The sequence below is a fragment of the Promicromonospora sp. Populi genome, assembly GCF_041081105.1.
GTDB lineage: Bacteria > Actinomycetota > Actinomycetes > Actinomycetales > Cellulomonadaceae > Promicromonospora.
The window spans coordinates 2283193-2338940 of the sequence record NZ_CP163528.1; the positions used below are offsets into that span (position 1 = coordinate 2283193).

A 55748-nucleotide genomic window follows, 5' to 3' on the forward strand; every position below is an offset into this window, starting at 1 on the left:
CGTGCACGGTGATCCGGACACCGAGGGTGAACGGCAGCGGGGAGTCGGTGACGACGGTGCCGAGCGGGCCGAGGTCGGCGACCAGCTCGTCGTCCGCGGTGACGGCGTAGGTGGCCTCGTGCGGGCCGAGGCTGAGGTCTGCTCTCGCGGTAGTGATCCCGGACGCTAGGCAGACGAGGAGTGCGGCCACTCCGGCGAGGGTCCAGCGCAGCCAGCGGGGCGGGTTGGTACGACTCATCACCTCTACCTTTGCACGTGGCCGGAACTGCTGCTGACGGGCCTGCTCCTGTCGGATCCGCGGCGGGCACGGGAGGATGGGCGGATGTTCGTGCTCCGGTCTGTCTGGCGTCCGCCCGCCCCTGTCGCGCGGGTCTGGTCGGTGCTCGCCGACCCCCGGTTCAGCTGGCCCGACTGGTGGCCGGGGCTGACCGCGGAGGCGACCCACTCCGCCGTCGGACCCCAGGGGCTGGCCGCGCCCGGGGCGTGGGCACGGCTACGGGTGCGCAGCCCGCTCGGGTACGCGCTGCGGTTCCGGCTGGACCTCGTGGAGACGACGGCGCCGTCGGCGGGCGTGCCCGGGCGGGCCCTGCTGGAAGTCTCGGGCGACCTGGAGGGCCGGGCGGACGTGACGGTGTCGGAGGTTCCGGGCGGCGGCTCGACCGAGGTGCTGCTCGTCTGGCAGGTATCACCCGTCCCGGCCTGGTTCCGCGCGGCGTCACGGATCGGCCCGGGCCCGCTCGCCTGGGCCCACGCCCGAGTGATGCGCGCAGGCGCCCGCGGCCTGACGGCCCACCTGACTCGGTAACTCCACTCCCGCCGCGTTCGAGACCAGCGGAGCAGGGGGTCAGCCCGTTTTGCGGCGGGATTTTTTTGCGTCGGCGACGCTGCGTTTCAGGGCCTCCATGAGGTCTACCACCTCGGCGCCCCCGGTCTCCTCCTCGGCTGCCTCGCCGAACGTCGCCGCCGTGTCGACGCTGTCGCCGGCCTCCAGCTTCGCGTCGACGAGCTTGCGCAGCTGCACCTGGTACTCGTCCTCGTAGTCCTCGGGCGTGAAGTCGGCCTCGAAGCTGCTCACCAGCTGGGCCGACATCGTGAGCTCCTTGTCGCTGATCTTCGCGGGCTCGTCGAGGGACGGAAACGCTGCCTCGCGGATCTCGTCGGCCCACAGGAGGGTCTGCAGCACCAGGATCTCCTCGCGCACCCGCAGCGCCGCCAGCCGGGTGCGCTGCCGCAGCGCGAACTTCACGATGGCGGTGCGGTCGGTCTCCTCCAGCGTGCGGCGCAGCAGCACGTAGGCCTTCGTCGACTTGGAGTCGGGCTCCAGGTAGTACGTCCGGTCGAGCATGATCAGGTCGATCTGCTCGCTCGGCACGAACTCCACGACGGAGATCTCACGGTCCCGTTCGGCGGGGAGGTCAGCGAGGTCCTGCTTGGTGAGCACCACTGTGCGCTCGCCGTCGTCGTAGGCGCGGTCGATGTGCTCGTACGGCACCACCTCGCCGTCGATCTCGCACACACGCTTGTACCGGATGCGTCCGCCGTCGGCGTCATGCACCTGGTGGAGCGGCACGTCGTGGTCCTCGGTCGCGCTGTACAGCTTGACCGGAACGTTGACGAGGCCGAAGGTCACGGCACCCTTCCAGATCGCCCTCATGCTTCTATAGTGCGCCCCAAGCGCACCACATGCCCAGGTTTCGGTCTCCGCCGACGTACCGGGCGGCGTGCCCGGGCAGGCAGGGCCGGCGTCAGAGGCCGACGCGGTCCAGCTTCGCCGCGAGCTCCGCGTTGGTGGGCTCGACGAGGTGCTCGCCGTCGGGAAACACCAGGACCGGGAGGGTCTTTCGCCCGGTCAGCGCCTCGGCCTCGTCGGCCCGGGTGGGGTGCGCCACGAGGTCCACGTAGACGTAGTCCACCCGGCGCACGTCGAGCACCGCCTTGCTGCGGCGGCAGTCCCGGCACCACGCGGCGCCGTAGACGGTGAGCCGGTCGGGCCGGCCGATCGACGGCGCGTCGGCAGCGGCAGCCGGGGCTGCCGCGAGCGCGCCGACCGACGCGGACGCTACCGCGCCGATCGAGAGGGATTCCGAAATCACTCGCCGGAGCCTAGCCGAGTCCCTCGCCCCGCTACGACACCCGGTCACGTGATTTCCGCGACCCCTGGGCACGGGAGCGCGACCGGCTGCACGATGGTGTGATGGCGGGCACCCAGCAGACGGTCACGGTGGACGGGCACAGCCTGCGCCTGAGCAATCTCGACAAGGTGCTGTACCCGGCTTCGGGCACCACCAAGGGTGAGGTGCTGCACTACCTGGCGCAGATCGCGCCCGTGCTGCTGCCGCACACCGCCAACCGCCCCACCACGCGCAAACGGTGGCCCGACGGCACGGGCGGGCAGATGTTCTTCCAGAAGAACCTCGACGCCTCCACCCCCGACTGGGTCAAGCGAAGGTCGATCCAGCACAAGACGTCGGCCAACGACTATGTGCTGGTCAACGACCTCGCGACCCTGACCTGGCTGGGCCAGACGGCGACCCTCGAGCTGCACACCCCGCAGTGGCAGTTCGGCCGCACAGGTGCGCGCCTCGACCCGGACCGCCTGGTGCTGGACCTCGACCCGGGCCCCGGCGCGGGCCTGCCCGAGTGCGCGCAGGTCGCCCGGTGGGCTCGCGAGATCCTGCAGGGCATGGGGCTGGAGCCGTACCCCGTGACGTCCGGCTCCAAGGGCATCCACCTCTATGCGGCCCTCGGCAAGGCCCAGGACACCCGCCTCAGCTCCGACGCGGTGTCCGCCGTCGCGCACGAGCTCGCCCGCTACCTCGAGACCGAGCACCCCGACCTCGTGATCAGCGACATGAGCAAAAAGCTGCGGACGGGAAAGGTGCTCGTCGACTGGTCGCAGAACAACGGCAGCAAGACCACCATCGCGCCCTACTCCCTGCGCGGTCGCGACCGGCCCTGGGTCGCCGCGCCCCGCACCTGGGCGGAGCTGGACGACCCGGACCTGGCCCAGCTCACCCCCGAGGAGGTGGTCGCCCGCGTCGAGGCCGACGGCGACCTCCTCGCGCCGCTGCTGGAAGGTCACCTCTCCGCTCTGGAGCCGACGCCGGAGCGCCTCGCGACCTTCCAGAAGCTTCAGACCTACCGCGCCAAGCGCGACCCGGCGAAGACGCCGGAGCCGTTCGGGCCCGATGCGCCGTCCGAGGCCGCGCCAGGCGCCGAGGCCAAGCCCACCTTCGTCATCCAGGAGCACCACGCCCGCCGCCTGCACTGGGACTTCCGCCTGGAGCACGACGGCGTCCTCGTCAGCTGGGCCCTCCCCCGCGGCGAGCCCACCGACCCGGCCAAGAACCACCTCGCCGTACAGACCGAGGACCACCCGCTGGAGTACGGGTCCTTCGAGGGATCCATCCCCGGCGGCGAGTACGGCGCCGGAGAAGTCACGATCTGGGACTCCGGCACCTACGACCTGGAGAAGTGGCGCGACGACGAGGTGATCGCCACCCTCCACTCCGCCGACCGCGGCTCCCGCCGGCTCGCCCTGATCCGCACGGGCGGCCGCGACGGCGACGCCGAGAACAACTGGCTCATCCACCTGACGAAGTCCCAGCCCGGGGCCCCGCAGCCACCAAGTACCCGGCCCACGCGCCGCCCGAGCCCGAGCCCGAGCTCGAGCCCGAGCCCGAGCAGGCGAGAACCCGGCACTCAGCGAGACCTGGGGCAACGGCCCATGCTCGCCACCGCCGCCACACCCGGCGACCTGACCAAGCCGGAGGACTGGGTCTTCGAGATGAAGTGGGACGGGTTCCGCGCCCTGGCCCACGTCCTGGACCCGGAGACGGTGCACCTGGTCAGCCGCTCCGGCCAGGACCTCACCGCGACGTTCCCCGAGCTCAGCGTGCTCGCCGCCCAGGCAGACCCGGCCCGGCTCCCCATGCTGCTCGACGGCGAGATCGTCGCCCTCGACCGCAACGGCCGCCCCGACTTCCGCCGCCTCCAGCAGCGGGCCAACCTGCGCAAGGAACGCGACGTCGCCCGCGCCCGGGCCCTCGTCCAGGTGGACCTCATGCTGTTCGACGTCCTACGGGCCGACGGCGAGGACGTCACCGGCCGCCCCTACACCGAGCGACGCGAGCTCCTCGAGTCCCTGGTCACACCCGAGGCACCCGTGCACCTGCCGCCCGCTTTTGAGGGCGACCTCGATGCCGCATTGCGCACCTCGCGCTCCCTGAGACTGGAGGGAGTCGTCGCCAAGCGCCGCACCTCCACCTATGCCGGACGGCGCTCGCGGGAGTGGCTCAAGGTCAAGCACCAGGCGATGCAGGAGGTGGTCATCGTGGGCTGGCGCCCGGGCCGGGCAGACACCTCGGTGATGGGCTCGCTGCTCATGGCGGTCCCGGACCTGCCGGACGGCGCCGGCCTGCGCTACGTCGGGCGCGTGGGCACGGGCTTCTCCGAGCACGAGCGTCGGGAGATCACCACCCGGCTGCGCGGCATGGAGCGCAAGACACCGGGGGTGTCCGGCGTTCCGGTGGAAGACGCGTCGGACGCCCACTGGGTCTCGCCCAAGCTGGTGGGCGAGGTGACGTACGCCGACTGGGCAGAGGGTCCCGACAGGGCCTCGGGCGAGCGGCGGATGCGGCACTCGGTGTGGCGCGGCTGGCGTCCGGACAAGTCACCGGCGGACGTCGAGGTGGAGCTGCCCAACCAGCCGTGACCCCGGTCTGGCGTGCCGCTTGGCACACTTTTACCGGCGACGGGCGAGCGCAGGAAAGCCACGCTCCGTAGGCCTATCGTTGCCAGCATGCGAGCGATCACGTATTCGAAGTTCGGCAGCGCGGACGTCCTCGAGCTCACCGAGCAGCCTGACCCGCATATCGGCCCCGACACCCTCGTGGTGCGGGTCAAGGCGGCCTCGGTCAACCCGGTCGACTGGAAGATCCGCGAGGGTCGCCTGCAGGGCCTCGTCGACGTGCAGCTCCCGGCGATCCCGGGCTGGGACGTCGCGGGCGTCGTCGAGCAGGTCGGCCTGGACACCCCCGAGTTCCAGGTGGGCGACGAGGTCTACGGCTACGTGCGCAAGGACACCGTGCAGGGCGGCACGTTCGCCGAGCTCGTCGCCGCGCCCGTCCGCACGCTGGCGCGCAAGCCGGCGTCGCTGAGCTTCGAGGAGGCGGCAGCGGTGCCGCTCGCGGGCCTCACTGCCTACGAAGCGATCCAGCGGGCCGGGGTCAAGGACGGCCAGACCGTGCTGGTGCACGCCGCGTCCGGTGGCGTCGGCGCGTTCGCCGTGCAGATCGCGAGGGCTCGGGGCGCGCGCGTGATCGGCACCGCGAGCGAGCGGAACCACGAGTTCCTGCGCGGGCTCGGTGCCGAGCCCGTCACCTACGGCGACGGCCTGGCCGACCGGGTCCGCGCGCTCGCGCCCGACGGCGTCGACGTGGTCCTCGACTTCGCCGGCGGCGACGCCGTAGCCGCCAGCGCGGAGCTCCTGGCCGACGGCGGCACCATCGCCTCGATCACCGACGCCACCGCCCGCACCGAGCACGGCGGCCACTACGTCTGGGTGCGCCCGTCCGTCGCGGGCCTCGACGCGCTCACCGCCCTGTTCGACGCGGGCGAGCTCACGGTCGAGGTGGCCCAGGTCTTCGACCTGGCCGACGCCGCGGACGCGCACCGGGCCAGCGAGACGGGCCACACCCGCGGCAAGGTAGTGGTCCGGGTGGCGTGATCGGCCGAGCCGAGCCGAGCCGGCCGGCGGGCGGCCCTAATTTCGCTGGGCGGCCGCGGCGGGTTGTGCCAGGGTCCGACGATGACCTCTTTCATCTCGCACATCACCGTGGACTGCTCCGACGCCTACTCGCTCTCCCAGTGGTGGAAGCCGGTGCTCGGCTACCAGGACGTCCCCGGCGACCCGAACCTGCCCGGCCACCACGAGTGCATGATCGTGGACCCGGACGGCAAGGGCGTGTCCGTGCTGTTCATCGAGGTGCCGGAGGGCAAGTCGGTCAAGAACCGGGTGCACCTCGACCTGCGCCCGCGCGCCGACCTGCGTGACACGGAGATCGCGCGGGTGATCGCACACGGTGCCACGGTGGTGGGCGACCACCGCGGGCAGTACGGCCCCGGTTCCGGCTGGGTGACGCTCGCCGACCCGGAGGGCAACGAGTTCGACATCGTCCGCTCCCTCGCCGAGGTCGCGGAGCAGCCCGCGCCGGCCGGCGCCGTCGACGCGTGAGCGACTGGACGATCCGGCCCGAGCGGCCGGAGGACTTTCCGGCGATCCGGGAGGTCCTGGTCGCGGCCTTCGGCGACGACGAGGTCGCCGACGGCGTGGACCGGATACGCGAGTCGTGGATCTACCGCCCGGCAACGTCGCTGGTCGCGGTGTCGGGCGGCGAGGTGTCCGACGACGAGGTGGTCGGTCACGTCATGATCGACGGCTGCACCGTGACGGGCGCCGCCGGTGAACGCACGATCGCGATGCTGACTCCGCTCGCTGTCCGCCCTGACCGCCAGCGGCGCGGCTTCGGCGCAGCCCTGGTGCGGGCGGCCCTGGCCGGTGCCGAGGAGGCCGGTGAGCCGCTGGTGGTACTGGAGGGGAGCCCCAGGTACTACGGGGCGCTCGGCTTCCTCCCGGCCCGCGAGCACGGGATCGAGATGCATCTGCCGGACTGGGCTCCGCGCGAGGCCGCCCAGGTTTATTTGCTGCCGGCCTACGACCCGGCGGACCCGACCCTGCGCGGTCTGATCGGCTACCCCCCGATCTTCGGCTGAGGCCAGCTCCACGCGAGCGACGCTCAGCCCGGCGCCGAACGGCCGTGCCGCCAGTAGCCCACGAAGTCCACGTGCGCCTTGGGCACTCCCCGCTCGCCCACCAGGTGCCGGCGCGCGCCCGTGGCCAGCGCCGACTCGCCTACCGCGAAGGCGTACACGTCACCGCTCAGCCCGGTCAGGTCCAGGTCGCGCAGCTCCGCGAGCGCCGCCTGCCCGGGGAGGGCGTGCGGGTCCTCGCCGTCGGACCGGACCACCCAGCGCAGCTCGACGCCGGAGGGCACCCGGAACTCCTGCTTGTCCCCGGCCGTGGGGACCTCGATGACGGCGACGCCGCGCGCCTCCTCGGGGAGGGACTCACAGATGCCCGCGACGGCGGGCAGCCCGGACTCCTCGGTGACCAGGAGCGTCCAGTCATGTGGGTGGCGCGGGTTGTAGACGACGCCCTGGTCGAGCACGCCGACGCGCATGCCCGGCTCTGCGACCTGGGCGAAGTCGGCTCCGGGCCCCGAGTGGTGCTCGGCATCCTCTGCCTCGTCGTCGGGCCCCGCGTGCAGCACGAAGTCGACGTCGATCTCGTTCAGGTCGGGGCGCGCGGCGCGGACCGTGTAGTTGCGCACCCAGGGCCGCCGGGTCTTCGGGGTGGTGAGGTATTCGGCGTACCAGAGCGCCGACGCGCGCGTGGGCAGCCGGAGCATGTCCTGGCCCGCGCGCGGCAGGAAGAGGCGGAACCACTGGTCGTAGCCGATCGGCGTGAACTGGGCGAGCTCGTCGCCGCCGAGAGTCACACGCATCATGTTCGGCGTGACCTGCTTGGTGCCGACTACCTCAGCCATGACGACGTGCGGATCGACCGCCTTGCGCACCTTGAATGCCATGCGCTGAGGTTAGGCTTACCTAAGCCGATTTGACCAGCCCTTCACCCGGACCGCTCTCGTCCGGACCCACCGGATCCGCCCCGGGGACGCTCCGGATCCCCACCAGGGACAACAGCCCGCCGATCACGAGCAGCCCCGCGGTGACCAGGAGCGCCCGGTGGAACGAGTCGACGTCGAGCACACCGCCCGTGATGACACCGGCGAACGCCACCATCACGAGCCCTGCCACACGCGAGACCGCGTTGTTCACGGCGGAGCCGATGCCGGCGTCGTGCGCCGGGACGGCACCCAGGATGGCCGCCGTCAGTGGCGCCACCGTCATCGACAGGCCGAGCCCGAAGACGATCTGGCCGGGCAGCACCTGCGTGGGGTAGAAGGCGGTCTCGTCCATCGCGAGCATCAGGAGGAACCCGGCCCCCGCCACGATCGGTCCCACGGTCATGAACAGCCGCGGCCCGTACCGGCCGGCGAGCGTGCCGAACCAGGCGGACAGCGCGATCATCGCGAACGTAACCGGCAGCTGCGCCAGGCCCGACCAGGTGGCCGAGTACCCGGCAACCTGCTGCAGGAACAGCGTGACCACAAAGCCGCCCAGCGAGAGCGCGCCGTAGATAGCGGTGGTCGCCAGGTTGCCCCACGCGAAGTTGCGCACCCGGAACAGGCGCAGCGGCAGCATCGGGTCTGCGGCCCGGCGCTGGTAGAGCACAAACGCGATCAGCATCGCGGCGCCCACCACGACGGGCACCACGATGCCCGGCGAGGTCCAGCCCAGCCGCTCGCCCTCGATCAGCCCGAACACCACTCCCGCAAGACCGAACGCGGCCAGCGCAGCACCGGGGATGTCCACCCGCCGGCCCGGCTCGCCCTCCGCCGCGGGAACCGCGCGCAGCATCCAGAGGGTCACTGCGATGACCGGCACGTTGATCCAGAACACCCAGCGCCACGACGCGAAGTCCACCAGCATGCCGCCCACGAACGGGCCGACGATCATCGCGCCGGTGGTCCACGCCGTCCACCGGCCGATCGCCCGGGCCTGCGCCTCACCGCTGAACGTCGCGATGATCAGGGCGAGCGAGCTCGGCACGAGCAGGGCGCCGGCCACCCCCTGCAGGGCGCGGGCGATCACGAGGACGGGGCCCGTCGGGGCGACCGCGCACAGCACGGAGGCGATCCCGAACCCCACGAGCCCGACCGTCAGCACCCGGCGCCGCCCGTAGACGTCGGAGACCGAGCCGGCCACGAGCATCAACGAGCCGAGGGTCACGAGGTAGGCGTCCACCACCCACTGCTGCAGGGCCAGCCCGGCGATGCCCGGTCCCCCGAGCTCGTCCGCTATCGCGGGCAGCGCGACGCTCACCACCGTGCCGTCGAGGAAGGACACGAAGGAGGCGAGGACTGCGACGAGGAGCACCCGGCGCTGAAGCGTGGTCACGAGCATCACCGTAGACCTGGCCACCGACATCGGCCGCTGGATAAAAACGGGCGGGTTCATCCCACCAGATTTCCGGCACGATCAGGTCATGGACCTGACGATCCGAGCCGCGACCGCCGACGATGCGGCGGCGTGCGCCGACATCTACGGCTTCTACGTGCGCCACACCCACATCAGCTTCGAGTCGGAGCCGCCGGGCGCCCCGGAGATGGCGCAGCGCATCGCGAGCTACTCGGCCAGCCACGCGTGGCTCGTGGCGCAGGACGCGAGCGGGTCCGACGTCGTCGGCTTCGCCTACGCCGCGCCCTACTCCTCGCGCGAGGCCTACCGCTGGGCGGCCGAGACGAGCGTCTACCTGGAGGCGGGCCGACGCCGGACCGGCGCGGGCCGCGCGCTCTACGAGGCGCTGTTCGAGCGGCTCGCCGAGCGCGGCTACCGCCGTCTGATTGCGGGACTCGCCCTCCCGAACGACGCCAGCCTCGGCCTGCACGTCTCGCTCGGGTTCGAGGTGGTCGGCACGCTCCGGAAGGTCGGCTGGAAGCACGGCCAGTGGCGCGACGTCATGCGCCTGCAGAAGGACCTCGCGCCCGACGACCGCCGCGACACCCCACCCGCCGGCGAGCCGAGCTGATCTACCCGCTCGACCCACCGCCGTCAACCCGCCGCTGCGATCATCGCATCCGCCCTGTTCAGGACAGGATCCGTGCATGGACAGCATCGTCCGCGTCGCGACACCAGACGACGCCGCAGCCTGCGCCGCCATCTACGCCCCCTTCGTCGCCGACTCGGCGGCGACCTTCGAGACCCGTCCGCCGGATTCCCGCGAGATGACACGCCGGATCGAGCGATTCTTCGGCCGGGAGACCTGGCTGGTGCTCGAGACCGAGGGCAGCCCGGTCGGCTTCGCCTACGCGAAGCCGTTCGCGGACCGCCCGACGTTCCGCTGGACACTCGAGACCAACGTGTACGTCGCGGAGGGCTACCAGCGGCGCGGCGGCGGCCGAGTTCTGTACGACGCGCTCCTGGCCCGGCTCGCCCGGCGCGGGTACCACCGCGTCGTCGCCAGCGTCGTGCTGCCGAACGACCCCGCCGTCGCGCTGCACGAGGCCGCCGGGTTCCAGCGGGCGGGCTCGTTCAACAAGATCGGCTGGAAGCACGGGCAGTGGCACGACGCCGTCCTGTTCCAGCGCGATCTCGTGCCCGACGACGGGATCACCCCCGGCGACCGCACCTCCGACGCCGAGCTGCCGCGCCTGCTCACGCCCGAGCCGCTCGAAGTCACCCGCACCCCGTTGCACCGGCCCCACCCGGCCGAGGACCAGGTCGCCTACTTCGGCGACTGAGCCGGAGCCGCAGGCTAAGTCGCCATGAACAGAAGCTGGGCCGCCCCGAATGAGCTCGCGGGAGCCCGGGACCGTTGCCTAGTGTCGGCCGCATGAGTCTCACCGTGCGCCCCATCGAGTACGCCGCCCAGGCGGACTACACCCGCCTGGGCGGCGAGGCGTTCGGCGCGCCCGAGGGCGGCCGCACGGTACCGACCCGCGAGGAGTGGGAGGCCGCCGACTTCCGCGAGTGGGGTGCGTTCGACGACGACGACGGCCTGGCCGCCCGGCTGCGGGTCTACGGCTTCACGTCCTGGTTCCACGGTGTCCAGGTGCCGACGGCGGGCGTGGCCGGCGTCGCGGTCGAACCGGAGCGGCGCGGCTCCGGCCACCTCACGCGGCTCTTCGGCGCCGCCCTCGCCGAGGCGCGCGAGAACGGCGAGGTGATCTCCACGCTCTTCCCCAGCGCGCCCGGCATCTACCGCGGCCTGGGCTACGAGGTGGTCGGCTCGTTCGACGACGTCGACGTGCCGCTGCAGAACCTGAGCCGGGTCACAGCACCCGATGGGATCACCACCCGCCGGGCCACGCCCGCGGACTTCGACTCGATAGTCGCCGTGCACCGCACCTGGGCCGCCGCCCAGAACGGCCCGATCTCCCGGGCGGAGAAGCCGTTCTGGACCCCGCCGGAGAAGTTCTTCGCCGACTACACCGGCGTCACCCTCGCGATCGACGGGCACGGTTCGGCGGGCGACGCGGGCGCCGTCGTCGGCTTCGCGAGCTGGATCCGCGGTGAGGGGTACACGCCCGCCGACGCGGTCATGGAGATCGACGACCTCATCGCCCTGACCCCCGGCGCCGCCCGCGCCCTGTGGCGCACGCTCGGCAGCTTCTCGACGGTGGTCGGCGCGGCACGCGTGTCGACGTCGGGCCTGGATCCCGCGTGGCTGGTGCTGCCCGACCTGACCTCCACCGTGCACGCCGCGCACCCGTACATGCTGCGGATCCTGGACGTCGCCGGCGCGCTGGCCGGCCTGGAGTCGCCGCTCGACGGCGTGCGTGTCCCGTTCGCGGTCCGCGGCGCGGCGGACATCGAGGGAGCCTGGACGCTCACTGTGTCCGACGGCGTCACCCACCTCGAGCGCGACGCCGTCCTCGCCGAGGACGCGCACCACGAGCGGCCGGTGCTGAGCGTGAACGGGCTGGCGCTGCTGTACGCGGGCACGCAGTCCGCGGCCAACCTCCGGATCGCGGGACACCTGACCGGCACCCCCGGCCACGACGCCGTGCTGACCGCTCTCTTCGCGGGCCGCCAGCTCCACGTCCGCGACTACTTCTGATCCCCGCTCTTGGCTGCGGACGGCACCCAGCCGGATCGGGCGAGTCAGCCGGGTCAGCCGGGTCCTGGGCCGCCCGTCGTAACTCCTAGCGGTGTTGAGCACATCAGCTGCCGCCAGTACGGCGGCCGCTGTGCTCAACGCCGTGCGGCTCGGCGGGATACTGGGCACGTGAACATCCCGGTCGCCTGGTCCGTCGTCCTGATCGTTACCGCCCTGTGGAACCTGCTCATCTGGCCGCGGTTCTGGCAGCGCATCGTCGCCGACCCCCGGTCGCGCGACGCCGACGGCCGCGCCACCAAGTTCCTCACCGTGCACACCGTCCTGATCGCGATCTCACTGGCCCTGGCCCTTTCGGTAGGCGTCCTGGGCGCTCTAACCCTGATCTGACGCCCCGGTCGAGATCTGGCGCTTCCGTCGAGATCTGGTCGTATGCGACCAGATCTCAGCGCAACCACCAGATCTCAGCGCCCGTGCAGGCTTGTCATCCCGGAGGCTACGCGGGGTTGTGACCATACCTGGAGGTAGGTATGTTCAGGGTCATGAGTACGGACAGCGCGCGCGGTCGGATCGTCGGGGCCGCGCAAGATCTCTTCGCCGCACAGGGCGTCGGCGCCACGAGCCCGCGGGCGGTGCTGGCGGCGTCCGGCGTCGGGCAGGGCAGTCTGTACCACCACTTCCCCACCAAGCACGACCTCGCGGTAGCCGCGGTCGGCGCCACCGTCGACGACGCGCTCGCCAAGGCGATGCGCACGCTCGGCGCCGAGTCCCCCGCCATCGACCGCCTCGTCGCCTACCTCGAACGGCCGCGCGACGCCCTGGCCGGCTGCCGGATCGGCCGCCTCACCGCCGACCAGGCGGTGATGGACGACGACGGCCTCCGCCCCGTGGTGACCGCCTACTTCGTGCGGCTGCTCGGCGTGCTCACCGGCATCTTCCGGGAGTCGGGCCTGCCCGACGACGTCGCCCGCGACCGAGCGCACGCCGCCCTCGCGATCATCCAGGGCGGTTACGTCCTGGCCCGTGCCACACAGGACCCGGACGCGCTCACCACGGCGGTGCGCGGCTTCGTCGGCCTGCTGAACCAGAACTGAACCAGAAGGAGAACCCGTGACGTTCCGCGAGCGCCTGCGCGCGCTGCCGACCATCCCCCGGCCAGGCCTCCCGGCCCTCGACCCGGAGGCGGCCCCGGCGACTCCGCACGAGCTGTTCGTGACGTGGATCGACGAAGCGATCGACGCGGGCGTCCTGCTCCCGCAGGCCGCGATCCTGTCGACCGCCGACACCGCGGGGCACGTCCATGCGCGCACGCTGCTGCTCAAGGACGTGACGGCGGACGGCTGGTGGTTCGCCTCGCAGTCCACTGGACCGAAGGGCCGCGACCTGGCGGCCAACCCGCACGCCGCGCTGACGTTCCTGTGGCCGGTACTGGGCCGCCAGGTCAAGGTCACGGGCAGCGCGGCGCCCGCCGGGCCAGAGGCGAGCCGGGCCGACTTTCTCGCGCGGTCCGACCTGTCCAGGGCCACGGGCCTGGTGAACCACCAGAGCGAACCACTCGCCTCCCAGGAGGAGTACGTGGGCGCGTTCGCCGAGGCGCTGCGTGCCGTAACCGCAGACCCCGAGCTGGTCGCTCCGGACTGGACCGCCTATGTCCTGACGCCCACCGAGGTCGAGTTCTGGCAGGCGCCGGACAACGGGCCGCAGACCCGCCTGCGATACGTGGTCGGCGCCGGCGGCTGGACGTCCGGCCTGCTGTGGCCCTGACCGGCCGCCTGGATCCATACCGCCTGCATCCGCACCCAAGAGCTTCAGCCCGACGAAGGGACGCCCCTGTGACCAGCACCGACCTGATCCCCCACGCCCTGGCCGACTCGACGGCGGGGCTGGACGCGCTGCTGGCCGCCGTCGGGCAGCTGACCGATGACGACGCCGCCGGGCCGTCGACGCTGCACGGCTGGACGCGCGGGCACGTCCTGTCTCACATCGCGGGGCTCGGCGGCGCGATGCTCGGGCAGGCGCGGGCCGCCGCGCGCGGCGAGGTGGTGCCCGTGTACCCGAGCCAGGAGGCTCGGACCGCCGGGATCGAGGCGGGTGCCGGCCGAACGGTCGCCGAGCACCGAGGCGTCCTGAGCGCCCTGCGCACCGACCTGACGCAGGCCTGGCCCGAGCCCGCCTCACCGCTCTGGGACGCCCCGAGCGGGTACCGCGGCGGACCACTGTCGGGCTGCCTGCAGGCCTGGTGGCGCGAGGTCCGGATCCACTCGGTCGACGCGCTCGCCGGCACGGCCCAGGCGGTCGGCTACGAGACGTGGGACGACGCCCTGTGCGCGCATCTGCGCGAGTTCCTGGCTGTGCGGCTGCCCGACGGCGTGGCCGTGGACGACGTCGAGGGCGACCCCCGCGACGTCACCGCCTGGCTGGCCGGCCGCGTTCCGACGACGCCGCTGCCGGGTGACCTGCCCGAGCTGGGGCCGTGGCCGTCCGCCGTCCCGGCCAGGTGAGCCCGGGCTCCCGGGCCGCCCACGGCGCTCCTAGACGGGCGTGAGGGAGGTCACGGAAGCCGGCACGTGATTCACGCCACAACGCTCGTTCCGCTTTTCACAAGCGGGCTATCGTTTCTGCCGTGACTTTCTATCACCAGAGCGCCCCGCGTCCCTCCGAAGAGGTAGATGTCGCGCTGATCGGCGGAGGGATCATGAGCGCCACCCTCGGCGCGCTGTTCACGATCCTCGAGCCGACCTGGCGTATCGGGATCTACGAACGACTCGATGAGGTAGCCCTCGAGTCATCGAACCCGTGGAACAACGCGGGCACCGGCCACTCCGCGCTCTGCGAGCTGAACTACACGCCCGAGCGTGCCGACGGCTCTGTCGACATCTCCAAGGCGGTGACGATCAACGAGCAGTTCCACACCTCCCGCGAGTTCTGGAACCACCTCCTGACCGCCGGCCTGATGGAGGGCACGGACTTCATCAACGTCACGCCGCACATGACGTTCGTGCGCGGCGCGGAGAACGTGGACTTCCTGCGCCGCCGGCACGAGGCGCTGAGCGCGCACCCGCTGTTCAGCGACATGGAGTTCAGCTCGGACCCGGCCGTGATCGGCCAGTGGGCCCCGCTGATGACCCTGGACCGCGACGCCGACGAGCCGATCGCCGCGACCCGGGCCGCCGGTGGGACCGACGTCGACTTCGGCGCGCTCACCAAGCAGCTCATCGACTTCGCGACGACGAAGAACACCGAGCTGCACGTGAACCACGAGGTCCGCGGTCTCAAGAAGCTGCGGGACGGCCGCTGGCGCATCACCCTGCGCGACCGTACCTGGAACGCCGGCACCCGCCGTCGTACCGTGACCGCGAAGTTCGTCTTCGTCGGCGCGGGCGGTGGCGCGCTGCCGCTGCTGCAGGCCTCGGGCATCAAGGAGGCCCGCGGTTACGGCGGCTTCCCGATCTCGGGCGAGTTCCTGCGCACCTCCTCGCCTGAGCTCGTGGCCCAGCACCAGGCCAAGGTGTACGGCAAGGCCGACGTCGGCGCCCCGCCGATGTCCGTGCCGCACCTGGACACGCGCATCGTGGACGGCAAGGGCTACCTGATGTTCGGCCCGTACGCCGGGTTCAGCCCGAACTACCTGAAGAAGGGCAAGTACCTCGGCCTGATCACGTCGCTGCGCCTGCACAACATCGGCACGATGCTCGGCGTCGCCGCGAAGAACATGGACCTCACCGGCTACCTGGTCGGCCAGGTCGTCTCCGCGCCGGAGACCAAGTTCCACGAGCTGCAGCGCTTCATGCCGACGGCGCAGCCCGGCGACTGGGAGCAGATCACCGCGGGCCAGCGCGTCCAGGTGATGAAGTGGGTCAAGGGTAAGGGCGGCGTGCTGGAGTTCGGCACCGAGGTCGTCGCGGCCAAGGACGGCACCATTGCCGGCCTGCTGGGCGCATCCCCGGGCGCCTCGACCGCCGTCGCCGCCATGACCGGGCTGCTGGAGCGCTGCTTCCCCGGCCGGTACGACGCGTGGAAGCCGCAGCTCACCTCGATGATGCCGAGCCTGAGCGGCGGCGCCCAGTACGACGCCGCGGAGCTCACCAGCGCGGACGCCGCCCGGCGGGTCCCCGCAGGAGCCTGACCTCAGGGTCTGTTTCGATCACAACTTCGGGTACCGAATCCAGCCGGGTTCGGTACCCGAAGTCGTTCCCGAGGCAGCCCGCCCCCTAGCTTCCCAGCGTCCCCGCCGGAAGCTCCCGCATCCTTACCAGGGGCGAGAGCAGCACGCCCCAGCAGGCGAGGCAGTGCACTGCCGCCATGACCAGGATCGTCTCGCGGACGCCGAACGCCCCGCCGAGCCAGCCCGCGACGACGCCGGCAACCGGCATGGTGCCGAAGTTCACCACCTGCATCACCGTCATCACCCGTCCGCGCAGCCCGGCCGGCACGTAGCGGAGGCGCCACGCGTTCCGGATCACGTTGCCCGCTACCACGAACAGGCCGACCAGGAAGCCGCCGGCCGCGCTGAGCGCCGCTCCCCAGCCCGGCAGGCCCGCGCCGACGAGCAGCGCGGCCGGGCCGCTGAGCAGCAGCAGGACGGTGGACGCCCGCCCGCTGCCGAGGCCACGGCTCAGGTACGGGGCGACGACGGCGCCCACCACGCCCCCGCCGCCCGCCACGGCGAGGACCACGCCGACCCCCGCCTCGGTCAGGTGCAGGTCGCGCACGAGGAACAGGACCAGGAGCGCCGTGTACCCGGTGAGCCCGAAGTTGGACAGGCCGCCGATGCCCACGAGCCACGGGATGTAGCGGTCCCGGCGCACCAGGTCCACACCCTCCCGGATGCGCGCGAGCAGCGGTTCGGCAGAACCCTCCGGCGCTTTCGCCGGCCGGGGCAGCCGGATGCGCCAGAGGCACACGGCGGACCAGAGGAACGTCACGGCGTCGAGCGCGATCCCGGCCGCCGCCGTCAGCCACTGGGCGAGGAGACCGCCCAGGCCGGGGCCGGCCACGTTCGCCGCGGACTCCGTGCCGAACAGGCGCGAGTTCGCGGACTCGAGCTGCTCGGCCGGCACCACCTCGGGCAGGAACACCTGGTACGCCGTCCGGAAGAACACCGTGCAGGCCCCGCCCACCAGACCCACCACCACGATGTGGGACAGCGTAAGAACTTCGAGCGCGTAGGCCACCGGCAGGCTCCCGAAGGCGGCGGCGGAGACCAGATTCGCGATGATCATCACCCGCCGGGCGGGCAGCCGGTCCACCCATGCACCCGCCGGCAGGCCGATCACCAGCCACGGCAGCCACGTCGCGGCGGCGATGAGCCCCATCCAGCCGGGACCGGCGTCGAGCTGGGTCACCGCAAGCAGGGGCAGCAGCGTGGAGGTCGTCGCGTTGCCGACGACACTCACCCCTTCGCCCAGCCAGAGCAGGCCGAAGGCCCGGTTGCGCGCGAGAGGCTGCGCGTCGGGGGCGGTGCCGCGGGAAGGCGCTGTCGACGTCGTCATACCCGTAGACTAGACGTACAAGAGATCTTGTACAAGTAATCTTGTTAGATCACGGCTGCGAGGGGAATCCTCGCGCGAACAGGAAGACGTGCTCGCGTCGCTCCGTGTCGTCGGCCGCCTCGCCCGCCTTGCTCCGGTTCTTCCAGCGCCCCAGCAGCTCGTGGAACTCATCGCGGAGCTCGCACAGCTCCTCGGGGGTGAGCAACAGCCAGCTATCAGTGGAGAGCTCGGCCCGGGCCCACTCGTCGTCCCCCTCGGGGCGCCCCAGCCAGGTGCGGGCACGCTCGACCTGGCGCGCCAGCATGAACTCCTCGGCCGCCACCGCCTGGCGCTGGCTCTCGGCGTCCTGCGGCAACGTCGACCGGCCCCAGCTGATGGACCGCGCCGCGCGGCGCCACCAGCGTTCGCGCCCGTCGCGGGCCAGCTCCGGCGCCTCCTCGACGAGCCCGGCGGTTGCCATCACCCGCATGTGATGACTGATGCTCCCGACGGCCATCCCGGTGCGCTCGGCCAGCACCGACGCTGTGGCGGGCCCCTGCGCCGTCAGCGAGTCGAGCAGCCGGGAACGGGCCGGGTTGGCCAGGGCGGTGACGGCCCTGGCCTCGGTGAGCGTACGGACATCGTCGGAAGCCATGTAGGCAGGGTAGGACGGCGCGAACAGCGACGTCGCCCTGCTGGACATCGGCTCAGCCCGTCGCCAGCTCCGTCAGGCGGGTCGCCCAGCGAGCCAGCAGCGCGTCCACCGTCGCGACAGCCACGGCAGTACGGGGCATGCGCGCCCGGACCGCTACGCCGTCGGCGGTGCGGGATACCCAGACCTGCAGGTCGTCGGCCCGGGTCGCGGCCGAGATGTGGTGCGCCCGCCGCTCGGCGGCCGCCGCGTGGCCGGGCAGGCGGCGGTAGTCCAGGTACGACACCTGGAAGATGTCCCGCCGCGGGAACCGCAGGGGGCGCGGCAGCGTCTCCACCACCTGCTCCAGCGGCACGGCGGACAGCTCCCGCGCGGCGCGCAGCGCCTTGCCGGTCGCGGCGAGCGCCACATCCGTGACGGCGTCAGCTCCAGCCCGGGCCAAGGCCCAGGCACCGGCGAGCGCGGGTGTGTCCACCTCGATGCGCAGCGGCACCGTGGTCGTGTGCCAGCCGACGGCGCGACGGGCCGGCTCGTCCGCGCGCGTGTGCACCGGCAGGAGCGTCTCCAGGACGGCGGGGCCGCCGAGGTCGGCGACGGCCCGGGCGAACGTGGCCAGCACGGCGGCCGACGTCGACGCCCCGACAGCCCGTGCGCGCGCGGCGACGGCGTCGGCGGTGACGGCGTCGGCCAGCGGGCGCACCACGGTGCGCTGCGGCAACCGCTCGCCGTCGGGCACACCGAGCGGGAGGGGAAAGGCGGGCAGCGCCCAGTCTCTGTCCCGGAGGAAGCCGTGCCAGGTCGCGAGCCGCGGGTCGTCGACGCCGACGTACGCCGGGCCTCTGGCAGGGCCGACCGGGGGGGCCGGGACGTCCAGCGACAGCGTCGGCGCCGCGGCCACCCTCGGGAAGGTCGCCGCGATCGGGAGAGGCGTCGTCATCGGGAAGGTCGTCGCCGTCGGGCGAGCCACCGTCATCGGGAGAGCCACCGTCATCGGGAGAGGCGACGCCGTCGAGCGACGCACAGCCACTGCTCCAGCCATCGGGAGAACCGCCGCCCCAGCCATCGCGAGAACGGGTGCTGCACACCAGGTGTGCGCCGCGTAGAGCGCGGCCAGCTCGTCGACGACGACGGTCGTGGACCACGCGTCGGTGTGCAGGTGGTCCAGGCCGAGCACGATCGTGGACCGGTCCGGTCGGCTGATCGCGGCGGGCAGGAACGCCGGGTACCCGAACGGCGCGCACCGTCTGGCGAGCTCAGCCACCAGGTGCTCGCGGGTGGCCTCGACCGTGCGGGCAAGGGCTCCGTCCTGGCGCCGCCAGACGAGCCGGGCGGGGTCGTGCCGCACCAGACCCACGGTGTCGCCGGGACCGTCGGTCGCGGCCGGGCCTGCCGCGGGCCGGCGGACCGCCTCCACCCAGAGCCCGGGATGCCCGGCCACGAGGTCCTGGAAGGCGGCCTCCAGCGCATCGACGTCGACGGGACCGTCGACGTCGAACGCGGCCGCGATCCACACGCTCGGCTCACCGGCCTGAGCGCCGAGGAGGTGGTTGCGCTGGTTGAAGGTCATGGGCGCCGGTGCGGGCGCCAGGCCCGCACCCGGCGTCACGTCCCAGGTGAGGACCCGACCGGGCGCGGGCGCCCAGAGGTCAGCCGAGAGGACCCGCACCGGTCGCCTCCAGGGCCTCGTCCCGGCCGTCGGCCTGGCCGGCCTGCGCGGGTGCGCCGACCGGTAGGAGCTCCCCAGCCGGCTCAGGCTCGGCGACCGGCAGGAGCGCGGCCTCGAACGTGGCGGTCAGCTCGGCGATGTACCGGTCGGTGGCCGCCTGCGCCGTCGGCGTGTCCGGGGTCTGCATGACGACGTAGAGCCGGTCGGCGTCGCGGTTGATCCACAGCGACGCGTTTGCCGTGCGGCCCTCCCCCGTGAAGTGCAGGCCGTTGTCGTAGGCCGGGCGGCCGACGCCCGGGAACTTCCGCAGGTCCAGGTAGCTGACCAGCTGGGGGCTGCCGAGGGATGCGGGGTCCAGGACGCCGTCAGCCAGCATCACACCGAGCGCGGCGTGCACCGGGACCCGGGCCACCTTCCGGGCCTGCCGGAACGCCGCGCTCGCGCGGGGCAGGACGGTCGTGAAGGACGCCGGGACACCGCCGTCGGCCACGGGGAACGTGATCGGCGTGAAGTTGCACAGCCAGCCCTGCGTGGTCTCGAACCCGGGTCCGCGCGAACCCACCACGGTGACCCCGAACCAGTTCGTCGCTCCGGTCAGCCGGGCGTCGGTGAGCGCAAGCGCGGCGAACACCGCTCCGGTGAAGCGGGCGCGGTGCGCGGCGGCCAGCTCGTCCATGCGCGCAAGGCCGTCGGCGTCGAGGAGGGTCGCGGAACGGATCCGCACGGGCGCGGTCTCGCCGGGCGCAAGCCCCAGGTCGAGGACAAAACGCGGCATCCGCCCGTCGTGCGCGGCCACGGCGTCGACCCAGGCCTGGATCTCCGGAGCGTCCGCCGGGGTCGCGGCGGCGAGCTCGTGCTCGGCCCGGGCGTGGTCGAGGCACGACCGGGCGGTCTCGCGCCGGGGCTCGGGCTCTGGTCCGGCGCCGAGCTCCGCCGCGTACAGCTCCTCGATCTCGCTGAGCACCATCACCCCCGACGCGCCGTCGGTGAACGCGTGGTCGCAACCCCAGAACAGGCTGAACCCGTCGTCGGCGACAACGGCTCCGAGGGCGAACGGCGCCCACGAGTCGGGTCGACAGGCGGCGTCGAACGTCGCGTTGAGGTGCATGGTCACCCACTCGTCCCACGGGAGGCCGGGCACCGGGGAGAGCGCGGGCACCCCCACCACCTCGAAGTCGACGGCGTCCGGGGAGACCAGGTGCCGCACCGGGGTGCCGCCCGCGGCGCAGCCGTCGACGTCGAACCAGGTCCGCAGGCCCTCGTGCCGACGCACCAGCCGGGTCAGGGCCCGCGCCAGCGCGGCGGCGTCAAACTCCCCTTCGAGGCGGCTCGCCGTGCCGGTCCAGGCCCGGTGCCGACCGCCGGACTCCCGCCGCGCGGCATAGGCGCCCAGATGGTCGCCCTGCAGGAACGACGGCGGCCCCGGGTCGACCGGAGCCCCCTGCGCGGCGGCGAGCGCATCCGCCGTCGGCCGCACGTGCAGCACCTGCCCTGGTGACGGGGACCAGGTGCCCATCGCGCCGAGAATCATGCGACCGCCTCACTCGTGCCGGTGGACCCGAAGGCCCGGAAGAAGCCGCGCAGCTCCTCGATCAGGGCGTCCATCGCGGCGTGCGCCGTGGGGGTGTCCGGGTAGCGGGTGGACACGTTGAGCCCGTCGTGGGTGCGTAGGAACCAGAGGTAGAGCTCGTCGGGGCCGTACGCGGGGCTGCGCAGGGTCCGGGCGTCCCAGGAGGACCAGCGCTCGGCCCCGGGAATGAACCGGGTGTCGACGTAGGAAACGGCGAAGTGCGGGCCGTCGGTGATGCCGCCCAGCTCGGCGATGCGCGCGAACGAGTAGCGCACCAGGTGCTTGCCCGCCGAGACCGCGGCGTGCACACGTTCGACCGCCGCGGTCAGCGCGTTCCCGTCGACCACCTGAGCCGGCTCGCCCGGGCGGGCCTCGATCTCGCGCAGCACCGGGTCCACGCCGTCGAGGTCGAGGTCCACCGGGCACAGGCCGACGTACCAGCCGACGGCGGCGGCGTGCTGCGGCGCGTACCGGGTGTGCATCGGCAGCACGAACCGCAGCCGGTCGAGCCCGTGCACCCGCCGCGCGGCCTGCGCGAACGCGGCCAGCACCCCGGACTGGGCGGACGCGCCGCGGGCCCGGCTGCGGGCGCTCAGGTCGTCGGTCTCCTCCACGGTGGCCAGCGGTTCGGACCGGGAGGCCTGGGGGCGGGCGGCCTCGCCGGCGTCGGCGGCGGGGTGTGTGATGCCGTCGGTGCCGTAGCGGGGGAACGCCGCTTCGGGTCCGAGGAAGTCCAGCCAGCGGCGCACGGGCTCGCCGTCAGCGGCGAGCGTCATGGCGAGCTTGCGGTCCTCGGCGGAGAAGTCCACGTGAGAGCCGACCTCCAGCACGCGCAGCTCGGCGTCGGGCACGCCCCGGCGGGCGGCGTCGTACAGCGAGACGATCTCCTCGAACCACAGGAGCTGGGAGTAGGCGTCCATCACGGAGTGGTCGGCGCCGAACGCGAGCACGAAGTGGCCGGCACTCTCGGGCACGACGGTCGCCAGCACGCAGTGCGGCCAGGCGGTGGGCGAGACGTCGGCGAGCAGGCTGGGCAGCAGCGCGGTCACCTGGTTCCCGGTCAGGTCGCCGACGACGAGGTCCCGGATCGCGACGGCCTCGGCCGGGGCCGTGACCCGCCGCCAGCCCTGGCCGGCGTCGCGGGTGACCGTGGTGCGGAGCACCTCGTGCCGGCTCACCCAGGCGTGGATCGCGCGGCGCAGCGGCTCTGGCTCGTACGGCCCGGGAACGCGCATCACCGAGCCGATCCAGGAGCCCGGCTCGGAGTCGCGCAGGTGGGCCTCGTGCCCCGGGGACAGGGCTCGCGGGTCCTGCTGCCAGCGCCCGGCGTCGGCGCGCGGGGTCCAGGACGTGACGGTGCCGGCGGGGAGGTCGTAGGCCGAAAGCTCGGTGTATTCCATGCAGGCGGGTCCCTAGATTTAGTAGGTGGGCACGGCCAGCACGATGTCGGACGAGTTCCGCGGTCCCCTTGCGGCGACCTTTATACCGGATATAGAGGGTTAAAGTCAGCCACCTGGGTATGGTTCACCTCAAATACAACCTTCAGGCCCCGCACAGGGCACGATCACAATGGAGGGGCGAGCGTGCCCAACCCGCCGTCCGCACTACGGCTGCAGTTCGCCGACGACATGTTCCTGCGCAGGCACGACGGCGACTCCAGCCCCGCCGTGAACCAGGTGCTGTGGCGCCTCGACGGCCCGTACGACGCTGACCGCCTGCGCGACCTGGCCACCGGCATCGCCGCCGGGTCGCTGCACCGGCGGGTGGTGCGCGCCCGCGTGCCCGGCGCGCGGCACCGGTGGGCACCAGCTGAGACCCTGCCCGTCGTCGACCTGCAGACCACGGGCGTGGCCGAGCACGAGATCGGGACGTGGGCGCAGGCCCAGGCCGACCTGCCGCTCGACCCCGCCGGCGGCCGCTCCTGGCGGCTCGCGGCGGCGGACGTCGTGGCGGCGGACGTCGTGGCGGCGGGCGCCGTGTCGGCGGGCGCCGTGTCGGCGGGCGCCGGTGGTGCGGCGATGAACATCGTCGGTGGCGTCCTGGTGGCGCCGGGCGGTGCGCGTCCCGGGGGCGGGCAGGCTGCCGGTGCGGTGGTGGGCGCGATCGTCTCGCTCACCTGCGCGCACGCGGTGGCCGACGGCGCGGCGCTGATCGACGCCCTCGTACGCGCCTCGACGCACGCCGACCCGATAGTCGTGCCGGCTTCCGCGCGCGGAACCCGCGCGCTGCTGTCCGATGCCTCCGACGCCGCCCGCCAGGCCGCCGCCGTCGCACGCTGGGCGCAGGCCAAGGCGCGGCAGGCCGCGCGAACGACCCAGCGGGCCGAGCCGGTCGTGACAGCCCAACGAGCCGAGCCGGTCGCGGCCCCCGCTCCGCCGGTCGTGCAGGTCACGGCCACCGTCACGGCCCCGGCCGACGACGCCGCCTGGCGCGCGCCGGTCCTGCACGTCGAGCTGCCGGCCGACCGGGTCGCCAAGGTGGCCGCGGAGCACGGCGGAACCCCGAACACCTGGTTCGTGACGTTCCTCGCGCGTCTGGTGCATGCCACCGGCCGGTTCCCGGGCGAGCCCGTACCGGTCGCGCTGCCCGTGTCCACTCGCGGGGAGGACGACCCGCGCGCCAACTCCACCAAGGTCGCCCGGGTCACCATCCCGGCCGACGTGCTCGCCACGCGCGACCTCGGCTGGGTCCGGGCGGCCGCCAAGGAGGCGTACACCGCCGTCGGGCAGACCGGGCCGGGCGTGGCGCCGGTGCCGCTGGAGCTGGTCCAGATGCTGCCGGACACCGTGGTGAGCCGGCTGCCGCAGCCGCCCGTCGCGGCGGCCATGGCGTCCAACCTTGGCACGCCGCCGCCCGGGTACACGCATGCGCCCGGCGGCTCCGTGCGCGCGGTGGCGACCCTGTCGCACTACCAGGGCGCGTCCGCCACCGAGCTGCGCGCCGCGGGCGGCGGGCTGGTCGCCTTCTGCACCACGGTGGGCCAGGCGACGGTGGTCAGCGTCGCCGGGCTCGATCCCGACCGGGTCGCCGACGAGGCGCACCTGCGCCACCTCGTGCTGTCGGAGGCGGACGCCTGGGGGCTCCCGGCGGTCCCGTGGTGAGGGGCGGCTCCGGCTCAGACACCTCCCGAGACCGCGTCGGCCGCCGCAGCGACGGCCCGGTCGGGGGGCACCAGCCGGGCGCCGAGCGCGGTGGCGCGGGCCGCGGTGGCGTCGTCGAGCACCTCGGACAGTGCGGTGGTGAGCACACCCGGGCGCGGGAGCGTGCTCGCGCGACGCGCGACGCCGACCCCCGCCTCTCGCAGCAGCTCGCCCCAGATGGGCTGGTCCGCGGAGTACCAGCCGACGACGGCGGGCAGCCCCGCCCGCAGCACGGCCCCCGTGGTGCCGGCCCCGCCGTGGTGCACGGCGGCGCGGCACCGGGGCAGCACCCTCGCGTGGTCGACGGAGCCGACGACGCGCACGCGCTTCTCGTCGAGGCCCGCTCTGCCGGCACCGTCCCCGCCGCCGGCCGCCGAGAAGTCGTTCCAGCCTGCGCTGACCAGCGCCCTTACCCCGAGGTCCGCGCAGGCGGCGGCGACGGCGGCGAGCAGCCCGGGCGGGTCCGCCACGGGCATGGAGCCGAACCCGACGTAGACGGGCGGGTCCCCGGCGTCCAGCCACGCCTCCAGTTCGTCGAGGCCCGGGTCGAGGCCGGCGCCGGCGCCGGCGCCGAGCCGGCCTCCCCGAGGCGAGCCCGGGCGTCGTCGTCCAGAGCGAGGAACCCGATCAGCGGGCGACGCGGACCCCACTCGTCGGCCAGCCCAGGCACGAGCACCGGGTCGTAGGCCTGGACCTCCACCGCCCCGGCGTCGCGCAGGCGGGTGGGCAGGTGGACCCGGGTGGAGCCCAGGCCGAGCTCGACGCGCTGCTCGTTCTCCGCCCGGCGGGTCAGGCCCCAGCGCACCCGCTCGCCCAGGGCCCAGGCCGCGCGGGTGGCGGCCGGCCCACGCACCCCGTTCACGGGCGACACGGTGCCGTTGGACCGCACCGGGCAGTAGTGCAGGGCGGCCATGCGCAGCCCGCGCGACTCGGCCACGGCAGCGGCCACCTCCTGCCCGAGCAGGCCGGTCACGACGGTGTCGGCGCCGCCGACGTCGTCCAGCAGCGCCAGCAGGCCGGTGCGCAGCTCGTCCCAGCCCGCCGACGAGATCGCGCGCAAGGCCCGCACCCGGCGCACGGGACTGCCCGAACGCAGGTCGCGCCGCACCAGGTCGGAGCCCAGCAGCGCGGCCGAGTCGATGCCCAGCGGCACCGGATCCAGGCCCAGCCGTGCGGCCAACGGGACGAGGTTCGGCGCGACGCCGGTCACCACCTCGTGCCCGCGACGGCGCAGCTCCAGAGCCACCGCGAGGGCCGGCTGGACATCTCCCCTGCTGCCCACCAGGGCCATGACGTGACGCACGCGCGCACTCTACTCACCCGCAGACCATCCCCAGACCACCCGCTCTCAGGCCACCCACACACCTGCCCGGAGGTCCCGTGACCAGCCCAGCGACCGCAGCCGGCCGAACGGCCAGCAATCGCCTCACCTACGACGACGACCTGTTCCTGCGCACCCGGCGGGTGCTCGGCGTCGCCGTGGTCAACCAGACCATCTGGCGGCTGCCAGTGCCGCTCGAGAGCCGAGCCGTGCACGCCCTGCACGGCGGCCTCGCGACCGGCCCCCTGCAGCGGGTGGTGCGGCCGGGCCGCCTGCCCGGCGCCCGGGCCCGGTGGTCGGCCTCCGACCTGTCGCTCGACCCGGTGATCGAGTCCACCCCGGTACCCGACGACGCCGTGCTCACCTGGGCCGACCGGCAGGCGCAGGCGAACCTCGACCCCGAGAACGGCCCCACCTGGGCGCTGGCGGCCGCGCCGACGACGAGCGGCGGGAGCCTGCTCAGCTTCGTGACCTCCCACGTCGTGGCCGACGGCGGGATGCACATGGGCGCGCTCCAGGCCGCCGTCGCCGCGGCGGGGTTCCGGGCGGACGACGTCGGCGCGTTCGCCTCGGAGTCGGGTCCCCGCCGCCTGCCCAAGGAGGGCGAGCGCATCCGGACCGGGCTCGTGGCCGACCTGCGCGACGCCACCGGCCAGGCCCGAGCGGCCGTGGGCGGCCTGCGGCAGGCCGCCCGGCAGGGCCCGGTGCCGCCGATGATGGCCCAGCAGGCGGCCGACCGGCCCCGGCCGGGGCCGCGCACCGACGACAACCAGCCCGCCCATCCGCCGGTGGTCGTGGTCGACACGGACGCCGCCACCTGGCACCGCGCGGCCCACGCGGCCGGCGGCACCGCGAACAGCCTGCTGATCGCGGTGTGCACGGAGATCCTGCTCGCCGCCGGCGTCGCGACCGCCGGTATGCCGGTGCGGGTATCGGTGCCGGTCAGCATGCGCCGCAAGGACGACCTGCGGTCGAACGCGACGTCAGGGATCTCGATCGCCGTCGACACCACCGTGACCCCCGCGCCCGAGCGGGCCGGGGTGATAGCCGACATGGCCCAGATCCGGGCGAGCACCGCGGCCGAGTTCCGGGGCCTCGCGGCCGGCACCCGGGTGGACACCCTGGGCCCGCTGAAGCCGCTCATGCAGATGGTGCCCGACGCCGTCGCCAAGCGTGCCGCGCGGGACGCCACCGCACCGCTGTGCCTGGCCTCCAACCTGGGCCGGCTGCCCGCGGCGTTCGCCGCCCCGCTGGGCACGCCCGCCTCCAGCGTGCTCATGCGCGGGGTCACGCAAGGGCTGACCCGCGGGCGGCTGCGTCAGATGCGCGGCGGCCTGGACGCCTGGTGGTCCGAGCACAACGGCGTGGCGACCCTCGGGGTGCTGGGGCTGGACATCGAGCTGCTCGGTGAACCCGGTCAGGTGCAGGCGGCCATGGAGAGCGTGTACGCCAGGCACGGCCTCCCGGCCCGCTTCTGGTGACCCACTTGGTTGTGGGCGGGACCGTTGCGCCTAGAACGGGCACATAGTCGCAATGATCGCGCCCGCAACCAATCAAGCGGCCATGTGGACCGGCGGGTGCCCGTTCTGCTGCGGAGCGGCGCTCGGCTCCTTGGTCCTGCGGCGCCGGGTAGTGACCAGGACGCCCGCCGACGCCGCCGCGAACGACAGCACGCCGAACACGGTGGACCACGCGTCCAGGTCGACCTTCAGGGCGAAGACGATGATCGCCGCGACCGGTGCGACCATCCCGACGAGCACGGACACCCGCACCAGGCGCAGCGCCCGCGCGGTCCGCGCGACAAACCAGCCGACGGCAGCCCAGGTCAGGAGCGTGAGCGCGATGCCGGCGAACGAGGCGAACGCCTCGCCGGCGTTGTGGGCGCCCTCGGGGGGCCCGAAGTAGAAGAGCTCCGTGGTTGCCACCAGGACCAGGAACCCTACGATCGCGACCGTTCCGATCACGAGAGAGCGTCTCAACACTCGGCCTCCGCACTGAGGGACTACGCCGGGCTTTCCTGGCGCGACCCTTTATACCAAGTCGTTACCGCGCAATGTCAGCGCGTCACGTTCAATTCACCCACACATGACCTATCGAACGCAAAAGTCCGACGAGCACGCGACGGTGCGGACAGGGACGAGCGTACTGCCAGGTGGTGGCCGGGAAGACCCGTACCGAGTCGCTCCGGGCCCCGCCGATGATCACAGCGCCTTGGCGATCAGCTCCACCTGCTCCTTCGCGTCCCCGAACAGCATCGCCGTGTTCTCCCGGAAGAAGAGCGGGTTCTGCACGCCGGCGTAACCCGTCGCCATGGACCGTTTGAAGACGATCACCTCGCGGGCCTGCCACACCTCGAGCACCGGCATGCCCGCGATGGGCGACGACGGGTCGTCGAGCGCGGCCGGGTTCACCGTGTCGTTGGCGCCGATCACCAGCACCACGTCGGTGCCAGGAAATTCGTCGTTGATCTCGTCCATGCTGAGCACCTGGTCGTAGGGCACCCGCGCCTCGGCGAGCAGCACGTTCATGTGGCCCGGCAGCCGGCCGGCGACCGGGTGGATGCCGAACCGCACGGTGATACCGCGCGCAGTCAGCCGGGCGACCAGGTCCGCCACCGGGTACTGGGCCTTCGCCACCGCCATGCCGTACCCCGGCACCACGACCACCGAGCGGGCGGTGGCCAGCCGGTCGGCCACCTCGGGCGCCGTCGTCTCCCGGTAGGAGCCGTGCTCGACCGCAGCCCCCGGGGCGGCGGCCCCCTCGCCGGTGCCGAACCCGCCCAGGATCACGCTGACGAACGACCGGTTCATCGCCCTGCACATGAGGTAGCTGAGGATCGCACCCGAGGACCCGACGAGCGCGCCCGTGATGATCAGCAGGTCGTTGCCCAGCATGAAGCCCGCGGCGGCCGCCGCCCAGCCCGAGTAGGAGTTCAGCATCGAGACGACGACGGGCATGTCGCCCCCGCCGATCGCCGCCACCAGGTGCCAGCCGAGCGCGAGCGCGACCACCGTCATGAGCAGCAGCGGGACCAGGCCCGCGTCACCGGCGACGATGAACCACCACAGCAGCCCGCCGCACGCCACGAGCGCGGCCAGGTTGAGCCAGTTGCGGCCGGGCAGCAACAGCGGCGACGAGCGGAGCCTGGCGGACAGCTTCCCGAACGCGACGATCGACCCGGTGAGTGTCACGGCGCCGATCAGCACGCCCAGAAAGACCTCGACGAGGTGCACCGTCGCGCCGGAGCCGGTCCCGGCCCCGTCCGCTGGCGCGGGTGTGGTCAGGTAGGACCCGAAACCCACCAGCACGGCAGCGGCGCCCACGAACGAGTGCAGCAGCGCGATGAGCTCGGGCATCTGCGTCATCTCGACGGTCCGCGCCCGCCACGTGCCGACGGCGGCGCCGACCACGAGCACCAGCAGGATCAGGCCGGCGGTCACACCGACGGGCCGCTCTGACCGGTCCAGGGCGAGCGCTACGGTCGCGGCCAGCGCCAGCCCCATGCCGGACATCCCGAGCACGACGCCGCGGCGCGCCGTCTCCTGCTTGGCCAACCCGGCCAGCGAGAGCACAAACAGCACGGCCGCTACCAAGTAGCCGGCCTGGACCACCGACTCGACGGTCATCGGTCGCTCCCTCCGTCGACGCCGCGGGTGGCCGAGCCCGCCGGGACGGGCCCGCCCCGGCGGAACATCGCGAGCATGCGGTGGGTCACGAGGAACCCGCCGAAGATGTTGATGCTCGCCACTGCCGACGCCAGCACGGCCAGCGTGGTCACCACCGGGTCGGCCGACCCGATCTGCAGCATCCCGCCGACCAGGATGATCCCCGAGATCGCGTTGGTCTGGGACATGAGCGGGGTGTGCAAGGCGTGGCTGACGTGCGAGATCACGTAGAACCCGACCACGACGGCCAGCGCCAGCACGGTGAAGTGCGCGGCCTGGTCCGGCGGGGAGAAGACCACGGCGAGCGCGGCCAGCACGGCGCCCAGAGCGATGAGCACGGCCCGGGTGAACCTTGCGCGCCGGGCCTCGGCCGCGGTCGGCCGGGCTGGGCCTCCCGCTGGTCTGGCCCGACGGCTCCCTGCGGTCTCCGCGGAGGGCAGGTCGGAAGGCAGTGCCTGGGGCGCGGCCACCGCTACCGGGGGCGGCGGCCACAGGATCTCGCCGCCCCGGGCGACGGTCATGCCGCGGATGACGACGTCGTCGGGGTCGAGCGCGAGGCGCCCGTCGCGCCCCGGCGTGCCGATCTGGATCAGGTTGGCGACCGCTGTGCCCAGCAGCTCGGAGGTGTGCCGGGGCATGCGGTCGGGCAGGTCGGTCCAGCCGAGGATCACCACCCCGTTGGCGCTGACCACCCGCTCGCCGGGCACGGTCAGCTCGCAGTTGCCGCCGCCGGGGGCTGCGAGGTCGACGATCACGCTCCCGGGCCGCATGTTCGCGACCATCTCGGCGGTGATAGTCGTGGGCGCGCTCCCCCGCACGAGCGCGGTGGTGATGACGACGTCGGCCGCGGCTGTCTCGACGGCGTACGCGCGCAGCGCCGCCGCCTCCTGGTCCGAGGTCTGCGCCGCGGCGTATCCGTCGGCACTCACCTGCTGGGCGGCGGCGTCGGCCCGAACCGCCGTGGCGCCCATGGACTCGATCTGTTCCGCGACCTCCGGCCGGACGTCGAAAGCGCGCACCTGCGCGCCGAGGCTGCCCGCCGCGCCGATGGCGGCGAGCCCGGCCACGCCGGCACCGATCACAAAGACGTTCGCGGGCGGGGTGGTGCCCGCGGCGGTGACCTGGCCGGAGAACATGCCGCCGAACTCGCCGGCGGCTTCGACGACCGCCCGGTACCCCGCAACGTTGGACAGCGCGCTCAGCACGTCGAGCGACTGGGCCCGGGAGATGCGCGGCACAGCGTCCAGGGCGAGGGCGGTGACGCCGCGGTTGGCGAGCGCGCGCACCAGGACGGGCCGGGCGGCGGGGTTGATCTGGGCGATCAGCACGGCGCCGATGCGCAGCCCGTCCGGGCCGCGTGCGCCCGGTCGCAGCCCCGCGGGGCCGGGCGTGGCCAGCGCGTCGGGCGCCCGGGTGATGGCGACGACGTCGGCGGCCCACGCCTCGGCGTCGGACACGACGACGGCACCCGCCGCCTCGTACGCCGTGTCAGGGAACCCTGCCCCCGCCCCGGCACCAGTGGCGACGACCACCTCGTAGCCGAGGCGGACCAGCCGTGCGGCGGTCCCGGGGGTGGCGGGCACGAGCGGCCCGCCGTCGTCCGGTACTCCGATGCGCATGTGATCCTCCTCGCTCACCTGCGCAACCTACCGCCTCCCACTGACGGTCCCGGTCCCCCTCCCGTCCGGGGGTACCGCCCGGGGTCTACGCCGAGTCCACCGGCGAAGGGAACGTCACCGGAAGGCTCACTGGCTGGCGGATCCACAGGGTCCGGTCCCAGGTGACGTCCGCGGCGGGGATCCGCAGGACGACGTCGAGCCGCCGCAGGATCGTCTCGATGGCGATGCGGGCGATCACGCGCGCCGTGCGGGGCGCGGGGCAGGCATGCGGGCCGGTGCCGAACGAGACGTGGGCGCGGCTGCCGACATGGTCCCAGGGGTCGCCCGTGTCCATGCGCGGGTCGGTGTTCGCGGCATGGATCCCCAGGACGAGCGGGTCGCCGGCGGCGATGAGCTTGCCGTCCAGCATCACGTCCTGGCGGGCGAACCGCGGCAGGGTGTTGATCGTGGGGGTGGAGCGCCAGAGCACCTCGTCCATCGCGTTGTCGAGGTCGATGCGGCCGCCGTGCAGCCGGCCGAGAACCGCGAGTCCGTGAGGGTGACCAGCAGGGTCTGCGCGATCCAGGCCGTCAGCGTCAGGTTGCCCGAGTACGCGACGGTGAGCAGCGTGTGGGCGACCTCGACGTCGTCACGCATCTGCGGGTGCGCGACCAGCGAGCTGGCGAGGTCCCGCTTCGGGGCCTCGCGGCGCAGCACGACGAGCTCAGCGAGCATCTGGTCTACGTCGATCGCCGCGGAGGCGGCGTCCGGGGCGCCCGCGGCGACCCGGCGCGTCAGGTCGAACAGGCGCTGGCCGTCCTCGGGGTCGAAGCCGACCATGTCGGCGATGACCAGGAACGGGATCACCGACGCGTACTCGAGCATCAGGTCCGCCCGGCCCCGGTCCTGGAACCGGTCGATGAGCAGGTTGCAGATGGAGCGGGCCTTGGCCGCGGTGATGCCCTCGGAGAGCTGTTCGAACGCGTCGTCGAGCGGCTCGCGCAGGCGCTGCCGCAGCGCGCCGTCGCTGTGGGTGGCGGAGAACCGCTGGTGCGACGGGAAGACCGGGCGCAGGCCCGACGTCTTGGGCAGGCCGCCGCGCGCGTGCCCGTTCCAGGTCCGCGGGTCGGTAGCGAAGAGGTGCTCGTTGCGCATGACGTCGTAGACGAGCCGCTGCCCCATGACCAGCCAGGCGGGCACGCCCGGCTCCAGCTCGACGGGGGCCACGTCGCCCCACTCGCTCGCGAGCGCGTCGTAGAACTCGCGCGGCTCGGACAGCTCCGAGGCGTGCACCAGGGGCTTCAGGCCGGAGACGTCGTCCAGCCGGACAGGCTTGGTGTCACGCCAGGGCCGTTCCTGCGTGTTTCGCATGTCGTCGAGCAATGCGGCCAGCCCATCTGTGCAGTCATCCTGGATCGCCCGGGGTGAACCCACCCGTCTTCCCACCTAGTTTCGTGACCTGGGCCATAGCGGTGGCTACCATGTCTGTGAGGGCACACACACTGTCGCACCCTCGACCCACCCTGTCTATTGCCTTAGGGGGACACGTGGCTCTGGACGCCGGCCGAGAGCGCCCGGACGACCTGGTGCAGAGTGTCGCGCGCGCCTTCCGCGTCCTCGAGGTTGTCACCCGGTACCCCGGTCTGCCGGTCAAGGCCATCGCACGCCGCAGCGACCTCAACCTCTCCACCACGTACCACCTGGTGCGCACCCTGGCGTACGAGGGCTACGTGACCCGGCTCAAGGACGGCACGTACGACGTCGGCGAGCAGGTGAGCCACCGTTTCTACGACGCGCTCGGCGCGCTCGGCCGCACCCCGGGCACCCGCGAGGTGCTGCGCCACCTCGCCCAGACCACCGGCTACAGCGCCTATCTCGGGCGGTTCAGCGCCGGCCGGGTCGTGCTGGTCGACTACTTCGAGGGCCCTGGTTCGCCCTACCTGGAGGATCTCGAGCGTGGGCTCGAGGTCTCCGCCCACGCAACCGCGCTCGGCAAGGCGCTCCTGCTCGGCATGCCGCGCCGGGACCGGCGCGAGCTGCTCGCCGAGGCCGGGATGCGCAGGTTCACCTCACGTACCGCGGCCGACGTCCCGGCGCTCGACGCGCAGCTGTCCCGCCTGCGGCTCGATGCAGTGGTCGAGGAGCACGGCGAGTTCCGCGAGGACCTCGCGTGCGCCGCCCGCCTCGTCCCGGGCCGGACCGGTCGCGCGGGCGACGAGTCCGGTTGGGCAGTGGTGCTCGCGTCGCCGGGCGAGGACGTGCCCGTGGCGGCCCGCCGAGAGCTCAGCCTGGCGGCCAAGGACCTCGCGATCGCCTGACCGGGCTCAGGGCACGCAGAGGGTCAGCGACTCTCGGTGCGCCTCGACTGTCAGCGGCAGCGACCCGACCGGCTCGCCGTCCGCGTAGGCGACCAGCCCGGTGGGGGCCGCCAGCCGGATCGCGGGCGCCCGCAGGGTCGTCACGTCCGGCCGCTCGACGTGCCTGCCCGACTTGATGAGCGAGTCGAACGCCAGGAACCTGAACCGGCCCACCGCGTGCACCAGGGTGACGTCGAGGAGGCCGTCCGTCGGGTCGGCGTCCGGGCAGATCGGTACGCCCCCGCCGTAGGACTTGGTGAGGCCGATCGCGAGCATGTACCCGTCCTGCGCCAGCGGCGGCGCTCCGGCCGGGTGCAGCCGGTAGCCGAACCGCTTCAGCCGCAGCCACTCCGTGTAGACGGCGATCCGGTACCGAGCCGGGCCGCCCGGCCAAGTCATCCGGTTGGTGCGCTCGTTGGTCAGCGAGTCCAGGCCCGCGCACACGACGGTGACGAAGTGCCGCACGGCGCCGTCCTCGGCGGTGACGGTGCCCGTGTCGACCCGCTTGCGGGCGCCGTCGAGCACCAGGTCCGCCGCCGCCCCGGCGTCGTGCAGGGGGATGCCGTGCTCGCGGGCGAGATCGTTGCCCGTGCCGCCGGGAATCACTGCCAAAGGGATCCCCGACCTGAGCAGGGGCGGCAGCACCGACAAGACGGTCCCGTCGCCGCCGACAACCACAAGCACGTCGGGGTGCTCGTCGACGGCCTGCTTGCCGAGCGCGACGGTCTCAGCGGCGTCTGCCCCCTGGTAGATCCTGAGGTCGGCGCCCCGGGCTCGCAGCCGCTCGATCGCGACGTGCGCGCTGTCCGCACCGACGCCGCGCCCCGAGACCGGGTTGACCAGCACTGCGATGTGCCGGGTCTCGTCTGGCTGCTCAGTCATGGCAGCGCCCATAAGTCAGTCCCCGCATGTCAGCTCCCGCCGAGCAGCGCGCCCGGGTTCATGATCCCGGCTGGATCCAGCTCGGCCTTGACGGCCCGCAGCATCCGGATGCCCACCGCCCCGATCTCCTGCTCCAGCCACGGCGCGTGATCCGTGCCGACGCCGTGATGGTGGCTGATCGTGCCGCCCGCCGCCATGATCGCGTCGTTCACGCGGGCCTTCACCCGGCCCCACGGCTCCAGCGGCTCGGGGCCGAGCCCGGCGATCACCGTGAAGTAGAGCGAGGCGCCCGTCGGGTAGACGTGGGAGATGTGGCACAGCACGCGGCTCCTGGCGCCCTCCTGGGTGAGGCCGCCCGTCAGCGCCTCGGTGACCGCCGCCTTCAGCACGTGCAGGTTGGACCATGTGGTGGCGGTCTCGAGGGTCTCGCAGAACACGCCGTTCGCCAGCAGCGCGTCGCGCAGGTACGGCGCCTTGAACCGGCCGTGGTCCCAGGAGGCGGCCAGCTTCTCGGCGGCGGGCTTGCCGCCCGCCGCCCGCAGCACGCCCGTGGTTGCCTCGCGCCGAGCCTGCGTCAGTGAGTCAGTCCCCTCGTGCACGACGACGGCGGAGCAGCCCCGGGCGAGCGCCTGGCCGATGTTGCCGACCTGCGCCAGCGAGATCCCCGTCTCCGCCTCGTCCGACAGGCGGATCACCGTGGGCCCGGTGCCGAGCTGGGCCACGCGGCGCAGCGCGTCAGCGCCGGATGCGAAGTCAGCGAAGCTCCAGGCGTCGAACAGCCGCACCTCGGGCACCGGGTGCACGCGCAGCCGGACCTGCGTGATCACGCCGAACGCGCCCTCCGAGCCGAGGAACCAGCGCACCAGGTCGGGTCCCGCGGCCGAACCGGGTGCGCGGCCCAGGTCGAGAATGCCCGTGGGGGTCACGACGCGCAGGCCGGTGACCATCGTGTCGAACCGGCCGTTCCCGGCCGAGTTCTGCCCGGACGACCGCATGGCCGCGAACCCGCCGAGGGTCGCGAACTCAAAGCTCTGCGGAAAGTGCCCCAGCTCGAAGCCCTGCTCCCCCAGCGCCGCCTCGGCGGCGGGGCCCGTGGTCCCCGCCCAGAGGGTCGCCTCCTGGTCCGTGTCGTCCAGCGCGACCAGCCCGGTCAGCCGGCGCAGGTCGAGGCTGAGCACGCCGCGATGCGTCCCGGCGTCGGGCTCCAGGCCGCCGGTGACGGCGGTGCCGCCCCCGAACGGCACGACCGCAAGGCCACGCTCGCCCGCGACGGCCAGCACGGCCGCGACCTCGTCCTCGGACCCCGGCAGCACGACGGCGCCGGGCGCCACCTGCTCCGACTGCCTGCGCCGCAACAGGTCCGGCGTCGACTTGCCGCCGGCGTGCAGCAGGCGGACATCGTGGCCGGTCTCCACGTGCGCGGCGCCGACGGCGTCGGCCAGCGCCGCCAGGTCGGCGTCGTCCAGGGGTGGCGTGGTGAGCACCACCCCGGCGAGCGAGGGCGCCGCCGACGCCTTCGGGACCCGGCCGAGCACACCGGCGAGCAGCAGCTTGACCCCGCCCGGGAGGCCGTGGGCGCGGTCCGGGTCGCCCCAGCCGTCCCACCGCATGTTGATGCGCTCGTTCTCCGGGTGCGTGCCCACGCTTCCTCCGTCTGGATCGGGTGCCGTCGACGGCGGTCGCCCGCCATCGGATCTGCGTTACAGTGTTACACAAGATGACAATCCGTAATGCATCCCCAGAAACATCCCGCGAGGCGTCCCCGGAGACGCGCCTGCTGGACGCCGCCGGCGAGCTCGTCGCCACCCGCGGCACACGCGGCCTGTCCATCACCGAGCTCGCCCGGGCCGCCGGCTTCTCCCGCCCCACGGTGTACCGCCGCTGGGAGTCGGCCGACGACGTGCTGCGCGCACTCCTCCTGCACCGCGCGCAGCTCCTGCTCGCCGCGATCGGTCCCGAGGCGGCCGACCGCTCAACAATCGTCGACAAGGTGGTCCGGTTCAGCGAGCTGCTCCGGGCCGACCCGGTGTTCGGGCGCCTGCTGGCGCAGGAGACCGAGGTCTTCACCCAGTACGCCTTCCAGCGGATCGGGCGGTCGCAGCGGGTGTTCCTCGAGTGGCTCACCGCCGCGATCGAGGTCGCCCAGGCGGGCGGTACCGTCCGGGCCGGGTCCGCGTCGGACCTGGCGGTCATGGTGCTGCTCATCTCGCAGTCGGCGGTGCTCTCCCACAAGACGGTCACCACTGTGATCGACGCCGACGCCCTGCGCACCGAGCTCGCCCGCGCCCTCGACGGCTACCTGCGTCCCTGATGCACAGCACCGCGCTGACCGCCCGGCGTCGCGAGCGTGAGCTCGCCGAGCTCGCCTCCGAGACCGTCGACCTGCTCGTGGTCGGCGGCGGGGTGACCGGCACGGGTGTGGCGCTCGACGCGGCCGCCCGCGGCCTGTCGGTGGCCCTCGTCGAGGCGCACGACCTCGCGTGGGGCACCTCCCGGTGGAGCTCCAAGCTGGCCCACGGCGGGCTGCGCTACCTGGCCACGGGCGACGTCGGCGTGGCCCGGGAGAGCGCGCGCGAACGGCACGTCCTGATGACCCGCACCGCGCCGCACCTGGTGCGGGCGCTGCCGCAGGTGGTACCGCTGGCGCCCGGCGTAGGCAGGCGGCAGGGCCTCGCAGCCGGGATCGGGTTCGGCCTGGGCGACCTCCTGCGGCGCGACGCCGGGACGTCGTCCGAGGTGCTGCCCGCACCGCGCCTCGCCCGGGCGGGCGAGGCTGCCCGGCTCGTGCCGGCAGTGGCGCGCGAGCACCTGCACGGGGCCTGGGTCGCGCACGACGGTCAGCTTGTCGACGACGCCCGGCTCGTCGTCGCGCTGGCCCGCACCGCGGCAGGGCGCGGGGCGCGGATCCTGACCCGCGTGCGAGCCACTGACCTGCGGGCGGACGGCGCCACGCTGGAGCACACCCGCACCGGCAGCATGCTGAGCGTGCGCGCCCGCGTCGTGGTCAACGCGACGGGTGTGTGGGCCGGGACGGTCGACCCGTCGGTGCGGCTGCGGCCTAGCCGCGGCACACACCTCGTGGTCCCGGCAGCACGGCTGGGCGACCCGTCGGGCGCTCTCATGGTGCCGGTGCCCGGGTCCGGCTCGCGGTACGTGTTCGCGCTGCCGGTCCAGCTCGGGCGCGTGATCGTCGGCCTCACCGACGAGGAGGCGCCCGGACCCGTCCCGGACGTGCCGGTACCCACGCAGCCCGAGATCAGCTTCCTGCTCACCACCGTGTCCCGCGTGCTGGATCAACCGCTGGGGCCCGACGACGTCGTGGGCGCCTTCGCGGGGCTGCGGCCCCTGGTGGACTCGGCGGACGCGGGTGACGGGTCGAACGCCGCGTCGTCCGACGTCTCGCGGAAGCACCTCGTGGCGGTCTCACCCCGGACGGGGGCGGTGAACGTGCTGGGCGGCAAGCTGACGACCTACCGGACCATGGCCGAGGACGCCGTCGACCTGGCGGTCAAGCATGCCGGGCTGACCGCCAGACCGTGCTGGACGGCGGACCTGCCCCTGGTGGGGGCGGAGCGAGTCTCGACCCAGCTCCCGCGCTCGCTCGTCGCGCGGTACGGCTCCGAGGCGACCGAGGTCCTGGCCTCGGCGGCGCTGCCGGGAGCGGCCTCCGCCGTCGGGCAGGGCATCAAGAACACCGCGCACCTGGACATCACGCGCGCCGAGATCGAGTGGGCGGTGACGCACGAGGGGGCGCTCGACGCGGACGACGTGCTGGACCGCCGCACCCGCATCGGCCTGGTCCCGGCGGACCGCGCGGCAGTGCGCGAAGTCGTGGGGGACCTGGTCGACGAGTCCCTAGCCCGGCTCTCTCCTCTTTGAGTCCTAAGTTTCTCCGCTTTCGGACGGCTCAAAGCGGAGAAACTTAGGACTCAAAGAGCAGGGGCGACGTCCCGTTCGCGAGGTGGCAGCCGCAGCACCGTGAGCGACACCATGCAGGCGATGAACCCGAGCAGCCAGCCACCGGGGATGTCGCTCAGCCAGTGGTAGTCGAGCCACGACATCAGCCCGCCGGCCACCACCACGATCACGGCGACCAGGGGGATCGTCTTGCGCAGCTTGGTGATGCTCGGGTACAGGCCGCTCTGCGCGAACAGCAGGCACACGATGAAGAAGCCGGTGAAGAACGTGTTCGACGCATGGCCCGACGGGAACGCCTGGCCGCCGGCGTGCAGCACGTCCATGTTGTGGTGCGGGCCGGTGCGGCCCAGGCCGAGCTTGGTGCCGTAGCCGATCACAAAGATGGTTATGAGGCCCGCCAGCACCGCCAGCACGGGCTTGCGCGTGCCGATCTGCCAGACCGTGCCCGGGCCGCCCTGCTTCCGCGCCACGTAGTAGGCGACGCCACCCACCATCGGGATGGTGAAGAAGCGGTCGCCCGTGATGTTGGCGACGATGTCGAGGAAGAGCTTCTCCCACCCCACGGGGTGGTGGGCGTCCACGTAGTAGTGGAACTGCCAGTCCCAGGCGATGAACGGGCCGCGGACGACGACCTGCCAGATGAGGAAGACAAACACCAGGGCCGCGATGACGCCCGCCACCGTGGAGCTGCGCCACGTCGGACGGGTCGACGGGGCGAGCAGAGCCCCGGTTGACTGTGACTCCACTCCCGTAACACCCCTGCCCTCTGCTGACGCCATCGAGCCGATCCTACGGGTTTCAGGGTGAATGTTCCGTACCGGAATGGTGTCCGACAGGCGCTGCAGGTAACGATCCAGGCATGGTTGCATCGGCTCAGGGACGAGCCGAGCGGGCGTCAGACCCGCGCGCCGTCCTTCCAGACCTGCGCTACCAGCGGCACGCCCGGGCGGTAGGGCAGGTACGTGTGGCTGGGTGCGTCCAGCACGGTCAGGTCGGCTCGGGCGCCGGGTCGCAGGTGTCCGACGTCGGGGCGCCTGAGCGCCGCCGCTCCACCCGCCGTGGCCGACCAGAGTGCCTCGGCTGGGCTCATCCGCATCTCGCGCACCGCGAGCGCCACGACGAACGGCATGGACGAGGAGTAGCACGAGCCCGGGTTGCAGTCGGTGGCCAGCGCGACCGGCACGCCCGCCGCGAGCAGGCGACGCGCGTCGGGGTAGGGCGAGCGGGTGGAGAACTCGACCGCCGGCAGGAGGGTCGCGACGGTGCCCGGCCCTGCGGAGCCCGGGGCCCAGGACCCGGCGAGTGCGTCGACGTCGGCGTCGGACAGGTGGGTGCAGTGGTCCACGCTCGCCGCCCCGACCTCGACCGCGAGCCGCACGCCCGGGCCGGGCGCGAGCTGGTTGCCGTGCACCCGGACGCCGAGCCCGGCCCGGATGCCCGCGCGCAACACGGTCCCGGCCTCGTCCTCGTCGAACGCGGTGGGCGCGGCCGGCTCGCAGAACACGTCGATCCAGCGGGCGTGCGGCGCACACGCCGCGAGCATCGGCCCCGTCACCAGGCTGATGTAACCGGCGCGGTCGTCGGTGTACTCGGCCGGGACGGTGTGCGCGCCGAGGAAAGTCGTCTCCGGCGTGAGCTCCCGCGCGATCCGCAGCGTGCGGGCCTCGGTGGCGATGTCCTGCCCGTAGCCGCTCTTGATCTCGACGGTGGTGGTGCCCTGCGCGAGCATCTCGCGCACCAGGGCCTGGCCGCGCCCCCGCAGGGTCTCCTCGCTCGCCGCGCGGGTGGCGGCCACCGTGTTCGCGATGCCGCCCCCGGTGTATGACTCGCCGGTCATGCGCGCGGTGAACTCCGCGGCGCGGTCGCCCGCGAACACGGTGTGCGAGTGCGAGTCCACGAACCCGGGGAGCACGCACCGCCCTTCGAGGTCGACGACGGAGTCCGCGGCGGGCGCAGAGGTCGCCGGCCCCGTCCAGGCGATCCGGCCGCCCGCCACGACGACGGCGGCATCCCGCACGACGCCGAGCCCGGCCGAGCCCGAGCTGTCCGACCCCGAGCCGACCGGCCTCGCGGCCGCCGAGCCCGAGCTGGCAGGGTCCGACCAGCCCCCGTGCGCGGGATCGTTCGTGACCAGCTCGCCGATGTTCGTCAGCAGCACACTCATGCTTCATCTTCCTTCGTCGCGGCCCAGATCTCGTCGATCGCCTCCGCCAGCATCCACGCGACGTCGCCCAGCCGGTGCGCACCGTCGTGCACCACCAGCTCGTCGCCCGCAACGACGTCGGACACGTCCGCCGCGCACGCCACCAGGGCCACCTGCGCGGGGTCGATCCCTACGGTGCGCACCGTATCGAGGCGCACCGCCACGAGGTCCGCGGGCGCGCCCACCTCGATCCGGCCGGCGTCGGGCCGGCCGAGTGCGGCGTGCCCGCTCGACGTCGCGAGGTCGACCAGGGTCGCGGGATCGAATGCGCCGCGCCGCCCGGTCGCGAGCCGCTCGTGCTCCTCGACGCCGCGTGCCTCGCCGAGCACGTCGGCGCTGACGTGCTGGTCCGTGCCGACCGACAGCGGGCTCCCCGCCGCCAGCAGCCGGAGACCGGGGGCGAGGCCGTCGGCGAGGTCGCGCTCCGTCGTCGGGCAGAGGCAGACGCCGGTGCCCGAGGTGCCGAGCAGCGCGACGTCGTCGTCGGTCAGGTGTACCGCGTGCACGGCGGTGGTGCCGGGGCCGAGCGCTCCGGCGTCGTGCAGGAGCCGCGTCGGGGTGACGCCGAAGGCCGCGAGCGCCGCCTCGTTCTCCCCCGGCTGCTCGGACAGGTGCACGTGCAGCGGCGCGCCTTCTGCCTGGGCCCAGCGGGCCACGGCCGCGAGCTCGTCCGGCGTCACGGCGCGGACCGAGTGGGCGGCGGCGCCGACGAGCACCCGGTCGTCGGCGGCCCAGGCTGCGCGCAGCGCGTCCACGCGCCGCGCCCAGGCCTCGACCGTGCCGTCGCCGAAGCGCGCCTGCTCGGGCGCGAGCGGCCCGTGGCCGTGCCCGCCGTGACCGTCCGCGCCGAGGCCGCCGTGCAGGTAGCAGGTGTCGAGCAGGGTGAGGTGCACCCCGGCGTCGCGCGCGGCGGAGCGCAGGGCCTCGGCCATGGCGTTCGGGCCGCCCTCCGCCGCCGGGTACGGCGTCCCGTCGGCGCGGTGGTGCACGTAGTGGAACTCGCCGACGGCGGTGGTCCCGCCGAGCGACAGCTCAGCGAAGACGGCGCGGGCGAGGCGCTCGTAGCGCTCGGGGGTCAGCGCCCGGGCGAGCGCGTACATCTGCTCCCGCCAGGTCCAGAACGACCCGCCGTCCGCGTGGGTGCGCCCGCGCAGCGCGCGGTGGAAGGCGTGCGAGTGCGCGTTCGCGAGCCCGGGGAGCACCAGCCCGCCCAGCAGCACGTCGTCGTCCGACTCCGGTACACCCCGCTCGATCGCGACGATCCGCCCCTCGGCGGTCTCGATCCGCACGGACTCGACAACCACACCCGCCCCGACGACACCGACACCACCGACACCACCGTCCCCGCCGCCCCCGCCGATCCCGCCGACCCCGGGCAGCCAGGCCCGCTCACACCAGTAGCTCATCGTCCCTCTCTCACTCTCCGATCCCCTTCGACACCTAGGTTTCTTCGCTTTGAGCCCTCTGAAAGCGGAGAAACCTAGGTCTCGAAGGGGAGTGCGGACGGGGCCGGGGCGTCCGTCAGCAGGGTCGTCAGGACCGCCGTCAGGGCGCGGACGCCCGCGGCGCAGTCGGCGGCCTCGGCGGACTCGGCCGGGGAGTGCGAGATCCCCGTCGGGTTGCGCACGAACAGCATCGCCGTGGGCACGCCGGCCGCGGCGAAGATGCCGGCGTCGTGCCCGGCGCCCGTCCCGATCACCGGCGCGGGCAGGTCGGAACCCGGCCGCCCGACGACGTCGGCCAGCCGCGCCGCCAGCGCCGGGTCGAACACGGTGGCGGGCGTCCAGGACTCCTCAACCGGCTGCCACCGGGCAAGCCCGCCGCCGGCACCGGCGCCAATGCCGGCGCCGGACCCACCGAGTGCAGACTTGGTCGCTGCAGTCGGCGGGGGGCCGAGCACCGCCAGGACCGCGTCTTCCGTCTCCGCGCGGGCGTCGATCCAGGCGCGGACGCGGGACGGGATCGCGTTGACACCGTTCGGGTCGACGTCGACCTTGGCCAGCGTCGCGAGCGCCCCGGCGTGCTCGGCGGCCGCGCGGACGTCGGTGATGAGCCGCGCGAGGTCGAGCATCGGGTCGTGGCGGTGAGCCAGCGGTGTCGTGCCGGCGTGGTTGGCCTCGCCCGCGAGGTCCACGCGCCAGCGGCCGTGCGGCCAGATCGCGGCGCCGATCGCGACCGGCGCCTCCTCTTCCGGCGGCAGGTCGGCGAGGTACCGCCCCTGCTCCACATGCAGTTCGACGAACACGCCGACCCGCGCGAGGGCCTCGTCGTCGCGCCCATAGTGCTCGAGCCGTACGCCTCCGACCCGCGCCAGCACGTCCGCGAAGCTGTCGCCGACGCCGTCCCGCAGCGCGAGCAGCCGGTCGGCGCCCACGGTCCCGGTCACCGCCCGCGACCCGAGGCAGGCCAGCCCGAACCGGGCGCCCTCCTCGTCGGAGAAGTTCACGATCCCCAGCGGCCGCACGGGCACAACGTCAGCGGCCCGCAGCGCGTCCAGCGCCGCGAAGGCGCTGGCCACCCCGAGCGGCCCGTCGAACGCGCCGCCCCCGGGCACCGAGTCGAGGTGGCTCCCGGTCACGACCCCGGGCCCGTCGGTGTCGGGGTCGCCCCACCACGCCCACTGGTTCCCGGCACGGTCCACCACGAGGGACAGCCCGCGCGCGGCGGCCTCGGCGGCGAACCACTCACGCAGGGTCAGGTCGTGCGCGGTCCAGGCGAACCGCTCGTACCCGCCGGACGGTGCCCGCCCGACGTCGGCAATCGCCTCCAGCAGGGGGCCGACTCCCGTCACGCCCCCTCCCGCATCGGTACCCGCAGCCCGCCGCGCTCGGCGGCCGCCACGGCGTCGTCGTACCCGGCGTCGACGTGCCGGAGCACACCCGTCGCGGGGTCGTTGGCGAGCACCCGCGCAAGCTTCTCGGCGGCGAGCGGCGTCCCGTCCGCCACGGACACCTGTCCGGCGTGCAGGGACCGCCCCATGCCGACCCCGCCACCGTGGTGGATCGAGACCCACGTGGCGCCCGAGGCGGTGTTCATCAGGGCGTTGAGCAGCGGCCAGTCGGCGATGGCGTCGGAGCCGTCCGCCATCGACTCCGTCTCCCGGTAAGGGGAGGCCACGGACCCGGAGTCCAGGTGGTCGCGCCCGATCGCGAGCGGCGCGGAGATCTCCCCGGACGCGACAAGCTCGTTGAACCGCAGCCCCGCCACGTCACGCTCGCCGTGCCCGAGCCAGCAGATCCGGGCGGGCAGCCCCTGGAACGCGACCCGGTCCTGGGCGGCGCGGATCCAGCGGCCCAGGTGGTCGTTGTCGGGGAACAGGTCGAGCACGGCCTTGTCCGTGACCGCGATGTCGCGGGGGTCGCCCGACAGCGCCGCCCAGCGGAACGGCCCCTTGCCCTCGGCGAACAGCGGGCGGATGTACGCGGGCACAAAGCCCGGGAAGTCGAACGCGCGGCCGTACCCGCCCTGGCGGGCCTCGTCGCGGATCGAGTTGCCGTAGTCGAACACCTCGGCGCCCGCGTCCTGGTAGCCGACCATTGCCTCGACGTGCCGGGCCATGGACTCCCGCGCCCGGTCGGTGAACCCGTCCGGATCCTTCTCCGCCTCCGAAGCCCAGTCCTCGAGCGCCACACCGGACGGCAGGTACGACAGCGGGTCGTGCGCGGAGGTCTGGTCGGTGACGATGTCGATCTCGACGCCGCGGCGCAGCAGCTCCGGCAGAACATCGGCGGAGTTGCCGACCACACCCACCGACAGCGCCCGGCGCTCCTGCTTCGCCGCGAGCGCCAGCGCGACCCCCTCGTCCAGCGACGACGCGACGACGTCCAGGTAGCGGGTCTCGACGCGCCGGTGCAGGCGGGCGGGGTCGACGTCGACCACCAGGCACACGCCCCCGTTCAGCGTGACGGCGAGCGGCTGGGCGCCACCCATGCCGCCGCAGCCGCCGGTCAGGGTGAGCGTCCCGGCCAGCGTCCCGTCGAACTTCTTGGCCGCCACCGCCGCGAACGTCTCGTACGTCCCCTGCAGGATGCCCTGGGTCCCGATGTAGATCCACGAGCCGGCCGTCATCTGCCCGTACATCGTCAGGCCGAGCTGCTCCAGACGCCGGTGCTCGGGCCACGTGGCCCAGTCGCCCACGAGGTTCGAGTTGGCGATCAGCACGCGCGGCGCCCACTCGTGCGTCCGCAGCACGCCCACCGGGCGGCCCGACTGCACCATCAGCGTCTCGTCGTCGCGCAGGTCCGTGAGCGAGCGGACTATCGCGTGATAGCTCGGCCAGTCCCGCGCGGCCCGGCCGGTTCCGCCGTAGACGACCAGGTCGTCGGGCCGCTCGGCCACCTCGGGGTCGAGGTTGTTCATGAGCATCCGCAGCGGGGCCTCGGTCTGCCAGCTGCGGGCGGTCAGGGTGGTCCCGCGCTGCGCGCGGACGGCGACGGGGGTGCCCCGGTCATACGGCTGGTTCATGGCTGTGTCTCCAGTCAGGGGTACGGGTTGGGTCTTCAGTCGAGGGGTCCGACGGCGGAGACCGCCGCCGTCGTGATCCGGGCAGTCGCCACCAGCTGCACCACGTGCTCGATCTCCGGGGCGAGGTAACGGTCCGGTCCGGGACCGGGCACGACGGCGCGGACGGCGTCGTGCACCGCCCCCGTGCCCGCCGCGGGGGCCTCCGCGCGGAAGTCGAGGGCCCGCGTCGCCGTGAGCACCTCGATCGCGAGCACCCGCGTGAGCCCGTCCACGGAGCGACGCAGCTTGCGGGCACCGGCCCAGCCCATGGACACGTGGTCCTCCTGCATGGCCGAGCTCGGGATGGAGTCCACGCTGGCCGGTGCGGCCAGTCGCTTCATCTCCGAGACGATCCCGGCGGCCGTGTACTGGGCGATCATGTGCCCGGAGTCGACGCCGGGGTCGTGCGCGAGGAACGCGGGCAGGCCCTCGGAGCGGGAGACGTCGAGGAACCGGTCGGTGCGCCGCTCGCTCATGCTCGCCAGGTCGGCGGCCGCGATGGCGAGGAAGTCCAGCACGTAGGCGACGGGCGCCCCGTGAAAGTTGCCGTTCGACTCCACACGCCCGTCGGCGGTCACCACCGGGTTGTCGATGGCGGACGCCAGCTCCCGGCCCGCGACCGTGGCCGCGTGGTCCAGGGTGTCGCGGGCGGCGCCGTGCACCTGGGGTGCGCAGCGCAGCGAGTAGGCGTCCTGGACGCGGGTGCACGCGGGGTTGCCGGCGTCGTCCAGCTCGCGGTGGCTCGCCATCAGGGGCGAACCGGCCAGGATCCTGCGCATGTTCGACGCCGACGCGGCCTGGCCCGGGTGCGGGCGCATGCCGACCAGGTCGTCGGCGAACGGCGCGTCCGATCCGAGCAGGGCCTCGACGGACAGGGCCGCTGCGACGTCGGCAGTGGTCAGGAGCCCGCGCAGGTCGTGGATCGCGAGGCAGAGCATACCGAGCATGCCGTCGGTGCCGTTGATGAGGGCGAGGCCCTCCTTCTCGGCGAGGACGAGGGGTTCGATACCGGCGGCGGCGAGGGCTTGGGCGGCGTCGATGGTCTCGCCGGACTCGTTGATGGACGCACCGCTGGTCGAGCCGGTCGGGACAACTCGCACCCGCCCCTCCCCCATGGCGGCGAGCGCAACATGCGCGAGCGGCGCAAGATCCCCGGAACACCCGAGCGATCCGTACTCGTGCACAACCGGCGTGATCCCGGCGTTGAGCATCGCCGCGTAGGTCTGCGCGATGACGGGGCGGGCGCCGGTGTGGCCGGTGACCAGAGTGGCGAGCCGCAGCAGCTGCAGCGGCCGCACCACCTCGGTCTCGACCTCGGGGCCGGACCCGGCGGCGTGCGAGCGCACGAGGCTGACCTGGAGCTGGGCCCGCATCTCGGCGGGGATGTGGCGGCGGGCGAGCGCCCCGAACCCGGTGGACACGCCGTAGTGCGGCACGGTGTCGTGGGCGAGGTTCTCGATGACGGCCCGGCTCTGTGCCATCCTGCCCAGCGCCGTCTCGTGGACCTCGACCGTCGCGCCGTGGCGGGCGATCGCGACCACCTGCTCGACGGCGAGCGGCGTCCCGTCGAGGACGACGTGCGTGGGCAGATCCGGGTTGGCCGGGCGGGTCTTGGACGTCGGACCCGCGTGGTGCAGGGTGCTCATGCCCACATAGAACCCCGCCGCACCCCGGCAGGCGCCCCCAAATCCCGGGATAGAGTCTGGGATACCAGACGAGGTGCGCGATCGGTAATACGTCAGGTGGTCGGTGACGAACTACCGATCACCCGATCCCGCGGGAGGGCAAGTGGGCGCGAGCAGCGCGGTTCCCGCTGCGCGGACCACCGCGCGGCTGCTCAGCTTTCTCGCGGCGCAGACCGGGCCGGTGCCCGCGGGGGCGATCGCGCATGGCATCGGGGTGCCGCGCTCCAGCGTCTACCACCTGCTCTCCGTGCTGGCCGACGAGGGTTTTGTGCGGCACTTTCCCGACGAGCGCCGCTACGGCCTGGGCGTGGCCGCCCTCGGCCTGGGCAGCGCCTACACGCGGCAGGCGCCGCTCACGCGACTGGCCGCCCCGGTTGTCGCCCGCCTGGTGGAGGCCGCCGGCGAGAACGGGCACCTCGCGGTGCTCAACGGCCGGGAGGTGCTGTACCTGGTGGAGCAGCGTGCGGCGGGGCGTCCGCCCCTGGTGACCGACGTCGACGTCCACCTCCCGAGCCATCTCACCGCGAGCGGGCGGGCCGTGCTCGCGCTGCTGCCCCCGGCCCAGGTCCGCGCCCTGTACCCGACGCCGGGATCGTTCACCGACCTGACCGAGGCGGGGCCGCGGACGCTGCGGGAGCTGCGGACGGTCCTGCGCGAGGCCCGGGCCCGAGGCTTCGCGGTGGAGGACGGCGAGGTGACAGCGGGTTTCGCGTCGGTGGCCGCCGCCGTCGTGGACCACACGGGCCTGCCGGTGGCGGGGCTGGCGGTCACGTTCCGCTCAGACTCCTACGACGACGACGCGCGGGCCGGCCTCGCGGAGCAGGCGACCCGGGCCGCGCGAGAGGTCAGTCGGAGGCTGGGGGCGCGGTAACGCCGGCTTTGCAGTCCTGACCATTCGCGGAAGCCGAATCATTCCCGGGAAGAGTCCCTTGACCTGCAAGAATACGCATTTCGAAAGCATCAGGGCGACAGCAAAGGCCGGTTCTTGATGTCAGAACCACGCGCGTAAGACGCCGTCCGGAAACAATCGACGACGGTATGCGTCTAGTCGCGGGCTCGGGCCACGCGGATCACAGCGATCACACCCGCGAGAGGTCCGACACCGGAACGGTGAACTCTCGTGTCCGCAGGACACCGGCAGAAACCACCACGGCCTCGTTGCCGGTCCACCCCGGCCGGATGGTCTTCACCACACCCACAGCGCCGCGCTCCAAGCTCGACACCCCGGTCACCTTCACACTGACGCCCGTCGCGATCGCGTCGCCCATAACCTTCTGCTCTCTCATGTAGTAATTCCGTGCCAGGGCCGATCGACTTGACGCTCATCTCGTGACCATTTGGCGCCCAACTCGATGGGTGGCGGAGATCCTGCCAGCGAATTGAGAGCATCGTCAAGGTTAATGTGCGATGTAGAAATGAAACACTTTTCACCCGTTCGTGTTTGCACATTTCTTTTCACCCACGCGTCTGTTTCCGTAGGTCTGCGACACCGCCGGACCGGTAACTCAGGCAGGGCGTGACTCGGCCCGTCCTCGCTGCTCAGAGCAGTCCTGCTGTCGGCAGATCTGCCCCCGTGGAGCCCGTTCCGGAGTGCACGGTGGGCTCATGACTGATGCACCGAAGGCGCCGATGTTCGGCGAACACGCACGACGCGAGCTGTACGAGCGGCGCGTCCTGGTCCTCGACGGCCCGCTGGACGACGACAACGGAACTCTCCTGATGACGCAGCTCATCGCGCTCGCCACGGAGGACCCGTCGTCCGACATCGACCTCTGGATCCACTCCCCGGGCGGATCGGTGCCGGCGATGCTGGCGATCCGCGACATCATGCGAACCATCCCCAACGACGTCTCCACGCTCGTGCTGGGCATCGCCTACAGCGCGGGACAGTTCCTGCTCTCCGCGGGCACCAGGGGCAAGCGCCGCGCGCTGCCGAACTCACGGGTGCTGATGCACCAGGGCTCGGCGGGGATCGCGGGCACCGCCGTCGACATCGAGCTGCAGGCGGACGACCTGCGCCACACGCGCGACACGATCCTGCGGCTGGTCTCCGAGGACACGGGGCAGCCGATCGAGCGGGTCTTCGAGGACTCGCTCCACGACCACTGGTACACGGCCGACGAGGCGCTCGACTTCGGGTTCATCGACACGATCGTGCAGAGCTTCGAGGGCATCCGGCCGCGCGATCGGCTACAGACCGGGTTCACCGCCGCGACCGCCGGCGCATCAACCAAGGGGGACGCACGATGAGCTACACCATCCCGAACGTCATCGCGTCGCACCCCCGGGGCGAGCGGATCATGGACGTCTACTCCCAGCTGCTGAGCGAGCGGATCATCTACCTCGGCACCGCCATCGACTCGGGCGTCGCCAATGCGCTGATCGCCCAGCTGATCCACCTGGAGTCGAGCAACCCGGACAGCGAGATCCAGCTCTACATCAACTGCGAGGGCGGCGACCCGAGCGCCGGCATGGCGATCTACGACACCATGCGCTACATCCGGTCTCCGGTATCGACCACCTGCGTGGGGCAGGCCGTCGCGGTCGGCGCCGTGCTGCTGGCCGCCGGAGCCGAGGGCAAGCGGGCGGCGCTCCCGCACGCCCGGGTCATCCTGCACCAGCCCGCGGCGCAGGGCCGCGGCGCGATCCCGGACCTGATCCTGCAGGCCGAGGAGGTGGTCCGCATCCGTGCGGACATGGAGGGCGCGCTCTCCCGGCACACCGGTCAGAGCGTCGAGACACTCCGGGCCGACACCGACCGCGACCGCATCTTCACGGCCGGCGCCGCACGCGACTACGGCCTGCTGGACAACGTGATCGACCAGCGCTGACCCGGCACGTGCTGCCCGGGGCGAACGGCCCCGGGCATCACGCCGCCAGCGCGAAGGCCGCCTGGCAGGTCGGCTGCTGCATGGTCTGGCGGACGGTGATGGTCGCGCGCACGGATACGGTCTCGCGGACGACGACCAAGCGATCGGCGACGGCAACAACCAGATCGACCAGCGTGATGTCCAGCGCGCCGGTGATCGCCGCGATCATCTCGCTCGACGGCTCCTTGACCCCGCGCTCGATCTCCGAGAGGTACTGCGGGGAGATCCCGGCGCGTCGCGCGGTCTGGTCGAGCGTCTCGCCGCGCAGGTGCCGCAGATGTCGCAGGCGTTCGCCGAGCAGATGACGCAACAGCGGCTCTCGTCCGGATTCGCTCATACCTGAGCGTAGAACTGCCCGTCGGTCCGACGACGGCGCTTCTGCTGAGAGCAGCGCCGTCTCAGCGCGCCGGGCCACCGACGGGCAACCGGCGGCCACCTACCAGGTGTCGGACACGCTCGCGTACTCGCCCGAGAGACGCACGTAGTGCTCAGCGTTCTGCGCGATCGCCTCGCGCTCCTCCGCGGAGAGCTCCCGCCGCACGACCGCCGGAACACCCGCGACCAGGGAACCCGGCGGCACCACCATGTTCTCCCGGACCACGGCACCCGCCGCGATCAGCGAGCCGGTCCCGATCACGGCGCCGTTGAGCACGGTCGCCGACATCCCGATGAGCACGTCGTCCTCGATGGTGCAGCCGTGCAGGACGGCGGCGTGCCCCACGCTCACCCGTGCCCCGATGGTCGCGGGCCGCCCGGGATCCGCGTGGATCACGACCATCTCCTGGAGGTTGCTCTCCTCGCCGACGCGGATCTGATCGCCGTCCCCACGAACGACGACGCCCCAGAAGACGCTCGCCCGGTCCGCGATCTCCACGGCGCCGATGAGGGTCGCGGTGGGGGCAAGCCACGCGGACGGCGAAACTCTGGGGCTGTTGCCACGAAAGCTGATCTCGGTCACGCCTCAAAGCATACGAAGATGACCGTGACCTGGACATCTGTCCGTGTCCAGACCACGACCGAGAAGCATTCGACGCCTCACGAATCGCCTACAGTTGGCGTCGCGCCCCCACCCACGCCGTCCTGGGAGATGTCTTGGTGAGTTCACATCCGTGCGAGTTCCGTCTGCTCGTCACCGGTGGGGGTACCGGTGGTCATACCTACCCGGCGCTGACGACGCTCCGCGCCCTGCAGGCCCGCCTCGCCGAGTCCGGCACCCCGGTCAGCGTGCTCTGGGCCGGCACCGCCCAGGGGCTCGAAGCCAAGGTCACGGAGTCCGAGGGCATCCGGTTCGTGCCGGTCGCCACGGGCAAGCTCCGCCGGGCGAGCAACCCGCTGGGCATGATCACGGCCACCAACATCAAGGACATGGCGCGCGTGCCGCTCGGCGTCGCACAGGCCAGGTCGATAGTGGCCGAGTTCAAGCCGGACGTGATCCTCTCGACCGGCGGTTACGTCGCCGTCCCGATCGGGATCGCCGCGGGCCTGCTGCGCCGTCCGCTGGTGGTGCACGAGCAGACCGTGCGGCTCGGGCTGGCCAACCGCCTCCTGGCCAAGCGCGCGACCCGGGTAGCGGTGTCCTCGCCCTCCACCCTCGACCTGCTGCCGGAGAGCACACGCGAGCGCGCCGTCGTGACCGGTAACCCCGTCCGTGCGGAAGTGCTGGTCGGCGAACCGCTCAAGGCGATCGACGCGCTCGGCCTCGACTCGTTCGATCCCGACCTGCCCGTCCTGTACGTCACGGGCGGCGCGCAGGGAGCGGTCCAGATCAACAACCTGATCAGCGAGTCGCTGCCGTGGCTGCTGGAGCGCACGAACGTGATCCACCAGTGCGGGCCGAACAACCTCCAGGAGATGTTCGAGCGCACCGCCAAGCTCCCCGCGAACCTCGCGGCCCGCTACCGCGTGCTCGGGTTCCTCGGAGCCGAGCTGCCCGACGTGCTCGCCCTGGCAGACGTCGTCGTCTCCCGGAGCGGCGCGGGCACCATCTCGGAGCTCACCGCGCTGGGCAAGCCGTCCGTGCTGGTCCCGCTCCCGTCGTCGGCCGGGAACGAGCAGGCGCACAACGCGCGCCGGCTCCAGGACCTGGGTGCGGCCCTCGCCCTGGAGGGCGACGTCGCCGCGGCGGACCTCCGCGAAGCGGTCGGCCCGCTGCTGTCCGACGCCGGACGGCGTGACCGCATGGCCGACGCCGCCCGGGTGCACGGCCGCCCGGACGCCGCCGAGCGACTGGTCGACGTCCTGCTGGAGGCCGCGCGCTCCGCGCGGGCGTAAGGGGCACGGCGCGCTGCGACCGTACGGACTCTCCTGCGGAACTACTGGCCGATACCTCGTGAAAGGGTCTCGACATGTCGTCCTCTCTCCGAGCAGCAGCGCTGGCCGTAGCAATGCTTGCTCTGATCACCGGGTGTCAGGCTGGTTCTGGTGTCACTGTGCACAGCGACGATGATCAGCATCCGATGGCCTTGTACGCGGGCAGTGGAGGCTTTGCCTCGTCCGCCGAGCAACGAGCGCCGGACGGCACCTGGACGACGACGTTCGGTTCGAACTTTCCCTGCATCGCCAACGGACCCGGCCCCATCGTGATCGACGGCGTCGACTGGATCAGCGACGACGGCTTGGACCCGCTCTCCGTTCGGGTCTACCTCCGGACATTCGATGACTCGGAATTCGACCCGATTGCCAGCATGGTCGGCACCCCGCTCGACAACAACTACAAAGACTGGTCAGGGACCACCCAAGAGGGAGTCGAAGGGTTCAAGGTCGAGCGCTCCTGCACTGAGAACATGGATGGCAAGGGCCAGACGGACGAGATGCTGGTCGCCGTCACGGCCGACGAAGGCGGCGGCCACGTCGGGGACTTCACGGTGCGCTACACCACCCCGGACGGCAGGAGGTACGCCGTGGTCAGCGATTGGCAGATGCACATCTGCGGCACGGAGGCCTCGAAGGACCTCTGCGACGGGAATCCCGAGACATGAGTTCGGGCGCGGGCCACTGGCGGCCTCCATGTCGGCACTCTCCTGTGAGGTCGGCAGTTGGCACCGAGGTCGGTCCAGGCCTGAGCCGACCTCGGTGCCAACTGCCGAGTTTGCGGGGCAAACTGCCGACCACCCGCTGATCCCCTTGTTCCGACCAGCGACTATCGGTCAGCGCCACGCCCTCACGCCTCAATCGTCACGTCCGCGTGACGTAGCAGCTCCGCGTCCTGGGACGGCGGCGCGCCGAACATTCGCCGGTACTCCCGGCTGAACTGGGAAGCGGATCCGTACCCGACGGCGTAGCCGACCCGGCTGACGTCGTCGTGGGCGGCGAGGAGCATGATCCGGGCGCGTTGAAGCCGGAGCGTCTTCTGGTACTGGAGCGGGCTCATCGTCGTGACGGCGCGGAAGTGGCGGTTGAGCGTCGCGGGGCTGACGTCGACGGACCGCGCTAGCTCGTCGACCCGCAACGGGCCGTCGAAGTTGTCCTGGAGCCAGCGCACGGCCCGGTCGACGACGCTACGGCGGGAGTCGATGCTCCCGAGCTCGCGGATGACGTGGCCCTGCGGGCCGGACAGCAGCCGCCAGTGCAGCTCCCGCAGGATCCCGGGGCCGAGCACGCGGTAGTCGTGTGCGGAGCGCACGGAGCGCAGGAGCCGGACGATGACATCGAGCAGCTCATCGTCGGCGTCGCCCATCGCCAGCCCGACCGGACCCTCGACGCGCCGGCCCCTGCGCGCGAGAGCGGGCGCTTCGAGGAGCAGGTCGGCAATGATCTCGGGCTGCAGCGCCATGCCGAAGGCCAGGAAGGGCTCGGTCGTCGACGCCGCGGTGATCGAGGAGGTCAGGGGCAGATCAACGCCGACGGCGAGGAGTTGCGCGGAGCCGTACTCGTACACGTGGGTGCCGAGGACTGCTCGTTTTGTGCCCTGCAGCACGACGGCGAGGTTCGGCTTCAGCACACCGCCCAGCGGCACCGTCGTCTTCGGCGTGGCCAGGACGGTCACGCCGTCGGCCAGGGAGATGATCTCGGGACGAGTCCCGAGCGAGGTGACCAGTGCTCGTGCCTCGTGCAGGGCGGACATGTCCTGAGTTAATCAGACTGGGGCGGGTCACCCGCTGAAGATTGAGCGGATCAGGCAAGGACGTGCGTCGATGCGACTAGGGCGCGGGCGGTCACGGCAGGAGGCTTGAGACATGACTTCACTGACAGATTTTGTGACGCTCGGCCGCTCCGGTCTGCGCATCAGCCCGGCCACGCTCGGGACCATGACCTTCGGCGAGGACACCGGCTGGGGCGCCTCGGTCGCGGAGTCCGAGGCCATGCTCGACCGCTATGTCGAGGCGGGCGGCAACTCGATCGATACCGCGAACATCTACACGAACGGGCACAGCGAGAAGATCGTGGGCGACTGGCTCGCCGCCCGCTCTGTCGAACGCGACCGGCTGGTGCTCGGCACCAAGTTCTTCGCCAACCTCCACACGGGAGACCCGAACGGTGGCGGCGCCTCGCGCAAGGCGATCCTGCACCAGCTCGACGACTCGCTCCGCCGGCTCGGGACGGACTACGTCGACATCTACTGGCTGCACAACTTCGACCCGGTGACGCCGCGGGAGGAGACGCTGTCGACGCTCGACGACCTCGTGACGGCGGGCAAGGTCCGCTACATCGGCTTCTCGGACGTCCCCGCCTGGGCGACCGCCGCCGCGGCCGTCACGACCGCCTTCCGGGACTGGCCGCCGATCATCGCGCTGCAGCTCGAGTACTCACTGCTCGAACGCACGAGCGAGGGCGAGCTCTTCCCCCTCGCGCACGAGTTCGGCATGGGCGTGCTCCCGTGGAGCCCGTTGAAGAGCGGGTGGCTCAGCGGCAAGTACCGCCGGGGCGAGGTCGCTCAGGGGGGCGGGTCCCGGGCGTCCCTCGTCGGACTGCCCGGCCCGGCCGACTACGACGTCATCGAGCGCGTCGTCGAGGTCGCCGAAGAGCTCGGGCTCACGCCCGCCGAGGTATCGCTCGCGTGGGTCCGCTCGAAGCCGGGAGTCACCTCGACCCTGCTGGGGGCGCGGCGGATGTCGCAGCTCGAAGCGAACCTGCGCTCGCTCGCGGTCGAGCTCCCCGCCGACGCGTTGCTCCGCCTCGACGAGGTGTCCAACCCGCACCTGAACTTCCCCGCCGAGAACAACGCGCTGCTCGCCCCGACCCTGCACTACAACGGCGCCACGGTCGACGGCGTCGCGCACCACCGGTTCGGCGAGCTCGACAAGAGCCCCACACGCTACTGAGACACGAGGGCGCAGATAGCCTCACCCGGACAGGGCCGGCGCACGGGCGCCTCCTCGACGGGCGCTCGGTCCTCGGACGTCAGTGGACGAGCGGCAGTTCGAATCCGGCCGGGCCGCCATCACCGAAGCTGGCTTGCCAGCGCGCCCGACGACGTCCCTCGTCACCCCTGGGGTAAGCGAGCCCGGCCTCCCTGGCGGCGTTCTCGATGCCGCGCATGGTGGCCCCGGTCCCGGCGGGGACTGGGGCGTGTCTCACCCAGGTGCCGTCCTGAAGGGTCCAGACCTCACAGCGGGAGAGCCCGGCCCGGATGCCGTGCCAGACCCGGACCGCCACGGCCGGGCCGGGCGCGGTGTGGACGGCGGTGGAGAGCTGGGCTGCCAACCGGGACAGCGATGTGGTGTCAGTGGGGACCAGATCGTGCAGGACCGTGACGGCCCCGTGCTGGTCGATAGTGCCGGTGACCTCATCCGCTGACTGACGCACGGCCTCGGGCGCGTGGCCCATGGCGTACGAGCGTCCGGCCCAGCGAAGGAGGTCAAGGTCATTCATCCCGTCCCCGACCGCGACGGTGTTCTCGGACACGATGTGCAGGCGTATTCGGAGTGTTTCCATGGCGGTGGCCTTACTCGTCCCGGCCGCCGTCAGATCGATCCAGTCGGGTCCGGCAGGGGTCGCTGTGGCACCGGTAGCGCCAAGGGCGCCCAGGTGAACGCCGGTCCCCGGAGCATGGAGTGCGACCCGGGTTGCCGGTGCGACACACAGGTCCGCGACGGGCAGTTGTTTCTGGGCGCCGTTGAGCAACCCGGGCTCGAACGCGGCGTTGACGTGCCATCCCCAACCGACTTCCTCGACCCCGACCCGCACTCCGGATACGAGCCCCACAGCGCGGCGAATCACCGGGCCAGGATCGAACCGGCGGGCATCATCGATCACGTATCCCGAGGGTGTGGTCGGAGTCAGGCATACAGTCATGGACCCGTTGGAGCACACCCCGAACCCTTCGACCAGCCCCAGCCTCGTGGCTACCGGCAGCAGACCGACAAGCGACCGCCCTGTCGCGAGAACCACGTGGTGCCCGGCCGCCCGCACCAGATCCAGAGCGTCAACAGTCCCCGCCGGCACCTTCCCGTCGTGATCGACGAGCGTGCCATCAATGTCCAACGCAACGAGCCGCCGGGTCGTGGTGTGCGTCGGGTTGGCCGTAATCACGAGTCGGTCTCCTGAGAGTTCTGGAAAGCACGGCAT

54 protein-coding genes and 1 pseudogene (2 of these 55 only partly in view) are annotated in these 55748 nt (G+C 72.7%); 24 read left to right on the forward strand and 31 right to left on the reverse strand.

From position 1 onward, the window contains the following. Nucleotides 1-238, reverse strand: the beginning of a protein-coding gene (locus AB1046_RS10405) for a metallophosphoesterase (protein WP_369375006.1). The gene continues 1463 nt to the left of window position 1, outside the view; the window shows 238 of its 1701 coding nt (coding positions 1-238); its start codon is at nucleotides 236-238; its stop codon lies beyond the left edge, outside the window. An 84-nt stretch (nucleotides 239-322) separates the two neighbouring features. On the opposite strand from AB1046_RS10405, the gene AB1046_RS10410 reads away from it, so the two are divergent. Further along, nucleotides 323-805, forward strand: coding sequence for a hypothetical protein (locus tag AB1046_RS10410; protein WP_369375008.1), 483 nt, complete (start codon nucleotides 323-325; stop codon nucleotides 803-805). Between the two features lie 39 nt (nucleotides 806-844). On the opposite strand, the gene AB1046_RS10415 is transcribed toward AB1046_RS10410, so the two are convergent. Beyond that, nucleotides 845-1654, reverse strand: coding sequence for a Ku protein (locus tag AB1046_RS10415; RefSeq protein WP_369375010.1), 810 nt, complete (start codon nucleotides 1652-1654; stop codon nucleotides 845-847). A gap of 91 nt (nucleotides 1655-1745) precedes the next feature. After that, a complete protein-coding gene (locus AB1046_RS10420) occupies nucleotides 1746-2000 on the reverse strand; it encodes a glutaredoxin family protein (protein ID WP_369375651.1) in 255 nt (84 codons plus the stop codon). A 194-nt stretch (nucleotides 2001-2194) separates the two neighbouring features. Between AB1046_RS10420 and AB1046_RS10425 the strand changes: the two genes are divergently transcribed. From AB1046_RS10425 to AB1046_RS10440, 4 genes are all read left to right on the forward strand, one after another. Further along, nucleotides 2195-4714: an ATP-dependent DNA ligase gene (locus AB1046_RS10425; RefSeq protein WP_369375012.1), complete on the forward strand. Its 2520-nt coding sequence runs from the start codon at nucleotides 2195-2197 to the stop codon at nucleotides 4712-4714. An 87-nt stretch (nucleotides 4715-4801) separates the two neighbouring features. Then, nucleotides 4802-5728, forward strand: a complete 927-nt coding sequence (locus AB1046_RS10430) for an NADP-dependent oxidoreductase (RefSeq protein WP_369375014.1) — start codon at nucleotides 4802-4804, stop codon at nucleotides 5726-5728. 81 nt (nucleotides 5729-5809) lie between these two features. Further along, entirely contained in the window at nucleotides 5810-6235 is a 426-nt protein-coding gene (locus AB1046_RS10435; protein ID WP_369375015.1) for a VOC family protein, read from the forward strand. Continuing rightward, complete coding sequence (locus AB1046_RS10440) at nucleotides 6232-6774, forward strand: GNAT family N-acetyltransferase (protein WP_369375017.1); 543 nt, start codon at nucleotides 6232-6234, stop codon at nucleotides 6772-6774. The genes AB1046_RS10435 and AB1046_RS10440 overlap by 4 nt, the downstream gene beginning before the upstream one ends. 23 nt (nucleotides 6775-6797) lie before the next feature. Here AB1046_RS10440 and AB1046_RS10445 read toward each other — a convergent pair whose 3' ends face one another. Continuing rightward, a complete protein-coding gene (locus AB1046_RS10445; protein ID WP_369375019.1) occupies nucleotides 6798-7649 on the reverse strand; it encodes a siderophore-interacting protein in 852 nt (283 codons plus the stop codon). 19 nt (nucleotides 7650-7668) lie between these two features. Then, the gene (locus AB1046_RS10450; protein ID WP_369375021.1) at nucleotides 7669-9087 is read right to left on the reverse strand and encodes an MFS transporter; all 1419 of its coding nucleotides are present in this window, start codon (nucleotides 9085-9087) and stop codon (nucleotides 7669-7671) included. On the opposite strand from AB1046_RS10450, the gene AB1046_RS10455 reads away from it, so the two are divergent. From AB1046_RS10455 to mqo, 8 genes are all read left to right on the forward strand, one after another. Then, on the forward strand, nucleotides 9074-9712 hold the full coding sequence (locus AB1046_RS10455; protein ID WP_369375023.1) for an N-acetyltransferase family protein: 639 nt from the start codon (nucleotides 9074-9076) through the stop codon (nucleotides 9710-9712). The genes AB1046_RS10450 and AB1046_RS10455 overlap by 14 nt on opposite strands. Before the next feature lie 76 nt (nucleotides 9713-9788). After that, complete coding sequence (locus AB1046_RS10460; RefSeq protein ID WP_369375025.1) at nucleotides 9789-10424, forward strand: N-acetyltransferase family protein; 636 nt, start codon at nucleotides 9789-9791, stop codon at nucleotides 10422-10424. Between the two features lie 92 nt (nucleotides 10425-10516). Next, on the forward strand, nucleotides 10517-11743 hold the full coding sequence (gene eis / locus AB1046_RS10465) for an enhanced intracellular survival protein Eis (RefSeq protein WP_369375027.1): 1227 nt from the start codon (nucleotides 10517-10519) through the stop codon (nucleotides 11741-11743). Between the two features lie 168 nt (nucleotides 11744-11911). Next, nucleotides 11912-12130, forward strand: coding sequence for an SCO4848 family membrane protein (locus AB1046_RS10470; RefSeq protein WP_369375029.1), 219 nt, complete (start codon nucleotides 11912-11914; stop codon nucleotides 12128-12130). A 152-nt stretch (nucleotides 12131-12282) separates the two neighbouring features. Then, nucleotides 12283-12834 (forward strand): TetR/AcrR family transcriptional regulator, encoded by a 552-nt coding sequence (locus AB1046_RS10475; RefSeq protein WP_369375031.1) that lies wholly within the window; start codon nucleotides 12283-12285, stop codon nucleotides 12832-12834. A gap of 16 nt (nucleotides 12835-12850) precedes the next feature. After that, nucleotides 12851-13504: a pyridoxal 5'-phosphate synthase gene (locus AB1046_RS10480; RefSeq protein WP_369375033.1), complete on the forward strand. Its 654-nt coding sequence runs from the start codon at nucleotides 12851-12853 to the stop codon at nucleotides 13502-13504. 68 nt (nucleotides 13505-13572) lie between these two features. After that, the gene (locus AB1046_RS10485) at nucleotides 13573-14241 is read left to right on the forward strand and encodes a maleylpyruvate isomerase family mycothiol-dependent enzyme (protein WP_369375035.1); all 669 of its coding nucleotides are present in this window, start codon (nucleotides 13573-13575) and stop codon (nucleotides 14239-14241) included. A gap of 122 nt (nucleotides 14242-14363) precedes the next feature. Then, nucleotides 14364-15866: a malate dehydrogenase (quinone) gene (gene mqo, locus AB1046_RS10490; protein ID WP_369375037.1), complete on the forward strand. Its 1503-nt coding sequence runs from the start codon at nucleotides 14364-14366 to the stop codon at nucleotides 15864-15866. 85 nt (nucleotides 15867-15951) lie between these two features. Here mqo and AB1046_RS10495 read toward each other — a convergent pair whose 3' ends face one another. The 5 genes from AB1046_RS10495 to AB1046_RS10515 are packed head-to-tail and all read right to left on the reverse strand — an operon-like array spanning nucleotide 15952 to nucleotide 22499. Next, nucleotides 15952-17232, reverse strand: coding sequence for an MFS transporter (locus AB1046_RS10495; protein ID WP_369375039.1), 1281 nt, complete (start codon nucleotides 17230-17232; stop codon nucleotides 15952-15954). Between the two features lie 49 nt (nucleotides 17233-17281). After that, a complete protein-coding gene (locus AB1046_RS10500; RefSeq protein ID WP_369375041.1) occupies nucleotides 17282-17866 on the reverse strand; it encodes an ArsR/SmtB family transcription factor in 585 nt (194 codons plus the stop codon). Nucleotides 17867-17918: 52 nt separating this feature from the next. Beyond that, nucleotides 17919-19529: a hypothetical protein gene (locus AB1046_RS10505; protein WP_369375043.1), complete on the reverse strand. Its 1611-nt coding sequence runs from the start codon at nucleotides 19527-19529 to the stop codon at nucleotides 17919-17921. Further along, the gene (locus tag AB1046_RS10510) at nucleotides 19510-21060 is read right to left on the reverse strand and encodes a condensation domain-containing protein (protein ID WP_369375045.1); all 1551 of its coding nucleotides are present in this window, start codon (nucleotides 21058-21060) and stop codon (nucleotides 19510-19512) included. Before AB1046_RS10510 ends, AB1046_RS10505 begins: the two co-directional genes overlap by 20 nt. Next, complete coding sequence (locus AB1046_RS10515; RefSeq protein ID WP_369375047.1) at nucleotides 21057-22499, reverse strand: condensation domain-containing protein; 1443 nt, start codon at nucleotides 22497-22499, stop codon at nucleotides 21057-21059. Before AB1046_RS10515 ends, AB1046_RS10510 begins: the two co-directional genes overlap by 4 nt. 183 nt (nucleotides 22500-22682) lie before the next feature. Here AB1046_RS10515 and AB1046_RS10520 point away from each other — a divergent pair, with 183 nt between their 5' ends. After that, nucleotides 22683-24200 carry a hypothetical protein gene (locus AB1046_RS10520; protein WP_369375049.1) on the forward strand — a complete coding sequence of 506 codons (1518 nt, stop codon included), beginning with the start codon at nucleotides 22683-22685 and terminating at the stop codon, nucleotides 24198-24200. Nucleotides 24201-24214: 14 nt separating this feature from the next. Here AB1046_RS10520 and AB1046_RS10525 read toward each other — a convergent pair whose 3' ends face one another. Then, nucleotides 24215-24715 (reverse strand): glycosyltransferase, encoded by a 501-nt coding sequence (locus AB1046_RS10525; RefSeq protein WP_369375051.1) that lies wholly within the window; start codon nucleotides 24713-24715, stop codon nucleotides 24215-24217. Further along, entirely contained in the window at nucleotides 24649-25542 is an 894-nt protein-coding gene (locus AB1046_RS10530; protein WP_369375053.1) for a glycosyltransferase, read from the reverse strand. The genes AB1046_RS10525 and AB1046_RS10530 overlap by 67 nt, the downstream gene beginning before the upstream one ends. A gap of 77 nt (nucleotides 25543-25619) precedes the next feature. Between AB1046_RS10530 and AB1046_RS10535 the strand changes: the two genes are divergently transcribed. Beyond that, a complete protein-coding gene (locus AB1046_RS10535; protein WP_369375055.1) occupies nucleotides 25620-27041 on the forward strand; it encodes a hypothetical protein in 1422 nt (473 codons plus the stop codon). A 72-nt stretch (nucleotides 27042-27113) separates the two neighbouring features. Here AB1046_RS10535 and AB1046_RS10540 read toward each other — a convergent pair whose 3' ends face one another. The 5 genes from AB1046_RS10540 to AB1046_RS10560 all read right to left on the reverse strand — a co-directional run bounded on the left by AB1046_RS10540 (nucleotide 27114) and on the right by AB1046_RS10560 (nucleotide 32194). Beyond that, a complete protein-coding gene (locus AB1046_RS10540; RefSeq protein WP_369375057.1) occupies nucleotides 27114-27524 on the reverse strand; it encodes a hypothetical protein in 411 nt (136 codons plus the stop codon). 237 nt (nucleotides 27525-27761) lie between these two features. Further along, nucleotides 27762-29186, reverse strand: coding sequence for a Re/Si-specific NAD(P)(+) transhydrogenase subunit beta (pntB, locus tag AB1046_RS10545; protein ID WP_369375059.1), 1425 nt, complete (start codon nucleotides 29184-29186; stop codon nucleotides 27762-27764). Beyond that, entirely contained in the window at nucleotides 29183-30844 is a 1662-nt protein-coding gene (locus tag AB1046_RS10550) for a Re/Si-specific NAD(P)(+) transhydrogenase subunit alpha (protein ID WP_369375061.1), read from the reverse strand. Before AB1046_RS10550 ends, pntB begins: the two co-directional genes overlap by 4 nt. Nucleotides 30845-30929: 85 nt before the next feature. Continuing rightward, nucleotides 30930-31322 (reverse strand): cytochrome P450, encoded by a 393-nt coding sequence (locus AB1046_RS10555; RefSeq protein ID WP_369375063.1) that lies wholly within the window; start codon nucleotides 31320-31322, stop codon nucleotides 30930-30932. Beyond that, the gene (locus AB1046_RS10560) at nucleotides 31253-32194 is read right to left on the reverse strand and encodes a hypothetical protein (protein WP_369375065.1); all 942 of its coding nucleotides are present in this window, start codon (nucleotides 32192-32194) and stop codon (nucleotides 31253-31255) included. The genes AB1046_RS10555 and AB1046_RS10560 overlap by 70 nt, the downstream gene beginning before the upstream one ends. Nucleotides 32195-32370: 176 nt before the next feature. Here AB1046_RS10560 and AB1046_RS10565 point away from each other — a divergent pair, with 176 nt between their 5' ends. Continuing rightward, nucleotides 32371-33141 (forward strand): IclR family transcriptional regulator, encoded by a 771-nt coding sequence (locus tag AB1046_RS10565; protein ID WP_369375067.1) that lies wholly within the window; start codon nucleotides 32371-32373, stop codon nucleotides 33139-33141. 6 nt (nucleotides 33142-33147) lie between these two features. Here AB1046_RS10565 and AB1046_RS10570 read toward each other — a convergent pair whose 3' ends face one another. Together AB1046_RS10570 and AB1046_RS10575 are read right to left on the reverse strand one after the other, a co-directional pair. Next, nucleotides 33148-34062: a diacylglycerol kinase family protein gene (locus AB1046_RS10570; protein WP_369375069.1), complete on the reverse strand. Its 915-nt coding sequence runs from the start codon at nucleotides 34060-34062 to the stop codon at nucleotides 33148-33150. Nucleotides 34063-34091: 29 nt separating this feature from the next. Next, the gene (locus tag AB1046_RS10575) at nucleotides 34092-35705 is read right to left on the reverse strand and encodes an FAD-binding oxidoreductase (RefSeq protein WP_369375071.1); all 1614 of its coding nucleotides are present in this window, start codon (nucleotides 35703-35705) and stop codon (nucleotides 34092-34094) included. Nucleotides 35706-35779: 74 nt separating this feature from the next. Here AB1046_RS10575 and AB1046_RS10580 point away from each other — a divergent pair, with 74 nt between their 5' ends. Beyond that, the gene (locus AB1046_RS10580) at nucleotides 35780-36373 is read left to right on the forward strand and encodes a TetR/AcrR family transcriptional regulator (RefSeq protein ID WP_369375073.1); all 594 of its coding nucleotides are present in this window, start codon (nucleotides 35780-35782) and stop codon (nucleotides 36371-36373) included. Further along, a complete protein-coding gene (locus AB1046_RS10585; RefSeq protein ID WP_369375075.1) occupies nucleotides 36373-37941 on the forward strand; it encodes a glycerol-3-phosphate dehydrogenase/oxidase in 1569 nt (522 codons plus the stop codon). The genes AB1046_RS10580 and AB1046_RS10585 overlap by 1 nt, the downstream gene beginning before the upstream one ends. 50 nt (nucleotides 37942-37991) lie before the next feature. On the opposite strand, the gene AB1046_RS10590 is transcribed toward AB1046_RS10585, so the two are convergent. From AB1046_RS10590 to hutH, 6 genes are all read right to left on the reverse strand, one after another. Beyond that, a complete protein-coding gene (locus tag AB1046_RS10590) occupies nucleotides 37992-38726 on the reverse strand; it encodes a phosphatase PAP2 family protein (protein ID WP_369375078.1) in 735 nt (244 codons plus the stop codon). Between the two features lie 149 nt (nucleotides 38727-38875). After that, nucleotides 38876-40144: an imidazolonepropionase gene (hutI, locus tag AB1046_RS10595; RefSeq protein WP_369375080.1), complete on the reverse strand. Its 1269-nt coding sequence runs from the start codon at nucleotides 40142-40144 to the stop codon at nucleotides 38876-38878. Further along, the gene (locus AB1046_RS10600) at nucleotides 40141-41589 is read right to left on the reverse strand and encodes a formimidoylglutamate deiminase (RefSeq protein WP_369375081.1); all 1449 of its coding nucleotides are present in this window, start codon (nucleotides 41587-41589) and stop codon (nucleotides 40141-40143) included. Before AB1046_RS10600 ends, hutI begins: the two co-directional genes overlap by 4 nt. A 74-nt stretch (nucleotides 41590-41663) precedes the next feature. Then, on the reverse strand, nucleotides 41664-42974 hold the full coding sequence (locus AB1046_RS10605) for an allantoate amidohydrolase (protein ID WP_369375082.1): 1311 nt from the start codon (nucleotides 42972-42974) through the stop codon (nucleotides 41664-41666). After that, a complete protein-coding gene (locus AB1046_RS10610; RefSeq protein ID WP_369375083.1) occupies nucleotides 42971-44647 on the reverse strand; it encodes a urocanate hydratase in 1677 nt (558 codons plus the stop codon). Before AB1046_RS10610 ends, AB1046_RS10605 begins: the two co-directional genes overlap by 4 nt. 35 nt (nucleotides 44648-44682) lie before the next feature. Beyond that, nucleotides 44683-46332, reverse strand: a complete 1650-nt coding sequence (hutH, locus tag AB1046_RS10615) for a histidine ammonia-lyase (protein WP_369375084.1) — start codon at nucleotides 46330-46332, stop codon at nucleotides 44683-44685. Nucleotides 46333-46474: 142 nt separating this feature from the next. Between hutH and AB1046_RS10620 the strand changes: the two genes are divergently transcribed. Beyond that, nucleotides 46475-47242 carry an IclR family transcriptional regulator gene (locus AB1046_RS10620; RefSeq protein WP_369375085.1) on the forward strand — a complete coding sequence of 256 codons (768 nt, stop codon included), beginning with the start codon at nucleotides 46475-46477 and terminating at the stop codon, nucleotides 47240-47242. 208 nt (nucleotides 47243-47450) lie between these two features. On the opposite strand, the gene AB1046_RS10625 is transcribed toward AB1046_RS10620, so the two are convergent. Next, the gene (locus AB1046_RS10625) at nucleotides 47451-47639 is read right to left on the reverse strand and encodes a hypothetical protein (RefSeq protein WP_369375086.1); all 189 of its coding nucleotides are present in this window, start codon (nucleotides 47637-47639) and stop codon (nucleotides 47451-47453) included. Nucleotides 47640-47976: 337 nt separating this feature from the next. Between AB1046_RS10625 and AB1046_RS10630 the strand changes: the two genes are divergently transcribed. Both AB1046_RS10630 and AB1046_RS10635 read left to right on the forward strand, forming a co-directional pair. Further along, nucleotides 47977-48621 carry a ClpP family protease gene (locus tag AB1046_RS10630; protein WP_369375087.1) on the forward strand — a complete coding sequence of 215 codons (645 nt, stop codon included), beginning with the start codon at nucleotides 47977-47979 and terminating at the stop codon, nucleotides 48619-48621. Next, a complete protein-coding gene (locus tag AB1046_RS10635; protein WP_369375089.1) occupies nucleotides 48618-49202 on the forward strand; it encodes a ClpP family protease in 585 nt (194 codons plus the stop codon). Before AB1046_RS10630 ends, AB1046_RS10635 begins: the two co-directional genes overlap by 4 nt. A 37-nt stretch (nucleotides 49203-49239) precedes the next feature. On the opposite strand, the gene AB1046_RS10640 is transcribed toward AB1046_RS10635, so the two are convergent. Together AB1046_RS10640 and AB1046_RS10645 are read right to left on the reverse strand one after the other, a co-directional pair. Continuing rightward, nucleotides 49240-49578, reverse strand: coding sequence for a helix-turn-helix domain-containing protein (locus tag AB1046_RS10640; RefSeq protein WP_369375090.1), 339 nt, complete (start codon nucleotides 49576-49578; stop codon nucleotides 49240-49242). Nucleotides 49579-49677: 99 nt separating this feature from the next. Continuing rightward, the gene (locus tag AB1046_RS10645) at nucleotides 49678-50199 is read right to left on the reverse strand and encodes a gamma carbonic anhydrase family protein (RefSeq protein ID WP_369375091.1); all 522 of its coding nucleotides are present in this window, start codon (nucleotides 50197-50199) and stop codon (nucleotides 49678-49680) included. A 137-nt stretch (nucleotides 50200-50336) separates the two neighbouring features. On the opposite strand from AB1046_RS10645, the gene AB1046_RS10650 reads away from it, so the two are divergent. Further along, nucleotides 50337-51512: a glycosyltransferase gene (locus tag AB1046_RS10650; RefSeq protein ID WP_369375092.1), complete on the forward strand. Its 1176-nt coding sequence runs from the start codon at nucleotides 50337-50339 to the stop codon at nucleotides 51510-51512. Between the two features lie 74 nt (nucleotides 51513-51586). Then, on the forward strand, nucleotides 51587-52219 hold the full coding sequence (locus AB1046_RS10655) for a hypothetical protein (protein WP_369375093.1): 633 nt from the start codon (nucleotides 51587-51589) through the stop codon (nucleotides 52217-52219). Between the two features lie 182 nt (nucleotides 52220-52401). On the opposite strand, the gene AB1046_RS10660 is transcribed toward AB1046_RS10655, so the two are convergent. After that, nucleotides 52402-53304 carry an AraC family transcriptional regulator N-terminal domain-containing protein gene (locus AB1046_RS10660; RefSeq protein WP_369375094.1) on the reverse strand — a complete coding sequence of 301 codons (903 nt, stop codon included), beginning with the start codon at nucleotides 53302-53304 and terminating at the stop codon, nucleotides 52402-52404. A gap of 112 nt (nucleotides 53305-53416) precedes the next feature. Here AB1046_RS10660 and AB1046_RS10665 point away from each other — a divergent pair, with 112 nt between their 5' ends. Beyond that, complete coding sequence (locus AB1046_RS10665; protein ID WP_369375095.1) at nucleotides 53417-54502, forward strand: aldo/keto reductase; 1086 nt, start codon at nucleotides 53417-53419, stop codon at nucleotides 54500-54502. A gap of 79 nt (nucleotides 54503-54581) precedes the next feature. Here AB1046_RS10665 and AB1046_RS10670 read toward each other — a convergent pair whose 3' ends face one another. Together AB1046_RS10670 and AB1046_RS10675 are read right to left on the reverse strand one after the other, a co-directional pair. Further along, complete coding sequence (locus AB1046_RS10670) at nucleotides 54582-55436, reverse strand: HAD family hydrolase (RefSeq protein ID WP_369375653.1); 855 nt, start codon at nucleotides 55434-55436, stop codon at nucleotides 54582-54584. Between the two features lie 45 nt (nucleotides 55437-55481). Continuing rightward, a pseudogene (locus AB1046_RS10675) lies at nucleotides 55482-55748 on the reverse strand (HAD family hydrolase) (its annotated part continues 111 nt past the right edge of the window); the annotation flags it as partial.

What these genes read in the sequence shown, in the direction of transcription:
- AB1046_RS10460 (WP_369375025.1), top strand. Translation starts at nt 9,789, where the DNA reads ATGGACAGCATCGTCCGCGTCGCGACACCAGACGACGCCGCAGCCTGC.
- hutI (WP_369375080.1), bottom strand. Translation starts at nt 40,144, where the DNA reads ATGAGTGTGCTGCTGACGAACATCGGCGAGCTGGTCACGAACGATCCC.
- AB1046_RS10425 (WP_369375012.1), top strand. Translation starts at nt 2,195, where the DNA reads ATGGCGGGCACCCAGCAGACGGTCACGGTGGACGGGCACAGCCTGCGC.
- AB1046_RS10655 (WP_369375093.1), top strand. Translation starts at nt 51,587, where the DNA reads ATGTCGTCCTCTCTCCGAGCAGCAGCGCTGGCCGTAGCAATGCTTGCT.
- AB1046_RS10410 (WP_369375008.1), top strand. Translation starts at nt 323, where the DNA reads ATGTTCGTGCTCCGGTCTGTCTGGCGTCCGCCCGCCCCTGTCGCGCGG.
- AB1046_RS10510 (WP_369375045.1), bottom strand. Translation starts at nt 21,060, where the DNA reads ATGATTCTCGGCGCGATGGGCACCTGGTCCCCGTCACCAGGGCAGGTG.
- AB1046_RS10430 (WP_369375014.1), top strand. Translation starts at nt 4,802, where the DNA reads ATGCGAGCGATCACGTATTCGAAGTTCGGCAGCGCGGACGTCCTCGAG.
- AB1046_RS10570 (WP_369375069.1), bottom strand. Translation starts at nt 34,062, where the DNA reads ATGACTGAGCAGCCAGACGAGACCCGGCACATCGCAGTGCTGGTCAAC.
- AB1046_RS10610 (WP_369375083.1), bottom strand. Translation starts at nt 44,647, where the DNA reads ATGAACCAGCCGTATGACCGGGGCACCCCCGTCGCCGTCCGCGCGCAG.
- AB1046_RS10585 (WP_369375075.1), top strand. Translation starts at nt 36,373, where the DNA reads ATGCACAGCACCGCGCTGACCGCCCGGCGTCGCGAGCGTGAGCTCGCC.
- AB1046_RS10630 (WP_369375087.1), top strand. Translation starts at nt 47,977, where the DNA reads ATGACTGATGCACCGAAGGCGCCGATGTTCGGCGAACACGCACGACGC.
- AB1046_RS10415 (WP_369375010.1), bottom strand. Translation starts at nt 1,654, where the DNA reads ATGAGGGCGATCTGGAAGGGTGCCGTGACCTTCGGCCTCGTCAACGTT.
- AB1046_RS10475 (WP_369375031.1), top strand. Translation starts at nt 12,283, where the DNA reads ATGAGTACGGACAGCGCGCGCGGTCGGATCGTCGGGGCCGCGCAAGAT.
- AB1046_RS10635 (WP_369375089.1), top strand. Translation starts at nt 48,618, where the DNA reads ATGAGCTACACCATCCCGAACGTCATCGCGTCGCACCCCCGGGGCGAG.
- AB1046_RS10435 (WP_369375015.1), top strand. Translation starts at nt 5,810, where the DNA reads ATGACCTCTTTCATCTCGCACATCACCGTGGACTGCTCCGACGCCTAC.
- AB1046_RS10560 (WP_369375065.1), bottom strand. Translation starts at nt 32,194, where the DNA reads ATGCGAAACACGCAGGAACGGCCCTGGCGTGACACCAAGCCTGTCCGG.
- AB1046_RS10555 (WP_369375063.1), bottom strand. Translation starts at nt 31,322, where the DNA reads ATGGACGAGGTGCTCTGGCGCTCCACCCCCACGATCAACACCCTGCCG.
- AB1046_RS10515 (WP_369375047.1), bottom strand. Translation starts at nt 22,499, where the DNA reads ATGGAATACACCGAGCTTTCGGCCTACGACCTCCCCGCCGGCACCGTC.
- AB1046_RS10525 (WP_369375051.1), bottom strand. Translation starts at nt 24,715, where the DNA reads ATGCCCGTGGCGGACCCGCCCGGGCTGCTCGCCGCCGTCGCCGCCGCC.
- AB1046_RS10450 (WP_369375021.1), bottom strand. Translation starts at nt 9,087, where the DNA reads ATGCTCGTGACCACGCTTCAGCGCCGGGTGCTCCTCGTCGCAGTCCTC.
- hutH (WP_369375084.1), bottom strand. Translation starts at nt 46,332, where the DNA reads ATGAGCACCCTGCACCACGCGGGTCCGACGTCCAAGACCCGCCCGGCC.
- AB1046_RS10660 (WP_369375094.1), bottom strand. Translation starts at nt 53,304, where the DNA reads ATGTCCGCCCTGCACGAGGCACGAGCACTGGTCACCTCGCTCGGGACT.
- AB1046_RS10580 (WP_369375073.1), top strand. Translation starts at nt 35,780, where the DNA reads ATGACAATCCGTAATGCATCCCCAGAAACATCCCGCGAGGCGTCCCCG.
- AB1046_RS10640 (WP_369375090.1), bottom strand. Translation starts at nt 49,578, where the DNA reads ATGAGCGAATCCGGACGAGAGCCGCTGTTGCGTCATCTGCTCGGCGAA.
- AB1046_RS10495 (WP_369375039.1), bottom strand. Translation starts at nt 17,232, where the DNA reads ATGACGACGTCGACAGCGCCTTCCCGCGGCACCGCCCCCGACGCGCAG.
- pntB (WP_369375059.1), bottom strand. Translation starts at nt 29,186, where the DNA reads ATGACCGTCGAGTCGGTGGTCCAGGCCGGCTACTTGGTAGCGGCCGTG.
- AB1046_RS10625 (WP_369375086.1), bottom strand. Translation starts at nt 47,639, where the DNA reads ATGGGCGACGCGATCGCGACGGGCGTCAGTGTGAAGGTGACCGGGGTG.
- AB1046_RS10600 (WP_369375081.1), bottom strand. Translation starts at nt 41,589, where the DNA reads ATGAGCTACTGGTGTGAGCGGGCCTGGCTGCCCGGGGTCGGCGGGATC.
- AB1046_RS10445 (WP_369375019.1), bottom strand. Translation starts at nt 7,649, where the DNA reads ATGGCATTCAAGGTGCGCAAGGCGGTCGATCCGCACGTCGTCATGGCT.
- eis (WP_369375027.1), top strand. Translation starts at nt 10,517, where the DNA reads ATGAGTCTCACCGTGCGCCCCATCGAGTACGCCGCCCAGGCGGACTAC.
- AB1046_RS10500 (WP_369375041.1), bottom strand. Translation starts at nt 17,866, where the DNA reads ATGGCTTCCGACGATGTCCGTACGCTCACCGAGGCCAGGGCCGTCACC.
- AB1046_RS10665 (WP_369375095.1), top strand. Translation starts at nt 53,417, where the DNA reads ATGACTTCACTGACAGATTTTGTGACGCTCGGCCGCTCCGGTCTGCGC.
- AB1046_RS10550 (WP_369375061.1), bottom strand. Translation starts at nt 30,844, where the DNA reads ATGCGCATCGGAGTACCGGACGACGGCGGGCCGCTCGTGCCCGCCACC.